This window comes from Streptomyces sp. NPDC049541 (genome assembly GCF_044465725.1).
Taxonomy (GTDB): domain Bacteria; phylum Actinomycetota; class Actinomycetes; order Streptomycetales; family Streptomycetaceae; genus Streptomyces.
This window is the reverse complement of record NZ_JBITLY010000016.1, coordinates 56,303-111,392: the sequence shown is the minus strand read 5'-3', so window position 1 is coordinate 111,392 and position 55,090 is coordinate 56,303. Positions and strand designations below refer to the sequence as shown.

Genomic DNA, 55,090 nt, shown 5'->3' with positions numbered 1-55,090 from the left:
CGCGATCCCGGCCCGTTTGGCCAGCTCGGAGAGGGACAGCCCGGCGCGGATGCGCTCGCGCCGCAGCGCGGCCGCGATCCAGTCCAGAGGGAGCCGGGGTGGCAGATCGGACGTCATGTTCGCTCCATCGGTACGACCGTTCGCCTTGACGAACAACGCTTCTCCTGTTCATTCTAGAGAACATGCGTACGGTACGGCGAACGCCCCCTGGGCCCGGCTCATCGGCTCCCACCCCGTCCCGGGACCTGATCCGCGACGCCTCCCTCGTCTGGCTCGCCAGCGGCGTCGTCGGTGTCTCCTTCGGCGCGATCGCCGTGGCCGGGGGCCTGCCGGTGTGGGTGCCGGTGGTGATGTCCCTCGTGGTCTACGCGGGCTCCGCCCAGTTCAGCGCGGTCGGAGTCATGCTCGCCGGGGGCGGCCCGATCGCGGCGGCGGCCACCGGTCTGCTCCTGAACACCCGCACGGCCGCGTTCAGCCTCGCCATCGCCGACGCCCTCGGGCCGGGCCGCCTCGCCCGCCTCATCGGCGCCCACCTCGTCACCGACGAGACGGTGGCCTTCGCCCTGGCCCAGGCCGATCCGGTACGGCGGCGGAGGGCGTTCTGGATCTCGGGGACCGGCCTGTTCGTCGTATGGAACGTGGGTGTCCTGGCCGGGGCGCTGGCCGGGGGCGCGCTGGGCGACACGGCGACCTACGGACTGGACGCGGCCTTCCCCGCGGTGCTGGTGGCCCTGGTGCTGCCCACCCTGCGGGCGGACGCACGGATACGGCGGTCCGCGCTGCTCGGCGCCGCTTTGGCCCTCGCGGTGACGCCGGCCGTCCCGGCGGGGGTGCCGGTGCTGCTGGCGCTGGCAGGGCTGGTCCTGCACGGCCGCAAGGGGGTCTCCGCATGAACGCCACGGTCGCGATGATCCTTGCCCTGGCGGTCGGAACGTACGCATTCCGGCTGGTCGGCCCGGCGCTGCACGGGCGCGGAGAGCTACCGGAGCGCATCCAGGAACTGCTGTCGGCGGGTGCGGTCGTACTGCTGGCGGCCCTGCTGGCGACGGGCGCACTGACGGAGAGCGGCGGCTTCGCAGGCTGGGCCCGCCCGGCCGGGGTGCTGGTCGGAGGCGTGCTGGCATGGCGGAGGGCACCGTTCGCGGTGGTGGTACTGGCGGCCGCGGGGACGACGGCGGTGCTGCGGGCGGCGGGGGTGGGGTGAGCAGGGTGGGGCGAGCGGGGGTGGCCTGGTCCGGGTGGCCGAGTCGCGCGGTGCTCGATCGTATGGATCTGCCCGCCCGCGGAACACGCCACGAGCCCGCCGCGGGTACCCCCCTGCTCTTCGGCGCCGCCGTACTCGCCGCCCTCCCGGCGGCACGAGCGGCAGGACGACGGCTCGCGGACAACCGCAGCGCGGTGACCTGACGGGGCAGGTGGAGTGAGTCAACTGCCGTACAGATCCTGCCGGTTGTATGGCACCGGAAGGCGGACGGTCGGGCACCGCTCGCTTCCCTCGGCCATCGCGGCGGGTGTCGGGCCCGGACCCGCAGGTCCCGGGGGGCCCAGACGGACGAGCCCGGGCGGGCGGATCGAGACCGACGGGCCGAGGCTGACAGGCCGAGCCCTACGGCCCGGGCGGACAGGCCCAGACGGGACGACCCAGACGGACGGGCCGAGACTGACGGCCCAGACGGACGGACCCAGAGGGACGAGCCACGGGCCGAGCGGCCGACGGGCCAGCCGAACGGGCCCAGACGGACGAGCCCGGGCGGGCGGATCGAGACCGACGGGCCGGGACCGAGGGACCAGACGGACAGGCAGCCTGTGCCGGACCTGCGGACCGAGGTGGAGGTGCGGGTGCAGATCACCCCGCGCAACGCTCGAATCGAATACGCATCGACATCACCGAGCTGACCCTGTTGCCGCACCCTCGCTCGTCGCCGACGTGGTCGTGCTACGAGACGGAACCCCGTCGATCAGCGTCACCAAACTCGGCCCCAGGCAGGCAGGCCCGGGCAGGCGGGCCGAGACCGACGGCCCAGGCTGACGGCCGATGCGGACAGGCCCAGACCGACGAGCCAGACGGACGGGCCCAGGCAGGCGGGCCCAGGCAGGCAGGCCCTGGCGGGCGGTGCCCGTTGATTGTCAGTGGTGGTCGCTACGGTTTTGGGTATGACCGAGACCCGCGGCGCGACCGCGTCCGAACCCGACTTCCTTACCAGTACCCGGACGTTCTACGACGCCGTGGCCGAGGACTACGCCGCCCTGTTCGAGCGGGAGCTCGTGGGCAGGCCGTTGGAGCGGGCGATACTCCAGGTGTTCGCCGAACTCGTGGGTGGCGAGGGGCCGGTGGCCGACCTGGGGTGCGGTCCCGGACGGACGACGGCCCGCCTCGCCTCGCTCGGACTGGACGTGTTCGGCCTCGACCTGTCGGACTCGATGCTGGCGGTCGCCCGCCGCGAGAGCCCGGGGCTGCGTTTCGTGCAGGGCTCGATGCTGGACCTGGACATCCCAGACGGGACGCTGGCCGGGGCGCTCTCCTGGTACTCCTCCATCCACACCCCGGCGGACGAACTGCCCGCCCTGTTCGCCGAGTTCCACAGGGTGCTCGCACCCGGCGGCCACCTCCTGGTCGCCTTCCAGGTGGGCGACCAGCACCGCCACCACGACCGCCCCTGGGGCCGCCCGGTCTCGCTGACCTTCCTGCGCCGCCGACCCGCGGAGATGATCCGGCTGTTGACGGAGGCCGGCTTCACGCTCCTCTCGCAGACCGTGCGGGAACCGGAGGAAAGCCTGGAGGAGACCTCCCCGCAGGCCTTCCTCATAGCCAGGAAGCCGGCGGTGGTGGCCTCCTAGAGCACCCCTGCGATGTCCAGTGCCGCGATGTACCCGAAGGTCATCGCGGGCCCGATGGTCGACCCGGCCCCGGCGTAGCTGTGGCCCATCACCGCGGCGCTGGCGTTCCCGGCGGCGTACAGACCCGGGATCACCGAGCCGTCCGGCCGCAACACCCGCGCCCGGGCGTCCGTGACCAGCCCGCCCTTCGTCCCGAGGTCCCCGGGGACGATGCGGAAGGCGTAGTACGGGGGCAGCCACAGCGGTGCGAGGCAGGAGTTGGGGAGGACGGAGGGGTCCGTGTAGTAGTGGTCGTACGCGCTGTCGCCGCGGTGGAAGTCGCTGTCGGTCCCTTTGAGGGCGAGGGAGTTGAAGCGGTCGACCGTGGCGCGCAGGGCCGCGGCGGGAACACCGACGGAGGCGGCGAGGGCGTCGAGGGTCCAGGCCTTGTGCGCCGCGCCCGAGCTGTACCAGTCGTCGGGGAAGGTGAAGGTCGGCGCGACGTCCTTGAACAAGTACCGGTTGCGGTAGTTCTGGTCCACGATCAGCCAGGCCGGGATGTCCGGATCGGTGGCGTTGCGGTCGTACATGGTGTGGACGACGTCGCTGTAGGGGCCGGCCTCGTTGACGAAGCGGGAGCCCGCCGCGTTGACGAGAAGGCCGCCGGGGAGGGTGCGTTCGGCGAGACAGAAGTAGGGCTGGTCGGGGAGCGGGATGGCCGGTCCCCACCAGGCGTCGTCCATGAGGGCGAGCGCGGCGCCCAGTTGTCGTCCCGCCCGGATGCCGTCTCCGGTGTTCTCCTTCGCGCCGACCGTCCACTCCGTCCCGATGGGCTGCCGCTGGTACTGGGCGCGCATGGCACCGTTGTGCTCGAAGCCGCCGGAGCCGACGACCACGGCACGGCGGGCGCGTACGAGTCCGGGGGCGCCGTCCTTGGTGACCACCGCCCCGGTGACGGCACCGCTCTCGACGAACAGCTCGGTGAGCGGGGTGCCCAGCCGGACGGGGACACCCGCGTCCAGCAGCCCCTTGCGCAACCCGGCGGCCAGCGACTGCCCCATCGTCAACGGGGTCTGCCCCAGCACCGCCGCCTTCGTACCGCGCGCCAGGCACTCGGCAGCGACGGCGGCGCCCTTGACGCTCACGGCGGCGAGGGCGAGCCACTTGTAGTCGGCGCTGAACACGACCATTCCGGAAGGGACCTGCATGTACGGCGGATTGAGATGAGCGAGTTCGGCGCCGAGGAGGTTGCCGTCGAACTGGGCGGGCTCGATGGACCGGCCGCCCGGCAGACCGCCCGGCAGCTCCGGGTAGTAGTCGCTGTACCCCTCCATCCAGCGGAAGCGCAGCGGGCTGTTGGCCATGACGAAGGAGATCATGCCGGGGCCGTGGGCGAGGAAGGCCCTCTGCCGGGCCACGGGTACGTCCGGGCCGACGACCGCGGCGAGGTAGGCGGCGGCCTTGGCGGGGGTGTCCGGGACACCGGCGGCGAGGATCACGGGGTTGTTGGGGATCCAGATGCCGGCACCGGAACGGGCGGCGGATCCGCCAAAGGTGGGGGCCTTTTCAACCACGACGGTGCTCAGGCCCTGCTTGGCCGCCGTGAGCGCGGCGGTCATGCCTGCCGCGCCGGAGCCGATGACGACGACGTCATAGGTGCCGAGGAGGGGGAGGTCGGCGGCGGTGGCCGTGCGGGCGCCGGGGCCCGCGCCGACGGCCAGGGCGAGACCGGTGGTGCCCGCGGTACCGAGCACCTGCCTCCGGGTGGGTCGTGCCGTACGTCTCACGGGTTCCGCGCTCGTGACCATGGCAGGTCGCTCCAACCGGACGAAGGGTGGGGTGAGTTGCTCAGGTGCTCAGGTGCGGGGTGGGAATGTGGCGCGGGGGTCTTGGGAAGTCAAGGCCGGAGGCAGAAGCGGTACGAGGAATTCCGGCGGTCGGCGGCGAATGGGTTTCCGGGACGACCTCGGGCCGCTCGCCCGACAGCGGCGAAAAAAGACCGGCCGAAAGAATCGAACCCGTTATTGCCGCTCTTCTTTCGCGCGGACCCGGGCCGCGGCCTGGATGGCCTGGACGTAGGGCTCGTCCTCGCGCTGGGTCGCCGGGGAGAGCTCGTCGAAGGGGAGGAGTGCGCGATGACCCGGATCCCGGTTCTCCATCCAGGCGGTCCAGGCGTCGTGGACATCGGCCGCGGTGACCAGTTCCCCCTTGGCGCGCATGAGGACCGCGTAGAGAAGAAAGAGGTCGTCGGCGTCCGACGGGGGCCTGGCCTCCGGCGGCAGAAGTTCGCGGATGAGACCGGCGTCCGTGCGCAGATAACTCACGTGCAGAGTATGCCGATGAACAGACCTGCGTGCAATGCCGCAAATACCCAGGGGACTTTCCGCTCGGTGGCCCCCAACTCGGTGTACCGGGTCCACCATGGCCCGTCCGGATTCTCCGTCAGTATCTCCCACTCCTGGCTGAATATCTGCAGGGGGAGTCGCGGTTCGACGGCATTGATGACGTCGAATTTCGCGTGGTTGAGCACGCGGTAACTGCGCAACTGGAGCCACCAGACGAGGGAGATGGAGATTCCGGCGAGCGTCAGTACGAGCGCGGCCCACCAGGGCACATTCCGGTTTTCCGTGGCGGTGATGCCCAGCGCGCCGATGAATGCGGTCTGGACGGAGAGGAAGAATGCGTTCGCGGCGCCGCGCCGGGCGGAGACGCGGTCCGACATCTCGACTGCCATCTTGTAGAGGTCGAGGAGTTCCGGTGCGGGGCCGGGCTCTTCCGCACGGGTGGGGTCCCCGCCGGGAGCGGCCGGTTCGGACGTCACCAACTCCTGATGCCCTGGCGGGAGTTGCCTCTAACCTTGCGGTTATGCCTCTCCCCAGCCTCCTGGGCGTCTTCGCGCATCCCGACGACGAGTCGCTGGTGTCCGGCGGTGTGCCGGCCCGGCACGCGGCCTCGGGAGCGCGCACCGCGGTCGTCAACGCCACCTGGACCGAGGGCACCAGGCGGGCCGGGGAGCTGGCGGAGGCGCTGCGCATTCTCGGGGCGGGGGAACCGCGGATGCTCGGGTACGCCGACGCACACGTCCCCGAGTCGGCACCGGGCGCTGCGCGCTTCTGCGATGCGCCGCTGGACGAGGCCGTGGGGCGGCTGGTCAGGCACATCCGGGAGTTCCGGCCGGAGATCGTGATCACGCATGACGCCTACGGCAATCTGTCCGGGCACCCGGATCATGTGCACGCCCATCGGGTGACGGTGCTCGCCGTACAGGCGGCGGGTTGGGGGCTGCTGTACCCGGAGGCGGGACCGCCCTGGGAGCCGAGTGCGCTCTACCTGGCCACGCATCCGGAATCCGCGGTGCAGGCTCTGGGCCGCGAGGTGCTGCTCCGGCCGGGTCGGGCGATGTACAGCGTGCCCGCCGAGTGGGTGTCGGCGGTGGTGGATGTCGGACCGTGGGTGGAGCAGAAGCTGGACGCGGTCATGGCTCATCGCAGCGAGGTGGAAAGGGGGGCGCTGCCGGGCCGTCTCGCCGCGCTCCGGCCTGCGGACCGGGCCGGGGTGATGTCCACCGAGTGGTACATGCGGTGCGGCGCCCCCGCACCGGTGGAGTCCGGGCCCGCCCTGTAAGGCAGCAAGGACGGCTGGGCCGTGCCCCACGCCGGGCCGGCCGTGATCACACGCGGCGGCTCACCGCTCGTACAAGGCCTCGATCTCCGCGGCGAAGTCCCGCATCACGGCCTCCCGCCGCAACTTCATCGACGGGGTCAGATGGCCCTCCTCCTCCGTGAAGTCCCGGGGGACGATGACGAAGCGGCGGATGGATTCCGGGCGGGAGACGAGTTTGTTCGCCTCGTCCACGGCACGTTGCAGGATCGCCTTCAACTCCTCGTCGTCGATGAGGAGTTCCGCGGGGACCGGGTGCCGTCGGTTCATCCGGCGCCAGTGGCTGACGCCCTCCATGTCGAGGGTGATGAGTGCGGCGATGTACGGGCGGCGGTCTCCCACGACCATGCACTGGGAGATCAGGGGGTGCGAGCGCAGCCAGTTCTCCAGCGGGGCCGGCGCGGTGTTCTTGCCGCCCGCCGTGATCAGGATCTCCTTCTTGCGGCCGGTGATCGTGAGGTAGCCCTCGTCGTCGAGGCGGCCGATGTCGCCCGTCGGGAACCAGCCGTCCGCCGAGGAGGGGATCACTCCCCTGCCGTGCGGGTCCCAGTAGCCGCGGAAGACCTGGCCGCCCTGGAGGAGGATCTCGCCGTCCGCCGCGATGCGGACCTTCGTGCCGGGCATGGGCCAGCCGACCGTGCCCAGGCGGGGCTTGAGCGGCGGGGTGACCGTCGCGGCACCGGTGGACTCGGTGAGGCCGTAGCCCTCGTAGATCTCCATGCCGGCGCCCGCGTAGAAGGCGGCCAGGTGGCGGCCGAGCGGGGAGCCGCCGGAGATGATGTGGCGGATGCGGCCGCCCATGGCGTTGCGGATGCGCCGGTAGACGAGCGGATCGTAGAAGGCGCGGGCCGTCTTGAGGGAGGCGCCCGGGCCGGAGCCGGTGCCGGCGTGCCGGGCCTCCATCGCCTCGCCGTAGCGGACGGCCACGCTCGCCGCCCGGTCGAAGGCGGCGACCCGGCCGCCGACCTCCGCCTTGGCGCGGGCGTTGTTGTAGACCTTCTCCAGCATGTACGGGATGCAGAGGAGGAAGGTCGGGCGGAAGGTGCCCAGGTCGGCCAGGAGGTCGTCCGCCTGGAGGCTCGCGGCGTGGCCCAGACGGACCCGGGCGCGGATACAGGCGATCGCCACCATGCGGCCGAAGACGTGCGACATGGGCAGGAAGAGCAGCGTGGCCGGGTCTTCCGACTTCGACTTGAAGATGGGGTAGAGGAGTTCGGTCGCGTTGTCGACCTCGGCGAGGAAGTTGCCGTGCGTGAGCACACAGCCCTTGGGGCGGCCGGTGGTGCCCGAGGTGTAGACGACCGTGGCGAGCGTGTCGGGGACCAACATGCCGCGGCGTACGGCGACTTCCTGGTCGGGCACGGGCGCGCCGAGTTCGGCCAGCCGCTCCAGGTGCCCCTTCTCCACGATCCACATGTGCCGCAGGTCGGGCAGCCGGCTGAGCTCCGGGCTGAGGGCCGTCGCCTGCCCTGCGGTCTCCGTCACCAGGGCCACCGCGCCGGAGTCCTGGAGGATCCACAGGGTCTGGTAGACGGAGGAGGTGGGGTAGATGGGGACGGTGACGAGGCCCGCGGCCCAGGCGGCGAAGTCGAGGAGCGTCCACTCGTAGATCGTCCGCGCCATGACGGCGATACGGTCGCCGGCCACCAGCCCTTCCGAGATCAGCCCCTTGGCGAGGGCCAGGACCTGCTCCGCGAACTCCGCCGCGGTCACGTCCGCCCAGTCCCCGTCCTGGGTACGGCGGCTGAGGACGCGGGCGTCCGGTGCCGCCTCCGCGTTGTCGAACGGCAGGTCGGCGAGCGAGCCATGAGTGGGCGGCGGGACGAGGGGCGGGACCGACGCCTCACGCACTTCGCCGTCCAGCCGCCGTATCTCGGGCTCCACCAGCTGGGGGACGCCGTCGTAGTCGGACGCGGACGGATAGGGCACGGGCACGGACATGGCAGCTCCTGGGGCGTGCAGCTCGGTACCGCTCTGCTGTGAGGTACGTGCAGCGCGTACCGAGACGTTCACCAGCGGTGTGCGGCTTCGGGGTTACCGCGGGTTACGCGATCGTACGCGTCCGGCGTGGGGAGTTGGTGCGGTTTCGGGAAGGGTCCGGAGCCGGGCCTGTGACAACCTCTGCCGACAAGTTGAGCTGCTGTCAGGTGTCAGCTGCCCCGGACCGTGGGGTCGTAGAGCTGCTCGATCTGCGCCGCGAACTCCTCGGCGATCGCTTCCCTCTTCAGCTTCATCGACGGGGTCAGATGTCCCGCCTCCTCCGTGAAGTCGACCGGGAGGACGGTGAAACGGCGGATGGATTCCGGGCGGGAGACCAGTTTGTTGGCCTCGTTCACCGCGCGTTGCAGGACCTGTCGCAACTCGTCGTCGTCCACGAGCAGTTGGGCCGGTACGGGGTGCTTGCCGCGCATGCGGCGCCAGTGGCTGACGCCCTCCATGTCCAGGGTGATCAGGGCGCCGACGTAGGGGCGGGCATCGCCGACGACCATGACCTGGGAGATCAGGGGGTGGGCGCGCAGCCAGTTCTCCAGCGGGGCCGGGGCGACGCTCTTGCCGCCCGCCGTGATCAGCAGCTCCTTCTTCCGGCCGGTGATGTAGAGATAGCCCTCCTCGTCGAGGCGGCCGATGTCGCCGGTGGCCAGCCAACCGTCGACGGTCGCCGGGACGACGCCGCCCGCGTTCGGGTCCCAGTAGCCGCGCAGGACATGGTCACCGGCCAGCAGGATCTCGCCGTCGGCGGCGATACGGACCTTCGTGCCCGGTATGGGCCAGCCCACCGAGCCCAGACGGGGTCTGAGCGGCGGGGTCACCGTGGAGGCGCCCGTCACCTCCGTGAGGCCGTAGCCCTCGTAGATCTCGATGCCCGCCCCGGCGTAGAACGCGGCCAGCCGGCGGCCCAGCGGGGAGCCGCCGCAGATCATGTAGCGGACCCTGCCGCCCATGGCGTTGCGAATACGGCGGTAGACGAGCGGGTCGTAGAAGGTGCGGGCGGCCCTCAGCGCGGCACTCGGGCCGGGGCCGGTGCCGGCATGGCGGGCCTCCACCGCCTCCCCGTACCGCCGGGCCACGCCCGCCGCGCGGTCGAAGGCGGTGACCCGACCGCCGATCTCCGCCCTCGCGCGGGCCACGTTGAACACCTTCTCCAGCATGTACGGAATGGCGACCAGGCAGGTGGGACGGAAGCTCGCCAGGTCGGGAAGGAGTTCGTCCGCCTTCAGGCTCGGCGCGTGGCCCAGCCGTACCCGGGCCCGGATGCAGGCGACCGCCACCATGCGGCCGAAGATGTGGGACATCGGGAGGAAGTGCAGGATGGAGGCCTCTTCGCTGGTCCGTGAGCGGAACACCGGGTAGAGGAGTTCGATGGCGTTGTCGACCTCGGCGAAGAAGTTGCCGTGGGTGATCGCACAGCCCTTGGGGCGGCCGGTGGTGCCCGAGGTGTAGACGACGGTGGCGAGCGAGTCGGGTCCCAACATCCCGCGCCGCACGTCCACTTCCTGGTCCGGCACCTGGCCGCCCCGCTCCGCCAGCCGCTTCACATGGCCCTTCTCGACGACCCAGAGGTGCCGCAGGTCCGGCACCCGGTCGAGTTCCGGGCCGAGGGCCGCCGCTTGGGCGGCGGTCTCCGTGACGAGTGCGACCGCCCCGGAGTCCTGGAGGATCCACCGGGTCTGGAAGGCCGAGGAGGTGGGATAGATGGGGACGGTGACAAGGCCCGCGGCCCAGGCGGCGAAGTCGAGAAGCGTCCACTCGTAGATCGTCCGCGCCATCACAGCGAGCCGGTCCCCCGGCACCAGCCCCTCGGCGATCAGTCCTTTCGCCACCGCCAGCACCTCGTCGGCGAACTCGGCCGCCGTGACGTCCGCCCACCGGCCCGACTCGGTGCGGCGGCTGAGCACCTTGTCGTCGGGGGCGATGCGCGCGTTGTCGAAGGGCAGGTCGGCGAGCGAACCGTAGGTCACCGGCGGGACGAAGGGCGGCACGAAGACCTCGCGCACCTCCCCGTCCAGCCGCCGGATCACGGGCTCCACGAGAACCGGCGTGCCGTCGTACGTCGTCGAGGGCACGGCGGCGTGCGCGGACGGCTGCGAGATGGACACGGGCGACTCCAGACGTTCACCAGAGTTGCCCTGCGGGGGAGTTGCCGCAGGCTGGGGGGAGGAGATCGTACGGCGCGCCCGTGATGAGCCGGTGTGGGTTCCAAGGTGGTCCGGCGGCGGGGATGCGTCGGGGATGTGCAAGCTCGTCGCTTTTCTGGCCGATAAGGCCGTGCCGGACGGGATGGTGAACGTTTTTCATCTTCTGACCTCCCCTCACCTGCCCTTACCTCAGGTAACCTGACTCTGGAGTAAGCAGAGCCGCCCATGGGGAGTTTCGGTATGTCGATGTCCGTCGTCCTGCCCGGTGCGCCCGCCCTCGGCCCCCTGCTCGCCCGCGGCGCCCTGCTGTCCCCCTTCAAACGCCCCCGCCCGGACGCCGACTTCCCCCGCAGCCGGCTCGTCCTGCCCGGGCTGCGGATCGACCTCGCGCGGCTGGCGGCGTATGAGAGGGTCTGCGGCTTCGCGACCGGCGCCGACGCACTGCCCCCGACCTATCCGCATGTGCTGGGCTTTCCGCTGGCCATGCGACTGATGAGCGACCGGGGCTTCCCGCTGCCGCTGCTCGGCCTCGTCCACACGTCGATCGAGATCACGCAGCGGCGCGCGCCCGCGGCGACCGGCGAGTACGAACTCGCCGTGTACGTCGGCGGGCTGGAGCCGCACAGGCGCGGCACCGAGGCCTCGGTGATCACCGAGATGCGGGCCGGCGGAAACGTCGTCTGGGAGTCACGCAGCACCTATCTGGCCCGGCACCGGACGCGGCATTCCGGTGAGCCGCCCAGGGACGACCGGGAACAGCTGCCCGCCGTCGCGGAGTGGCGGCTGGCCGCCGACGTCGGGCGGCGGTACGGCGCCGCGTCCGGCGACCGCAACCCGATCCATCTGCACCCCCTCACCGCCCGCCTCTTCGGCTTCCCGCGCGCCATCGCACACGGCATGTGGACGGTGGCCCGCTGCCTCGCCGCACACGGGGTGCCGCAACGCGCCCGAGTGGAGGCGCGGTTCAGGGCGCCGGTGCTGCTGCCGGGAACGGTGACCTATGCGGCGGACGGGGAGCGGTTCGAGCTGCGCGGGAGCGGGGGCCGCGTCCATGTGAGCGGAAGTGTCAGCAGTCTCGGGGCGGCTGACGGCGCGTCATGAATCCGGGGTGGGCGGCGGCGACCAGGGCCGTCCGTCCATGAGGTTGCCCAGGCCCGCCCAGGCGAAGTTCATCAGGGTGGCGGCCGCCTGGCGGGCCGTGGTGCCGGGGGTGGCGTTGGCCCAGGCGGCGAGGGCTTCGGCGGCGCCGACCAGGGCCTCGGCGAGCCCGGCGACCTCTCGCTCGGGGAGGTTCGGATTGCGGTGCGCCTCCCTCGCCGCGACGACGATGAGCTGCGTCACGAACGCGACGATCTCCTCGCGCATCGCGGTGACCTCGGCCGCGAAGGGTTCGCGGGTACGGGCCTGCAGATGCAGCACGGCCCAGCCGTCCGGGTTCTGCGCGGTGTGCGTGAAGAAGGCCCGCAGCCCCTCCCAGAGCTGACGGTCCGCGGGCAGTTCGGGCCTGACCCCGGCCCTGACCGCCTCGACGAGCGCGGTCGCCTCCCGGCGGATGCAGGCCGTGAACAGGTCTTCCTTCGAGTTCAGGTACAGGTACACCAACGGCTTGGACACGCCCGCCAGTTCGGCGATCTCGTCCATCGACGCGGCCATGTACCCACGCTGCCCGAAGGTCCGCACGGCGGCGTCCATCATCTGCTGCTCACGGACCGCCCGCGGCATCCGCTTGGTCTTCACGGCACCCATGGGGCAAGGGTAATTGGGAGCGGGCGCCCGTAACCCCGTCAGGAAGCCTGGGGTGCCTGGCCCTGCGAGCGGCTCGCGTCGTCCGCCTCGTCCTCCTGGGCGGCGGTCGCCGCGAAGCCGGCCTTCATCCGGTCGACGCGATGGGCGACCGTCACGGAGGCGCGGTCCCGCTCCTTGCGCAGGACGACGAAGCTGATGGGAGCGGAGATCACCAGCGCCAGCAGGCAGATCCACATGAAGTTGGAGGCGCCGTAGCCACGCGGGACGATGCCGGAGTAGACGAGGCCCCAGACGACCACGAAGCAGCCCGCGAAGATCCCGAGGCGCATCAGCGTGTAGCGGAGCATCTCAATCCACTCTTCCGTCAACGGTACGAACATTCCCAAAGGGCACCGTCCAGTGAAGCACGCCCGGGACCCGATCTTGCAGGGGGGTGCGCCGGGTCTCAGCCCAGCGGCAGCAGCATGAAGACGTCGTCACGGTAGTCGTCCGGGGCGACGCGGATGGCGCCCGGGACCCGGCCGACCTCCTTGTAGCCGCAGGAGCCGTAGAACCGCTCCAGGCCGTTTCCGCCGCGGCAGGTGAGCCGGATCGCGTCGATGCCGTCGAAGCCACGGGCCGCGTCCTCGGCGGCGGCGAGGAGGTCCCGGCCGTAGCCCTTGCCCTGGTGGCGGGGGTGGACCATCACCGTGTACAGCCACACCCAGTGCTGCATCAGCCGGTGGGTGTTGAAGCTGAAGAAGGCGGTCGCCGCGACCGCGCCGGTCTCGTCCAGGCCGACCAGCAGCCGGCTCCGCCCCTCCGCCATGGCGACGAAGTGCTTCACGAGCTCCGGCCGTATGTCCTCGGCCGTGACCGGCGGTACGAAGCCGACCGAGCCGCCCGCGTTCGAGACGTCGGCCCACAGGTCGAGGATCCCGTCGCGCAGGGCGGGCGTGACAGCGGGGTCGAGAGTGAAGGTAAGGGACACCGAGCCATGGTACGCATTACGCCAGCGCCCGCGCCGCCACCTCGAGATCCGAGACGAGGCCCCGGTAGGCCGCCTCCCTGTCGTCCGCCCGCAGTACGGCCGAGGGGTGCACGGTCGGCACCAGCCGCTCCCGCCTGCCGTGGATCTCCTCCTCCAGGACCGTCCCGCGCACCTGAGTGACCCGGAACGAGGAGCCCAGCAGCGCCTTCCCCGCGGTCGCCCCCAGCACCACGATCAGCTCGGGTTCGACCACGGCCAGCTCGGCGGCCAGCCACGGCCCGCACGCCGTCATCTCCCGCAGGCTGGGTGCCTTGTGGATACGGCGCTTGCGGGGTTCGGCCTGGGTGAACTTGAAGTGCTTGACGGCGTTCGTGACGTACGCGTCCGCCGGGTCCAGCCCGGCCTCGGCGAGAGCCCGGTCGAGCAGCTTGCCCGCAGGCCCGACGAACGGCTTCCCCTGCCGGTCCTCCTGATCCCCGGGCTGCTCCCCGACGAGCATCACGCGCGCATGTGCGTTCCCGGCCCCGAAGACGGTCTGCGTGGCGTCCCGGTGCAGGGGGCAGCCCCTGCACTCGGCAGCCGCCTTGCGCAGGGCGGGAAGCCCGCCGCGCTCGGGAAGGAAGGGTTCGGCGGTATAGGCATCCTCGGGCGCCTTGGTGCTCACCATGGGGGACGAGTACCCGCCGTAGGCCCTCGGACCCATTGTCATCTGCGGGTCAGTGGGGGCTGGTCGCGCAGTTCCCCGCACCCCTTCGGGGCGCGGCCGTCAGACGCGCATCGGCTGCGGAGATTCCCGGCGCGCCGGATCCGGGCCCTCGTACTCCCGGATGATCTCGTACCGAGTGTTCCGCTCCACCGGCCGGAACCCGGCATCCCGGATCAGATCCAGCAGATCCTCACGGGTCAGCTTGTTCGGCGTGCCGTAATTGTCCGCATCATGGGTGATCTTGTACTCGACCACCGACCCGTCCATGTCGTCCGCCCCGTGCTGCAGCGCGAGCTGCGCGGTCTGCACACCGTGCATGACCCAGAAGACCTTGACGTGCGGAACGTTGTCGAACAGCAGCCGGGAGACGGCGAAGGTCTTCAGCGCCTCCGCGCCGGTCGCCATCTGCGTCCGGGCCTGGAGCCGGTTGCGGACCTTGCCGTCCTTCATGTCGACGAAGTCGTGCTGGTAGCGCAGCGGGATGAAGACCTGGAAGCCGCCGGTCTCGTCCTGCAGCTCGCGCAGCCGCAGCACGTGGTCGACGCGGTGCCGGGGCTCCTCGATGTGGCCGTACAGCATGGTGCACGGGGTCTTCAGACCCTTCTCGTGCGCCAGGCGGTGGATGCGCGACCAGTCCTCCCAGTGGGTCTTGTGGTCCACGATGTGCTGGCGGACCTCCCAGTCGAAGATCTCCGCGCCGCCGCCGGTGAGGGACTCCAGGCCCGCGTCGATCAGCTCGTCCAGGATCTCGCTCGCGCTCAGCCCGGAGATCGTCTCGAAGTGGTGGATCTCCGTGGCCGTGAACGCCTTCAGGGAGACGTTCGGCAGCGCGGCCTTCAGCTCCCGCAGCGAACGCGGGTAGTAGCGCCACGGCAGGTTCGGGTGCAGGCCGTTGACGATGTGCAGCTCGGTGAGGTTCTCGCCCTCCATCGCCTTGGCGAGCTTCACCGCCTCCTCGATGCGCATCGTGTACGCGTCCTTCTCGCCCGGCTTGCGCTGGAAGGAGCAGTAGGCGCAGGAGGCGGTGCAGACGTTGGTCATGTTGAGGTGCCGGTTGACGTTGAAATGGACCACGTCACCGTTCTTGCGCGTGCGCACCTCGTGGGCGAGGCCGCCGAGCCACGCCAGGTCGTCCGACTCGTACAGCGCGATGCCGTCCTCGCGGGTCAGCCGTTCACCGGCCCTGACCTTCTCCTCCAGCTCGCGCTTGAGCCCGACGTCCATACCCTCAACCTCTTTCTACGACAGCTCGACCCAACCGTACGCCTACGAACTCAGACCTCTTCGGGCAGTTCCCCGACCCGGTTCTCCCACTTCGTGGAGAGCACGATCGTGGTGCGGGTACGGGAGACGCCCTTGGTGCCGCTGAGCCGGCGGATGATCTTCTCCAGGCCGTCCACGTCGTTCGCCCGCACCTTGAGCATGTACGAGTCGTCGCCGGCGATGAACCAGCAGTCCTCGATCTCGCTGAGCTCCTTCATCCGCTGGGCCACGTCCTCGTGGTCGGCGGCGTCCGAGAGCGAGATGCCGATGAGGGCGGTGACGCCGAGGCCCAGCGAGGCGGCGTCCACGGTGGCGCGGTAGCCGGTGATGACGCCGGCCGCCTCCAGCCGGTTGATGCGGTCGGTGACGCTGGGTCCCGACAGGCCGACGAGGCGCCCCAGCTCCGCGTACGAGGCCCGGCCGTTCTCCCTCAGGGCCTGGATGAGCTGCCTGTCCACCGCGTCCATGCGATTCGATGCCTTCCGCTGAAGATTCCCGAGTAGATGAGAGGTACTGCGGCGTGCCCTACCGGCCGGCGCCCCCGCCGCCCAGTTCGCCCGCCCAGCGCCGGTACAGGCCGTGCTCGACGCCCGCCGCGTCCAGCACCCGCCCGGCGACGAAGTCCACCAGGTCCTGGATGTGGGTGGCGCCCGCGTAGAAGGCGGGCGAGGCGGGCACCACGGTCGCGCCCGCGTCGTCGAGCGCCACCAGGTGCCGCAGGGTCTGACCGTTCAAGGGGGTCTCCCGTACGGTCACGACCAGCGGCCGGCGTTCCTTGAGGGTGACGCTCGCCGCGCGCTGGAGCAGGTCCTTGGAAAGGCCGAGGGCGACACCGGCCACACAGGCGGTGGAGGCGGGCACGATCAGCATGCCCTTGCTCGGGTACGAGCCCGAGGACGGCCCCGCGGCCAGGTCCCCGGCGGGCCAGTACCGCACCCCGTCGATGTCCGCGTCATGGACCCCTGGCTTGCCGTCGGCTCCCCGGCCCAGCCATTCCCGCAGGTCGTCCCGCCAGTGCGCGTCGCGGAACGAGATCCCCGTCTCGTCCAGCAGCGTGAGTCGCGAGGCCCGGCTGACGACCAGGTCCACGTTTTCACCTGCCTCCAGGAGCGCGCGCAGCACCGACGCGGCATAAGGCGTGCCGGAGGCCCCGGACACCCCTACGATCCAAGGTGTACGCGCCGTCTCTCCTGGCTTGGCTGGGTTCACAACACCGAGCCTATCCGGCCTCGCAGCATGGGAACCGGTCGAGGGGGCTCGGGCGTTCTTCAGGCGGGGACGAGTGAGTGGTGGGGGTTGCCATGTCGGACAGCGGGCTCGAGTGGTCGCGCACGGACCGGGCGAAGGCCGCGGCCAAGCTGATGGTGGGCTGGGTCGCGCTGCTGTGGCTGCTGGAAGTGGTCGACGTGATCAGTGGCCATGCACTGGACGGGCTCGGCATCACGCCGCGCGAGCCGTCCGAGCTGGTGGATGTCGTGCCGGCCGCCTTCATCCACTTCGGCTTCGCCCATGTGGCCGCCAACAGTGTGCCGCTGCTGGTCATGGGCTTCCTCGCGGCACTGGGCGGGATACGCCGGTTCGCCGCGGTGTGCCTCTTCGTCATCGTGGCGGACGGACTGGGGGTGTGGCTCATAGCCCCGGCGCACACCAACACGGCGGGCGCCTCCGGCCTGATCTTCGGCCTCTTCGGCTTCCTGCTGGTCAGCGGCTTCGTGGAGCGCCGGCCGCTGGGTGTCGTGGTGGGTCTGCTGGTGGGTGCGGTCTGGGGCACCTCGATCCTGCTGGGCCTCTCCCCGCTGCAGACGGGCGTCAGCTGGCAGGGCCACCTCATCGGCCTGGCGGCGGGCGTGGGGGCGGCGTTCTGGTTCCGGCGGCGGGCCGCAGAGCCCCGCGCGATTCAGGGCTGAGGGCTCGCTTCCGGATCCACGGGAAGGCGGTCCGTGTCGATGGCCAGCCGTCCGATCTTGGTCTCCACGGTGACCTTGCCGCCGTACGGAAACGTGTCGCGTCCCAGATATCCGTCGGCACCGGGATTCCAGAGCGTGACGAGGTGTCCCTTCCGGGGATCGAAGATCAGGTAGTTCCGGATGCCTCGCGCTGCGTACTGCTTGTTCTTGACCTCGTAGTCGTTGCGGACAGTGGACGGCGAAACGACCTCGATGGCGAGTTCGATCAGGTCAGGCGCGTAGGCGGTGAGATTGCGGTTCTTCTCGGCCGCGGGGATGAGAGCAAGGTCAGGACAGAACTCGAAATCCTCGCTGAACGGGATCGCGACATCACTGATGAAGGCCCACTCCTGGCCGAGCTGAGCTTCCAATTGGGTCCACAGCCTCACGATGGTCTCGTTGTGGAACGGCCTGAGCGGACTCATCACGATGTTGCCCTCGACAATCTCCATCCGGTAACCGCGGAACATGTCCTCGTACCGGGCGAGCTGCGAGTGCAGGCGGTCGCTGTCCGAGATGGTCACGTCGGCCTCCCTTTCTCTGCACTCGATGGTAGGCCGCCCCGTAATCAGACGGTCAGACCTCGAACCAGAAGATCAAGCAACGCACACACGAACAGGGCAATCCCGATGAACCCGTTGACGCTGAAGAACGCCCGGTTGAGGCGGGACAGGTCATGGGGGCGGACGATCGAGTGCTCGTACACGAACGCGCCCGCGACGATCATCAGGCCGACCCAGAAGAAGCCGCCCGCGTCCGTCACCACGGCGTACCAGACCAGCAGGGCCGTCACCACGGCGTGGCAGACCCGAGCGCCCCAGATGGCGGCCGGGATGCCGAAACGCGCCGGGACCGACATCACGCCGATCTCACGGTCCGTCTCCACGTCCTGGCAGGCGTAGATCAGGTCGAAGCCGCCGATCCAGATGCCGACCGCGAGGCCGAGGATCACCGCGTCCCAGGACCACTCCCCGCTGATCGCCAGCCAGCCGCCGACCGGGCCCATCGCCTGGGCGAGGCCGAGGATGGCCTGGGGGAAGTTCGTGAACCGCTTGCCGTACGGGTAGACCACCATCGGGATCACCGCGATGGGGGCGAGGGCGAAGCAGAGCGGGTTGAGCAGGGCCGCCGAGCCGAGGAAGACGACGACCGCGATCAGCGCTCCGGTCCAGGCGTGCTTCACCGACATCGCGCCGGTGACCAGTTCCCGCTGTGCCGTGCGGGGGTTCCTGGCGTCGATCTCGCGGTCGATGATCCGGTTGACCGCCATCGCGAAGGTGCGCAGGCCCACCATGCAGATGGTGACCAGGAGCAGCCGCCCCCAGTGGATGTTCCTGTCCCACTGGAACATCGCGGTCAGCGCGGCGATGTAGGCGAAGGGCAGGGCGAAGACCGAGTGCTCGATCATCACCAGGCGGAGGAACGCCTTGGTGCGTCCTGGCTGCGGGATCGCGGCGGAGGCGCTGCTCACAGGCCGTACTCCTTCCAGCGGCGGTCGACCTTCGCCGCCGTCTCCGGGTCGGACAGGACCATGTCGGGCCAGCCGCCGTCGCGCGTGTAGCCCTCCTCGGGCCACTTCTTCGTCGCGTCGATGCCTGCCTTGCCGCCCCAGAACTGCTGGTAGGAGGCGTGATCGAGGTGGTCGACGGGGCCTTCGACGACGCTGAGGTCACGGGCGTAGTCGGTGTTGCCGAGCGCGCGCCACGCGACCTCGTGGAGGTCGTGGACGTCGCAGTCGGAGTCCACGACCACGATCAGCTTCGTCAGGGACATCATGTGGGCCCCCCAGATCGCGTGCATCACCTTCTGCGCGTGCTTGGGGTACTTCTTGTCGATCGAGACGATCGCACAGTTGTGGAAGCCGCCCGCCTCCGGCAGGTGGTAGTCCACGATGTCCGGCACGATGATCTTCAGGAGGGGCAGGAAGAAGCGCTCGGTCGCCCGACCCAGCGGTCCGTCCTCCGTCGGAGGCCGGCCTACGACGATCGACTGAAGCAGCGGCCGCTTCCGCATGGTCACGCAGTCGATCTTCAGCGCGGGGAAGGGCTCCTGCGGGGTGTAGAACCCGGTGTGGTCGCCGAAGGGCCCCTCCGGGAGCATCTCGCCGGGCTCCAGCCAGCCCTCGATGACGACCTCCGCCTGCGCCGGCACCTGCAGCGGCACGGTCTTGCAGTCGACCATCTCGATCCGCTTCCCGGCGATGAACCCGGCGAAGAGGTACTCGTCGATGTCGCCGGGGAGCGGCGCGGTGGAGGCGTAGGTGACGGCGGGCGGGCAGCCGAAGGCGATCGCGACCGGCAGCCGTTCGCCCCGCCTGGCCGCGACCTGGTAGTGGTTGCGGCTGTCCTTGTGGATCTGCCAGTGCATGCCGATGGTGCGCCTGTCGTGGCGCTGCAGCCGGTAGAGGCCGAGGTTCCGGATGCCGCTCTCCGGGTCCTTGGTGTGAGTGAGCCCCAGGTTGAAGAAGGAACCGCCGTCCTGCGGCCAGGTGAACAGCGCCGGCAACTGGTCGAGGTCCACGTCGTCGCCGGTGAGGACGACCTCCTGGACGGGGGCTTCCTTCACCTTCTTCGGCGGGACGTGCGTCATCGCGCCGAGCTTCCCGAAGGCCTCACGCACGCCGACGAACCCGTGCGGCAGTTCGGGGCGGAGCAGCCCGCCGATCTTCTCGCTGATCTCCCCGTACGACTTCAGGCCGAGGGCTTTCAGCAGGCGCCGGTCGGTGCCGAAGACGTTCATCGCGAGGGGCATGGCGGAGCCCTTCACGTTCTCGAAGAGCAGCGCCGGGCCCCCCGACTTCTGCACCCGGTCGACGATCTCCCCGACCTCCAGATACGGGTCCACCTCGGCCTTGATGCGCTTGAGGTCACCCTCGCGTTCCAGTGCCCTGAGCAGGGAGCGAAGATCGTCGTAAGCCATGCGTCCCAGTATCGCCGAGCCCCTCGAACCCCCGACGTCCGCCCCGCCCGCAGGGACTCAGCCGCGGGCCCGCTCCAGGTCCGCCCCGTGCCGCCGCAGCCGGCCGCTCACCACACCCACGGCGAGGAGCACCCCGCCGAGGGTGGCGAGAGCGAGGGCGGTCACGGGCTTGGGCCAGTCACGGGCGGCGGCGCAGTGCCGCGCGTCGCCGTATGCGTAGCCGCCGGTGTACACGTCCTTCCGGTCGGCGAAGGCCGGGGCGGTGCAGTGCGTCTTGTGGCCGTTCGGGTGGTGCAGCTCGTACGGCGTGAAGAACTACCAGGCGGCGTATCCCCACAGCAGGGCGGCCAGGCCGAGCAGACCGCAGCCCCAGGCCTTGAGCCGGTCCGCGCCCGCACGGAAACGTTCTTCGACGGCTGCCGGATGCATGGCCTCTCCCCGTTTCGGCGCACTGTAGGGCGCCATTTTTGCCACCCGCTACCCTGACCCCGTCACCGGGGCCGTCGAGCGCCTCGTCACCGGAAGTAGAACGATGGGGGTTCGCACCACCATGATCAGGTATCTGCCGTTTCTGCTGGTCCTGGCGCTGTGGATCTATGCCTTCATCGACTGCCTGAACACCCCCGAGGAGCAGGTGCGCGGGCTGCCCAAGGTGGTCTGGGTGATCATCATCCTGCTGTTCGGGGAGGTGCTGGTCGGGCCGATCGCCTGGCTGGTCGCGGGCAAGTACCGCGGACCCGTCCCGGCCGGCGGATCCACGCCCTCCGAGTGGCACCGCAACCACCACGCCCAGTTCGTCGCGCCCGACGACAACCCCGAGTTCCTGAAGTCCCTCAAGGAAGAGACCAAGAAGGACGAGGCGCTGCTCAAGGACTGGGAGGCCGATCTGCGGCGCCGCGAGGAGGAGCTGCGGCGGCGGGAGCGCGGCGAGGACCCCAAGGCGGACTGATGGAGCTGCGGCTGCTCGTCACCTTCGAGAAGGTCGCGACCGTGCTGAGCTTCACGCAGGCCGCGGCCGAGCTGAAGTACGCGCAGTCCAGTGTGACCAGTCAGGTACGGGCCCTGGAGTCGTCCCTGGGTGCCGAGTTGTTCGACCGGCTCGGCAGCCGTATCCGGCTCACGGAGGCGGGTGAGCGGCTGCTCCCCTACGCCCGGCAGATCATCGAGCTCACCGAGGAGGCGCGGGCCGCGGTCACCGGTACCGAGGAGCCCGCCGGTTCGCTGGTGGTGGGGACGATGGAGTCGCTGACCTCGTTCCGGCTGCCGCCGCTGCTGGAGTTCTTCCACCACCGCTACCCCAAGGTGCGGCTCTCCCTGCGCACCACCATCGGCGACGAGACCCGGCAGGCGCTGCGGCAGGGCACGTACGATCTCGGCTTCCTGATGGAGGAGGCGACCGAGCACCCGGGGCTGGAGAGCGTGGTGCTGTGCGAGGAGCCGCTCGCGCTGGTCGCCGCGCCCCGACACGCCCTCGCCGGCCGGGAGTTCGGCACCGCCGATCTCGTACGGCAGTCCCTCCTCGCGACCGAGCCGGGCTGCGCCTACCGGGACCTGTTCGAGCGGGAGCTCAATTCCTCGGGTGAGCCGGCCGACTTCATGGAGTTCGGGACGATCGAGGCCACCAAACGCGCGGCGGCGGCCGGCCTCGGGGTCTCGTTGCTGCCCGAGGTGACGGTCGCCGCCGAACTCGCCGAGGGGTCTCTGGTACGGCTGCCGTGGCAGCCGCCGTTCACGCTTCGGACGCAACTGGCGTGGCGGGCCGGGAAGCGGCTTCCGGCGCACGTACGGCTGTTTCTCGAGCAGGCGCGGAAGCTGGTGTCCGAAGAGGCCGGGCCAGCGTGACCTTCAGACTGGCCAGCACGATCAGCGGGACGCCCAGCGCCTGGACGAGGCCGATGTGGTGGCCGTACACCGCCCAGTCCATGACCATCGCGACCGCCGGGTAGACGAAGGCGAGGACGGCGATCTTCGAGGTCGGCAGCTTGGCGTAGGCGGCGTACATCAGGACGTACATCACGCCGGTGTGGATGAAGCCGAGCCCGACCAGCCAGCCCCAGTCCCAGCCGGTGCCGGCCATCGCGCCGAAGTCGGCGAAGGGGAGCAGCAGCGGGATCCCGACGAGGACCTGGACCAGGGCGATGAGGTGCGGGCGTACGCCGGTGATGCGCTTGGTGACCAGGGTGGACAGGCCGTACAGGAGCGCGGCGAGGAGGGCCTGGCCCACGCCCGTCAGATAGGTGCCCCCGCTGGTGAAGTCGGACGGGGTGACCCCTGAGACCAGGATCAGGCCCGCGAAGGCCAGCGCGATCCAGCCGACCTTGGCGGCGGTGAGACGCTCACGGAAGAGGAGGGCGCCGAGCAGGACCACGTAGAACGGCTGGGTGTGGTAGACGACCGTGGCGACCGAGATCGAGGTGTTCTCGTACGACTCGAAGAGGAACACCCAGTTGAAGACGATGAACACGCCGCCCAGCACGGCGAGGCCGAGGGTGCGCGGGGTGAAGCCGTGGTCGCGGAGCCAGCCACGGGCGAGGACGTAGGAGCCGAGCGCGAGGGCTCCGAAGACGACCCGGAAGAAGACGACGTTGAAAGGCGAGGCGCCCGACTCGACGACGAAGACGCCGAGGGTGCCGGACAGCACCATCGCGGTCATCAGCTGGGCGACGCCCCTGCTCTCTGCGGACTTGCTCTGCGTGGTCATGTCCTGGACGCTACGAGCGGGCGGCGGTGCCGGTCCACGCGCCAGTGGGGCGTCCTGCCGATGGGGTCATCGGCGGCGCCGATGCCTACAGGTTGTACGCCGCAGAGCCCACCGAAGCGGACAGTGCGCCCCTGTGCCCGGACCGGCCGGAACCGGACACTTACCTCGCATGACGACTGCTCCCGCCGACTCCTCCGGCACCCTCGCCCCCGCATACGGTGACAAGGTCATCGCCGTCGAGACGGCGGGCTCCGAGCCCATCCCGGACGCCGAACGCCATGGCTCGCCGCTGCAGCTGCTGTGGACCTGGGCCTCCCCCAACATCGAGTTCGCGACCGTCTTCATCGGTGTGATCTCGGTGCTGTTCTTCGGTCTGAGCTTCTGGCAGGCCACGGCCGCCATCGTGCTCGGCACCGCGCTCGGCGCGATCACGCAGGGCGTGCTGTCCCTGGACGGGCCGCGGTTCGGTGTGCCGCAGATGGTCATCGGCCGCTTCTCCTTCGGCCGCCTCGGCAACATCCTGCCGGCCGCGGCCAACGGCCTGGTGGCGGGCGTGGGCTGGTTCGCGGTGAACAGCGTGAGCGCTGCCTTCGCCCTGAACACGCTGACGGGCCTGCGCCCGCTGCCCTCGCTCCTCCTGGTGGTCGTGGCCGAGATCCTGATCGGCTTCATCGGCCACAACTTCGTCCACACCTTCGAGAAATACGCCTTCCCGGCCCTCGCGGTGATCTTCCTGCTGGCGGGCGTGTGGACGTTCAAGGACGCGGACCTCGGCGGGGGCGGCAGCGGCGGCGGCATCGGCGGCTTCCTGCTCGCCTTCAGCGCGGCCTGGGGCTATGCGGCCGGCTGGAACCCGTACGCCACGGACTACTCCCGCTATCTGCCGCGCACCGCGAACCGGTTCAGGACGGTCCTCTACCCCGCGGTCGGCCTGTTCGTGTCGGTCGCCCTCGTGGCGATCATCGGGGCGGCCTCGGCGACCATCGTGGCCCCCAAGGACGCCACCCCGACGGCGGCCTTCACCGGTCATCTCCCGGGCTGGCTGGGCGACCTGGTGCTCCTCGCCATCATCCTCGGCGGCATCTCCGCGAACGCCCTCAACATCTACTCGGGCGCGATCTCCATCGCCTCCTTCGGCCTGAAGCTCCCCACCTGGCTGAGCCGCAGCGTGCTGGTCGTGGTGTCGGGTGTCGCCGGTACGGCGGCCGCGTGGGCGTCGCTGTCCGACGCGGGGTCGGCGTACGAGGCGTTCCTGCTGGTCATCGCGTACTGGGTGGCGCCGTGGCTGGGTGTCGTCCTGGTGGAGCGGTGGCTGCAGGGCCGCACGGCCACGGACGAGGAGCTGACCGCCCGCCTGAGCGACCGCTCCTTCACCAACTGGCCGGGACTGGCCGCCCTGGTGATCGGCATCGCGGTGTCGGTGCCGCTCTTCTCCAACCAGGAGGACTACGTCGGTTACGTACCGAAGCACTGGCCGTCCTTCGGCGACATCACTCCGGTGGTCGGGTTCGTGGTGAGCGCGGGGCTGTATGCGGTGCTGCGCCGCGCGAAGGCTCAGCCGGCGTCCACCGGTTCCGCCTGATCCGCGTGCTCGACCCTGATGTACCGGCTGTCGTGCCCGCCGTAGGCCTTCTTGAGGATCGGTTCCGCCTTGTCGGGGTCGTCGACCCCGATGAGGACGAAGCCCCGTTCGTCCGCGGCGACTTCGCGCATCTCGAAGGTGCCGTCCCAGCGGTGCATGTCGTCGCCGATCCGGTCGGAGAGGGCGTGCAGGGTCCTTCCGCTGACGTCGGTGTCGTGCAGCCGCACGGTCACACCCCGCACAGCCGCCCGGCAGATCACGTCGTCCAGGGCGGCTGAGGGCATGCGCCAGACGTCGACCGACCGGTGCTCCTCGTCGACGGAGAGGCCCGTGTAGACGTCGGCGTACTTCTTCCGGGCCAGTTCGTCGACGTGTACGACCACACGCATCAGCGGCGTGCCGTCGTCGCGGTCGGGAAGGCTGTCGGCGGGGCGGGTGCCGGCACAAGTGCGGTCCGCGACCGCCGACTTGATCCGGTCGGGGGCCGCTCGGAGGCCTCCGTCGGTGTGTCCCGCCCCCATGGCCTGGACGTACAGGCCCGCCGCCACCACCAGCGCGGCGCTCGCTCCGGCCGATGCGACCCAGGTGCGGTTGCTGCCCATGTCCCCCTCCGTCCCCGTGCGTTGGCGTCAGCACTGTGACGCGGGAGGGGGCGCAGAGGTTCAGAGCGTCGGTTCGTCCCGCAGGACGAGGTCCAGCAGCCCCGGGAAGCGGGCCTCGAACTCCGCCCGCCGCAGCCGGTTGACCCGCCGGGGCCCCTCGTCCCGCTGCTCCACCAGGCCCGCGCCCCGCAGCACCGTGAAGTGATGGCTGAGCGCCGCCTTGCCGACCGGCACGTCGAAGCTGCCGCAACTGCGCGACCACTCCGCCGAGCCCGCCAGCTCCCTGACGAGGCTGATCCGTACGGGATCGGCGAGCGCGGCGAGGGCGGTCTGCACGGAGACGTCGTCCGGGTGGGTGTGCTCGGGAGCGGCCCGATGACTGGTGTGCTGCGCCACGCGGGTCTCCTTCACGCCTTGCCCAGGTTCACGTCTTGCAGAGTGTTCGATGGAAATCATACACTCGCGACTGTTCGCTTTTCATTGAACAGTCCAGGGAACAGTCGTGGACCGAACAGTCATGGGTGGTGCGGCATGCGTGCGGTGGAGTTCCAGGAGTACGGCGGACCCGAGGTCCTGAAGGTCGTGGAGGCGGAGGTCCCCGAGCCCGGTCCGGGCCAGGTGAGCCTCGACGTGGCGTACACCGGGGTGAACTTCGCCGACCTCAAGGCGCGCGGCGAGGGCTACCGGGTGCCGCAACTGCCCTTCGTGCCCGGACTGGAGGCCTCGGGGCGCATCCGCGCGCTCGGCGAGGGGGTCACGGGTCTGTCCGTCGGCCAGGAGGTGACGGCACTGACGGAGGGCGGCGCTTACGCGGATGTCGCACTCGCGAACGCCGCGACCGTCTTCTCGGTCCCGGCCGGCGTCGACCTGCGCACGGCGGCGACCCTGCCGACCGTACTGCCGACGGCATACGCCCTGGTGCACGCGGTGGGCCGGCTGCAGCCGGGCGAGACGGTGCTCGTGCAGGGCGCGGCGGGCGGCGTCGGCACGGTGGTCGGACAGCTGGCGAAGGCGGCCGGCGCGGGGGCCGTGTACGGGGTGGTGTCGGGCGCGGCCAAGGCGGCGTACGCGCGCGAGTACGGCTACGACGAGGTGTTCGTCGGCGAGTTCACCGAGGCGGTACGGAAGGCGACCGGCGGCCGGGGCGTCGACCTCGCGCTCGACCCGGTCGGCGGCGAGACGTTCCGCGGCAGCCTGGCCTCGCTCGCGGTCTTCGGGCGCCTGGTCTCCTTCGGCAACGCAAGCTCGGCGCCGGCCTGGCACGTCGGCCAGCCGGAGCTCTACCCCTCCGGTGTGTCGGTGGGCGGCTTCTCGATCCTCACGCTGGCGAAGACGGCCCCCGGCGAGCTGCGCTCCCTCGCCGAGCGGGCCTTCGCAAAGGCGGTGGACGGCACGGTGTCCCTGCCGGTGACCGCCGAGTTCGGGCTGCAGGAGGCTGCGGAGGCCCACCGGCTGATGGGGACACGGACCAGCACCGGGAAGCTGCTGCTGCGGGTGAGCGGCTGAGGGCGGTCGACGACGGCGCGTATCCGGTCCGGCTTCGCCGACCACTTCGTAAGGTGGACTTCGACCCGATGGACGCCATCCGCGAGGGCGGAGCGGCCCCGAGGACCTCGGCCCCCTGCAACGGACCTGGCCAGGTCACCCTGCGCTGGGAACGCGCCCCGAAAGGGGCGCGGCGCTGTGTCGATGTGCGGCTGCGCCGCGGGGCGCGACCAGCCCCGACGGACCCGCGGACGACCGGCGGCCTGTCACGGCACCCCCAGCGGAGCGCCCCCGCACCACCCGATGCGCACACACCGCCGCCAGCAGCTCCCCCAACAGCTCCGGATCGTCGATCTCAAGCCCCAGCAGGGACTCGATCCGCTCCAGCCGCTGGTAGAGCGACTGGCGGCCGATGTGCAGCAGGGCCGCGGTCCGGGTCGGGGAGCAGCCGTTCCGCAGATGGACCTCCAGGGTGCGGACCAGGTCGCTGGGGTGAGCCGCCTCCCAGGCCAGCAGCGGGCCCAGGGTGTGCTGGACCAGCCGGTCGAGGCGCTCGCGGTTGGCGTCGATGCCGCCGCGGGTCAGCTCCCGTTCCAGGGCGAGCGCACGGGCGGAGGTGACCAACGGGCCCTCGGGGGCGGGCGGTTCGGCCGCCGGCACGGTCAGGGCCAGCTCCAGCGTCGTACGGGCCGCCCGCAGCGTGTCGCTCCAGCGCAGCCAGCCGCTGCCCGCGTCGACGGCGTGCCCGACGGCGACGGTGAGCCCCGCGTCGGCCGCCGTACGGAAGGCCTCCTGGACGGCACGGACCGGATCACCGGCGCGGAAGCCGCCGTCGCCGGGCAGCGCGAGCAGTGCCAGCACATCCCCCGGGAACGGCGCCCGCAGCACCCGCGCCCCGCCCAGCAGCCGTACCGCCCGGTCCACGGCGGCCACTTCGCGCGTGCCGTGCACCGACACCCCGACGAGCCGGGCGCCCGGCCCCGGGTGGAACCCGGCGAGCGCGCACCGTGCCTCGACCTCCGGCTGGTTGAGGGCCGCGCGGTCGGCCAGGTCGGCGAGCAGGGCCGCCGTGTGGTCCTCGCCCCAGGGGCGGACCACCGACCGCCCGGCCAGTCCCCGGGCCACGATCGCGCGGTTCGCCGCCTCCGTGAGGCGTACGAAGGGCACGACCCGGTGCAGGGCCAGCAGGGGCAGGCCCAGGCGGCGGGCCTCGTCGACGACCTCGGGGGGCATCTGCGGCAGTGAGCGGCCCACCTCCACCGCCAGCCCGGCGGCACCCCGCGCGGCCAGCTCGCGGACGTACCGGCGGCGGACCTCCTCGTCGGCGTCCATCAGGCCGAAACCGTTCGTGAGCAGCAGTTCTCCGCCGTCGAGGAAGTTGGCTCCCTCGTACACCTCGCTGGAGTGCACCCAGCGGACCGGGCGGTCCAGGGCGCCCTCGCCGGCGAGGAGGGCGGGTTCGGACGCGCGGACGGGATCGAGGTCCAGGACTTCGCGGAGGGTGAGTGCGGCCACGGGCACCTCCAGGGACGGCGCGTGGACAGTTCGTCCGGCGGCGGGATGCCCGGAGAGTACTTTCCGCACGTTGCCCTCGTGTTTCGGCCACAGCAGAGTGAGGACATGGACCTTGAGGACCCCATGGACCGGGCGACGGCACGGGCCTGGCTCGCCACCGCCGTCGCGGAGGCGCGCGCCGGGCTCGCGGAGGGCGGCATCCCGATCGGCGCCGCGCTCTACAGTGCCGACGGCACCCTGCTCGGCCGCGGCCACAACCGGCGCGTCCAGGACGACGACCCCTCGATGCACGCGGAGACGGCCGCTTTCCGCAATGCGGGACGGCAGCGCTCGTATCGTGGTACGACGATGGTCACGACCCTCTCGCCGTGCTGGTACTGCTCCGGCCTGGTCCGCCAGTTCGGCATCTCCCGGGTGGTGGTCGGCGAGGCGGCCACCTTCCACGGCGGGCACGACTGGCTGGCGGAGCACGGCGTGCGGATCGTGCTGCTGGACGACCCCGAGTGCATCGGGATGATGCGCGACTTCATCAAGAACCATCCGGCACTGTGGAACGAGGACATCGGTGAGTGATCCGCGTATTCCGACCATCGACCTGCGGCCCTGGCTCGACGGCGACGAGGACGCCCGCGCCGCCATCGCCCGCACCGTCGACAAGGCCCTGCAGACCGCCGGGTTCCTGCTGGTCACCGGACACGGCGTGGATCCGGCGCTGCGGTCCGCGATCCGGGAGGCGGCCCGGGCGTTCTTCCGGCTGCCCGTCGACGTCAAGCAGCCGTACGCGGCGAAGGTCGGCGGCCGCGGCTGGCTCGGCCCGGGCGCCGAGGCCAACGGCTACTCGGAGGGCACCGAGACCCCGCCGGACCTGAAGGAGTCACTGACGTTCGCGACGCACGAGCCCTTCGAGGACCCCGTCGTCAACGCGGAGTGGTACGCGCCCAATGTGTGGCCACGGGAAGTGCCGGAGCTCAAGACGCTGTGCGAGGAGTACCTGGAGCGCATGGGCGAGCTGGAGAAGCAGCTCCTGTCCCTGCTCGGCGAGGCGCTGGGCCTCGAACCGGACTTCTTCTCCCGGCACATGGACCACCCGACGTACGGCTTCAACATCAACTGGTACCCGGGCACGGAGGTCGTCGGGGAGCCGCAGCCGGGTCAGTTCCGCATCGGGCCGCACACCGACTTCGGCACGGTCACGATCCTCGACCGGCAGGCGGGCAAGGGCGGGCTGCAGGTGTACACGGACGAGGGCGGCTGGGAGGACGCGCCCTTCGACCCGGAGGCCTTCACCATCAACATCGGGGACCTGATGGCCCGTTGGACCGGTGACCGGTGGCGGTCGGGGCGGCACCGGGTGCTGCCGCCGCCCGCGGACGCGCCCGCCGAGGAGCTGATGTCGCTCGTGTACTTCGGCGAGTGCACACCGGGGACGCTGGTGGAGTCCGTGCCGGCGCCGGTCGGACGGGTGGCGTACGAGCCGGTCGACTCGCACCGCTATCTGCGGGAGAAGCTGGACTCGATCACGGTCGGCTGACCAGCTTCTCGAAGCGGGCCCGCCAGGCGGGTTCCGCCGCCTCGGCTCCCCGGTACTCATGGGTGAAGCGGAGGGCCGTGCCTTCGTCGCCGTCCCGTTCCAGGTGGAAACGGATCCGGTCGCCGTCGTCCAGCGTGTACTCGGCGACCCGGTCCACGTCCCAGGCGGTGACCCGGCCGCTGCCCACGTCACGCAGGGTGACCGCGCCGCCGAGCCTGGGTTCGAGGACGTCGGCGGCGGTGAACCACCGGGCGAGCCCCTCGGGGGTGGCCACCGACGGCCAGACGTCCTCCATGCGCCGTGGGACCCGCACCAGGAAGTGCAGCATGTGCGTGTTCCCATGGCTCTGACTGGTGCCCTGTGCGATGGAACCGCTCATGACACCAGTGTCGGCCCTGTACGGCTCAGACGCCCGCGTACGAGTGCTTGCCGGAGACGAAGATGTTGACGCCGTAGTAGTTGAACAGCCAGCAGCCGAAGGCGATCAGCGCCAGATAGGCGGCCTTGCGGCCCTTCCAGCCTGCGGTGGCGCGGGCGTGCAGGTAGCAGGCGTAGGCGACCCAGGTGATGAACGCCCAGGTCTCCTTCGGGTCCCAGCCCCAGTAGCGGCCCCAGGCCGACTCCGCCCAGATGGCGCCCGCGATGATCGTGAACGTCCACAGCGGGAAGACGGCCGCGTTGATGCGGTACGAGAACTTGTCCAGCGAGGACGAGGAGGGCAGGCGCTCCAGGAACGAGGTGGCGAAGCGGCCGGGGGTGCCGCCGTTCTCCAGCTTCGTCTCGTACGAGTCCTTGAAGAGGTACAGCAGCGTGCCGACCGCGCCCACGTAGAAGACCGCGCCGCACAGGATGGCGGTGGAGACGTGGATGTACAGCCAGTACGAGTGCAGGGCGGGAACCAACTGGTCACTGGCGGTGTACAAGACAGTGACGGCGATGCCGAGGTCGAGGAGGACCGTGGTGATCAGGAACAGGCCGAGCCAGCGGACGTTCTTCTTCAGCGCGAGCAGCACCAGGTACACGGTGACGGCCACCGCGGAGAACGTGATGTTGAACTCGTACATGTTGCCCCACGGCGCCCGCTCCACCGAGGCCGCGCGGGCGATCACGCCGGCGAGGTGCACGAGATACGCGAGCACGGTGAGCGAGATGGCGATACGCCCGTAGAGGTCACCCTGCTCGTCCCCGCCGTGTGCCCCGGGCCCGTCCGGCACGTCACGGGCGCCGGCCGCGGACCGTACGACGACCTTGGGCCGCTCCAGTACGGCGGTGCCGCCGGCCTTGTTCACCATGACGGCGGGGGCCTTGCCCTTGGCTCCCTTCGCCTCCGAGGTGAGCGCGGCGGCCGTACGGCCGACCTTGCTTCGGCTGCCGAAGAGCCATTCGGCGATGTACGCGAAGAAGGCCAGGGTGTAGACGGCCATCGCGGAGTAGATCAGCGTGTTGCTGATGTTCGCGAGGTGTTCGTTGGTGGCCGTGGCCAACTCGGTTCCGGTGGCGAGAGTCACTGCGTCTCAGCCCCTTCGGCAGGTACGACGTCGGTGTCGGGGGTGGTGGTGTCGTCTTGGTCCGGTGAGCCGGCGTCGGGTTCGGCGTCGGAGTCGTGGGAGTGCTCATCGAGGTCAGGTGCGCCCGATGCCTGGTCGTACAGGATCCCGGCGAGGTCGCCGAGTTCCTCCGGCACCTTGGCGGACTCGCTGCGGCCGAGGCCGGCCATCTCGACGACCGTCACACCGTCGGCGCCCTTGACGGCCCGCACCCAGACGCGGCGGCGCTGGATGAACAGGGAGGCGGCAAGGCCGAAGATCGCGGTGAGGGAGCCGGCGAGCGCCCAGGAGGTGCCGGGCTGCTGGACGATCTGGAAGTTCGCCCACTGCCTCGTGGTCTCGTAGGTGATCGAGCCGGCGCCGTTCGGGAGCTGCATGGTCTGGCCGGGCCTCAGGTTGTCCCTGAGCTGCTGGCCCTTGGAGTCCTTGAACTCCTTCACATGCGCCTTGTCGAGCTGGTAGACGCTCTGCGGGATGCCGGAGTCGACGCCGAGGTCGCCGTGGTACGGCGTCAGGTTCAGCACCGGGTTGCGCAGCGCGGGGAATGTGGAGGCCGTCTCGCTGCCCGGGGTGTAGGTCGGCAGGAGAAAGGCCGAGATGCCCAGCTGTTCGCTGACGCCCTGGGCGTTCTTGTAGCCGTCGAGGACCTTGACCACACCGGTGGAGGTGACGTTGGAGTCGAGCGGGAGGAGCGGTACGGCGTCGCGGTAGACGACGTTGCCCTTGCCGTCGCGGACGGTGATGACGGGGGCGTAGCCGTGGGCGGTGAGGTAGACCTTGGCGTCGCCGATCTCCAGCGGCTCGTTGACCTTGACGAGGTCCTTCTTGTCCTTGCCGTAGGCGCCCTGGCTGTAGGTGAGGGCGGCCTGGTAGGTGCGCGGGGTGCCCTTGTTGGGGCCGCTGGCCTCGTAGGTGCCGGTGAACTTGTCCAGGTGGAAGCTGAACGGCACCAGGTCATCGGTGGTGAAGAGGTTGCCGGACTTGAAGTCGTCGTACTGCGTGGTGGTGTTGGAGAAGCCGTCGCCCTCGACGACCAGCTTGTTGCCCTCGGACTTGAAGAGCTGGCCCCAGGCGAAGGCGATCAGCATCACGATCAGCGCGATGTGGAAGGCGAGGTTGCCGACCTCCCGCAGATAGCCCTTCTCGGCGGCTACGGCGTCACCGGCGAGGTGGGCGCGGAAGCGGCGCTTCTTGAGAAGGGCGAGGGCGGCCTCGCGTACCTGCTCGGGTTCGGTCCCGGTGCGCCAGGTGGTGTAGGCGGGCAGCCGGGTCAGGCGCTTGGGGGCGCCCGGCGGGCGGCCGCGGAGCTGGCCGATGAACTGCCAGGTGCGCGGGACGATGCAGCCGATGAGGGAGACGAACAGCAGGATGTAGATCGCGGAGAACCACACCGAGCTGTAGACGTGGAAGAGGCCGAGCTTGTCGTAGACCGGCGCCAGGAAGGTGTGGGATTTGCGGAAGTCGGCGACCTTCGTCTCGTCGATGCCGGACTGCGGGATCAGCGAGCCGGGGATCGCGCCGAGGGAGAGGAGCAGGAGCAGCAGCAGCGCGACCCGCATGGAGGTGAGCTGCCGCCAGAACCAGCGGGCCCAGCCGATGACGCCCAGGGCGGGCAGGTTCGCCAGTTCCTCCCTGGGGGCGGTGGAGAGCTGGGAGCCGGCGGCGCCGAGGTCCGGGTCCTCGGCCCGCTCGGGGGGCGTACCGGTGGTGGTCTTGCTCATCGATCAGATCCCCACAGTGAAGCCGTCGGACCAGGACTGCATGTCCTGCACGACGCGGTCCCAGGCGCCGGTCAGCAGCAGCAGACCGGTCACGATCATCATCGTGCCGCCGATCCGCATCACCCAGACATAGTGGCGCTTGACCCAGCCGAAAACACCGAGGGCCTTGCGGAAGGCGACCGCGGCGAGCACGAACGGTACGCCGAGACCGAGGCAGTAGGCGACGGTCAGTACGGCGCCGCGGCCCGCGCTGCCCTGCTCCGTGGAGAGGGCGATCACGGAGGCGAGGGTCGGACCGATGCACGGGGTCCAGCCGATACCGAAGAGCGCGCCCAGGAACGGGGCACCCGCAAGCCCTGCCACGGGCCGCTTGTGGAAGCGGAACTCACGCTGGGTCATCCAGGGCATCAGGCCCATGAAGAAGACACCCATGAGGATCATGAGCACGCCCAGCACCTTCGTGAGGACGTCCTTGTTCTGCTGGAGGGTGTAGCCGAAGGAGCCGAACAGGGCCCCGGTGGAGACGAACACGGCGGTGAAGCCGAGCACGAAGAGGGAGGCCCCGGCGACCATCCGCCCGCGCCGGGCCTCGGCCAGGTCGGTGCCGGCGACTCCGGTGACGTACGACAGATAGCCGGGTACGAGCGGCAGGACGCACGGGGAGAAGAAGGAGATGAGGCCGCCGAGCAGCGCGATGGGCAGGGCGAGCAGCAGTGCGCCGTGGAGCACCGTGTTGTTGTAGCCCGTCTCGGCGGCGAGCGTGGTGACTGAGGTCACGTCACTTCTCCGCGAGGACGGGGGCGATCATCGCGCGCAGCTTGTCCTCGCTGAGCGCGGCCAGCGACCGGGCGGCGATCTTGCCCTCCCGGTCGAGGACGAGCGTGGAGGGGACCGCCTGCGGGTTGAGCGTGCCCCTCTTGAAGCGGAGCATCAGCTTGCCCGTGGGGTCGTAGAGGCTCTGGTAGGTGATGCCCTGCTGCTTCTCGAAGGCGACCGCGTTCTGGGTGCTGGTGTCGCGGGTGTTGATGCCGACGAACTGGACGCCCTTGCTCCTGAGGTCCTGGTAGACCTTCTCGAAGTTGGGCGCCTCGGCACGGCAGGGGGCACACCAGGAGCCCCAGACGTTCAGGACGACGACCTTGCCCTTGAAGGAGGCGACGTCGAGTTGTCCCCCGTTGACGGTCTTGCCGGAGAGGTCGGGCGCCGCGGCCCGTTCCCCCTTCTTCGCGGTGGAGATGCCGTCCTTGCCCATGACGAAGTTGGTGTCACCGCCCCCGCCGGAGGTGCCTCCGGAAGAGCAGGCGGTCATCAGCAGCGCGGCGACCGCGGCACCGGCGGTGGTCAGGACGGCTCGGCGACGTGCGCGGTTCGAGCGCAGGGGGGCGCGGCTGGCGGCACTCATGTGAAAAGTTTCGCATGTCCGTTCCCGGGGTCGTGCGCACCCCCCTTGCGGGGGGAAAACCGCATTTCAGGCAGCCTGTCCCTGGGATGAGGACGAGGAGGAGGGGGTCTCCTTGAGGAACGTCTTCCAGCCGCCCACCGGTCGCTGGCCGACGCCGAGGGTACGCAGCTTGGCGAGGACCTCCGGCTTCTGTACGTCGATCCAGTCGGCGAACTGCCGGAAGGAGACGAGGCGGACGTCGGCACCCTTCTCCTTCTCCCGCGCGATGTGCTTGAACGCCTCCTCGACGGCGTCCATGTAGATGCCGCCGTTCCAGTGCTCGAAGTGGTTGCCTATGAAGAAGGGCGCACGGTTTGTCTCATATGCCCGCCGGAAGCCGGCTATGTAGGCCTTCGAGGCCTGGGTGCGCCAGCCCGGATAGTTGTAGGCGGGCGCCTTGGTCGAGTTGACCGACTGGTTGGCGAGCATGTTGTAGTCCATGGACAGGACCTCGAAGCTGCGCCCGGGGAACGGGATCTGCTGCAGCGGCAGGTCCCACAGCCCGTGCTTCTTCTCGGGCCAGACCTGGCGGCCGCCGGGCGAGGAGGCGTCGTAGCGCCAGCCGAGTTGCTTGGCGGTGGGCAGCAGGTTGTTCTGCCCGAGCAGACAGGGCGTGCGGCCGCCGACGAGCTCCTTCTCGTAGTCGAAGGGCAGGGACGGCATGTCGGTCCAGCCGGTGTTGGTCCGCCACTCCTTCACAAAGGCCTTGGCCTGCGCTATCTCGCTCCTCCACTGCGCGGGCGTCCAGTTGCCGACGGTGCCGTAGCCGGAGCAGAAGTGGCCGTTGAAGTGGGTGCCTATCTCGTGCCCTTCGAGCCAGGCGCGGCGGACGTTGGTGAGCGTGGCCCTGACGTGCTCGTCGGTGAGGTAGCCGATGTCCGAGGCGCCGCGCGGGTTGTTCGGCGGGTTGTAGAGGCGCTTCTTCGACTCGGGCAGCAGATACAGCCCGGACAGGAAGAAGGTCATGGACGCGCCGTGCTGCTTGGCGAGGTCGAGGAAGCGGGGGAAGAGCCCGTTGCCGACCTCTCCGGCGCCGTCCCAGGAGAAGATCACGAACTGCGGCGGGGTCTGTCCCGGCTCCAGCGGCTCGGGCTTCCCGGGCTGGTGGGGCTGCTTGCCGGTGAAGGAGGTCGAGCCGTCACCGATGGGGCGGGCGGAGGGCGAAGGCTTGGCGGATCCGCCACCGTTGGAACCCGAACCACGCGTCGACCCCTCTGACTCCGTGAGGGTGCCGCAGCCGGAGAGTCCGACGGCGGCCGCGGCGCCCGCGCCGAGCCCGAGCATTCCCCTTCGAGTGAGAGCACTCATTCCAACCCCGATCGTCATGTCCTGTGGTGGTCACCCATTCAGAGGACATGACGAAGGGAGAGGTTCCTGACGATCACGTTGATCTCGCCACAATTGTCACGAACGTGTCATGGGATCCCAAAGGGGATTTCTCATCTCCCAATGGGGTCCCATGACTTCGCCAAACGGAGCCTCAGGCGCCGAAGGCCTTGCTCTTCCCCTTCACCGGCTTGGCACCCGCGAGGAGATGGGCGGGGACGAGATCGCGGGCCGGCTCGCTGTAACCGACGGACACGAGCTTGTCGCCCTGGTAGGTGAAGGACGTCAGCGAGGCGAGCGTGCACTGCCGCTTGCGCGGGTCGTGCCACAGCCGCCGCTTCTCGACGTACGACCGCACGATCCAGATCGGCAGCTGGTGGCTGACGAGGACGGCCTCGTGCCCCCGCGCCCGGTCCTTGGCGGAGTCCAGCGCCTGCATCATCCGCACGACGATGTCGACGTACGGCTCGCCCCACGACGGCTTGAACGGGTTGACCAGGTGCTTCCAGTTGCCCGGCTTGCGCAGCGCGCCGTCCCCGACCCCGAAGGTCTTGCCCTGGAAGACGTTGTCGGCCTCGATGAGCCGCTCGTCGGTGGCCAGGTCCAGCCCGTGCGCCTTGGCGATCGGGGTGGCCGTCTCCTGGGCCCGCTCCAGCGGGGAGGCGCAGACGTAGGTGATGTCCCGGGGCGCGAGGTGCTCGGCGACCCGCTCGGCCATCTGCCGGCCCAGCTCGGAGAGGCGGTAGCCGGGCAGCCGCCCGTACAGGACCCCGTCCGGGTTGGCGACCTCGCCGTGCCGCATGACGTGGACGACGGTGATGTCGCCGCTGGTGTTCTCGCTCACGCGGTTGCCTCCGCCGCAGCTCGGGCCGCCGCCGGAAGGGCGTCGGCGATGCGCTGTACGGCCTGTTCGTCGTGGGCCGTGGACACGAACCAGGACTCGAAGGACGAGGGCGGCAGATAGACGCCCTGCGCCAGCATCGAGTGGAAGAAGGCGGTGAAGCGGAAGGACTCCTGCTTCTTGGCGTCCTCGTAGTCGCGGACCTCACGGTCCGTGAAGAAGACGGAGAACATGTTGGAGGCGCTCTGCAGCCGGTGCGCGACGCCCTCCTTGCTCAGGGCCTCGGTCACAAGCCCCTGAACGCTCTCCGACACGGCGTTGACCTTGGCGTACGCCGCCTCGTCGAGCAGCCGCAGCTGGGCGAGGCCGGCCGCGGTGGCGACCGGGTTCCCGGAGAGGGTGCCGGCCTGGTAGACGGGCCCGGCGGGCGCGAGATGATCCATGACGTCCTTACGGCCGCCGAAGGCGGCGGCGGGGAACCCGCCCCCCATCACCTTCCCGAAGGTCATGAGGTCGGGCGTGACCCCGTCGATCCCGAACCAGCCCGCCCGGCTGGTGCGGAACCCGGTCATGACCTCGTCGGAGATGAACAGAGCACCGTTCTTCGAGCAGGCGTCCTTGAGCCCCTGGTTGAACCCGGGCCGCGGCGGCACGACACCCATGTTCCCGGGCGAGGCCTCGGTGATCACGCAGGCGATCTCACCGGGGTGCCGGTGGAAGGCCTCGTGCACGGCCTCGAGGTCGTTGTACGGCAGCACGATGGTGTCGCCGGCCTGGGCGCCGGTGACGCCGGGGGTGTCGGGGAGGGCGAAGGTGGCCACCCCGCTCCCCGCCGCGGCGAGCAGCGAGTCGACGTGACCGTGGTAACACCCGGCGAACTTGATCACCTTGGTGCGCCGGGTGAACCCGCGGGCGAGCCGGATGGCCGACATGGTGGCCTCGGTCCCGCTGCTGACGAGCCGCACCTGGTCCACGGGCTCGACCCGCGCGACGATCTCCTCCGCGAGCGCGACCTCGCCCTCACCGGGCGTACCGAAGGAGGTACCGCGCGAGACGGCGTCCTGAACGGCGGCGATGACCTCCGGGTGGGAGTGTCCGAGGATCATCGGCCCCCAGGAACACACCAGGTCGACGTAGTCCCGCCCGTCCGCATCCGTCAGATACGGACCGGTACCGGACACCATGAACCGGGGCGTACCGCCCACGGCACGGAATGCACGCACCGGGGAGTTCACACCACCGGGAGTGACGGCCGCGGCCCGGTCGAACAGTGCCTGCGAGACAGGCGCTTCGTATGAATAAGGCAGTGAATCAGGCAGTTCGCTCATGACCTGCGACTTCTCCGACCTTCTCCGACTACTCGGGCTCCGGTTGCAAGGGACCTCCTCAGGGTAGGCCAGGGTGGACGGGTGGCAGCGGGCGCCGCTGCTGACCCGGGGGACAGCCGCCGCCCTGGACGATCTGCGAAACTGGGACCTGATACACACAGCTCATACGGCCCTGGCGTACGTATAGGTGTACGGACGGATGTACGACCGGGTGCGCGGCCAGGTGTACGGCGAGGTGTACGGAGGCTTGTTCAGAGGCTGCGAAGATCCTGCGGACAGGTGTTTCAACGCACGTTTCGGCGGGCGGCCGTGGGGGAGGTCACTGACACGATGATCGGGTTGCGCGGCGGGGGCCACGCGTCCTAGAAAAGCAGTCGGGTGGAGATATGCATCGCGGTGGCGGACTGGGCGAGGGGACTGATGACCTGGGTCCTCGACGTGCCCATCGAGGAAGGCACCGACGCGAGGCGGAGGAAGCGACCGAGGCACGTCGGGGACAGGGTGCACCGAGCGAGCCCGAGCGGATCGACCGGCGGATCGACCGCCGGGGCGACGCGCTCCGGGCGGGGAGCAGGAATGGTGGTCGGGTGGGGGTGACGTACAAGTACTTCGGCGCGCCGGACGGCGCGACCGCGGCCCGGGTCCCGATCTCGATGCGCCCCGAGGAACTCGGCGGCGACGAGCTCGGCATGAACGGCATGTTCACCAAGATCAAGCCGGAGACGATGGCGGCGATGGTGCTGACGGGCATCGAAGGCGTCCCCCTCCACAAGGTCCCGCCCCTGGAACTGGTCGTCCTGCACCCCGACTACGCGGTGGTCAAGCTCCCGATGACGGTCGTCGACCCCCTGCGGGGCATAGGCGAGGAGGCGGTGGGCGCGGCAGCGTTCATCTGGTCGACGGTGCCGGACCGCGGGGGCCCGCGGGACGCGTTCAACGTGTACCAACTGCTGCACGAGTGGCAGGACTTCAGCCATCGCTTGCATGAGGCGGGGCATCAGCCGTACTGCCTTGTGTGGCCGTGAGCTGGGGTTTCTTCAGCGGTGGGCGGGGTCTTCGGGCCTCGCCCTTTTTGGTGCCCTGGAAGGGTCGTCAGGCGGCCAGGGCACATTCGTTTCGGAACACCAACCCGCATCCGATGATCACCACCCACTCCCACGGGATCCGTCGCAGCATGCCTGGGACCACGGGTGGTGAGCACGGGTCAGGCGCTGTGGCGACGGGTGCCGCCCTGGGCCCTCGACGCGGGCCTCGTCGCGCTCGCCGCGCTCGACACCTGGGTCAACCTCTTAGGGCAGCAGGAAGACGGCCGGGGGAAAGCGCCTGCGCAGCAGCAGTCCGGCGCAGCCGAGAGCGGCACACGCCCACCTGAACGGTGTCGCCTCGCCGTTATCACGACAGGGGGTGGCGGGTTGTGCTCAGGCGGGCCGGGTGGGGGCCCGTAGTTCGATCTCGTAGCCGCCCTCGGGGGTGGGTTCGGCGGTGAGGGTGCCGTCGAGGAGTTCGGCGCGTTCCTTCAGGCCGATCAGGCCGTGCCGGGCGCTGGGCAGGGCGACGGACGGGCGGGTGGGGGCGGTGTTGGTGACGGTGACGCCGAAGTGCTGCGCGTCGTGCCACAGGCGCACCTCGGCACGGGCGCCGGGGGCGTGCTTGCGCACGTTGGTGAGGGCTTCCTGGACCGTGCGGTAGACGGTGCGTTGGGCGGTGGTGCTGATGCCGGGCGGGAGGCCGCCGGTCAGGGTGGTCTCGATGCCGCTGCCCGCGATCAGCTGCTGGATGTCGGCGAGGGTGGGCTGGGGAGTGAGTTCGGTTTCCTTGCCGCCGGAGGCGCGCAGCAGGGTGACCATGTGGCGGAGTTCGTCGAGCGTGTTCACGCTCAGGGTGCGGATGGTGCGGGCGGCGTCGCGGGCGTCGGGGTCCTTGGTGGCGACCTGGAGGGCTCCGGCCTGTACGGCGATGAGGCTGACCTGGTGGGAGACGACGTCGTGCATCTCGCGGGCCAGTTGGGCGCGTTCGCGGGCGAGAACGGTCTGGGCGTACAGGGCGCGTTCGTGTTCGCGGGCCTCTTCCACCTCGGCGAGCTGGCGGGCCACATCGTGTCCGGCCTGGACGAGCTGGCCGAACAGGATCGGGGCGAAGGCCGTGGCCAGCGTGTACACGAACTGCACGAGCGTCCAGGTCTGGTCGCCGGAGAACGAGTCGGACAGGGGCCAGGAGAGAGTGCTCGCCGCCGCGTTCAGCAGGGCGCAGCCGGCCAGCAGCGGGCGGTTGCGGGTGTGCGTGGCCAGTGTGTACAGGGCGGCAAGCGGTGCGACCGCCACGTCCATGAACAGAGTCATGGGCAGGGTCAGCAGGAAGACGGCCAGGGGAAAGCGCCTGCGCAGCAGCAGTCCGGCGCAGCCGAGGGCGGCACACGCCCACATGAACGGTGTCGCCTCGCCGTAGAGGTTGACCCAGGTGTCGAACGCGGCGAGCGCGACGAGGCCCGCGTCGAGGGCCCAGGGCGGCACCCGTCGCCACAGCGCCTGCCCCGTGCTCACCACCCGTGGTCCCGTGCCGTGTCGGCGCGGTCGCCGCTGAGCAGCCCGGCCCGCTCCGCGAGGAGCGCCGCCTGGACGCGGCTGGCGACCCGGAGCTTGGTCAGGATCGAGCTGACGTGGTCCTTGACGGTTCCCGCGCTCAGATGGATGCGGGCGCCGATGTCGGCGTTGGAGAGTCCTTCCGCGATCAGCACGAGCACGTCACGTTCACGGTCGCTGAGCAGTTTCACGCGCGCCACGTCCGCGTCCTGGGAGCCGCCCGCCCCCGGATGGCTGCGCAGCAGAGCCCGCGAGGCCTTCGGGGACATCACCACCCCGCCCGCGGCCAGGGTCCGTACCAGGTGGGCGAGTTGTTCGGGCTCGGTGTCCTTGAGCAGGAAGCCCGCGGCTCCCGAGCGCAGCGCGGTCAGGATGTACTCGTCGGTGTCGAAGGTGGTCAGCATGGCCACCGTCGGCGGCTCGGGCAGCGTCTGGATCTCCCTGAGGACGGTCAGGCCGTCCACGTCGGGCATGCGGATGTCGAGGAGCACGACGTCCGGCTGCTCGCGCCGGATCACGTCGGCGGCCTGCGCCCCTTCCGCGGTCGCGACCACGTGGATGCCGTCGGAGGCGTTCAGGATCAGCTCGAACCCGGACCGCACCAGGGCCTCGTCGTCCACCACCACTACCCGGATCACCGGCGTTCCGCCTCACACTCGTCTGCTCTGTCCAGCGTCTCGGCTGCCCCGTACACCCCGCATCGGGACGTCCATGTTCTCGTACGGTGATCGCCTGCCGTCGACAGTACGTCCGGCACGGCGCGCGAGGATGCGGCCGCTGGGGAGACCCGCCACCCGGCAGGCCGGTTCCAGCCGGTCGGGGGGAGCGCTCCGGCCCGTCGGCGGGAGGGTGGGCGAGGCTCGGCGGATGGTGTCGGGCCGTTCTCGGCCGGTGGGATCGGATCACCCGGCCATGCTGCTCGGGCCGTCGAGTTGGCCGACGCAGTCATCAAGCAGGCAGTTGTCCGTCCGGGCCCGCCGGTCGGCGGGCCGGTTCCGGCCAGTCGGCGGGGGTGTCGACGAAGCCTGCCGGATGGTCCGCCTCCTGACGGCACCGAAGGATTTTACGTATGACACACATACAGCCGCCACAGGAGACACCGGCTCCGCAGGAGAACTCGCCGCCACGGCCCCGAACCCCCTCCGGGCCCCCAGGGCAAGCCCCCGGCGGCCCCTCGATGGGGCGCCTGGTCGGGGTGGACCTGGCCCGCGCGCTGGCGGTGTTCGGCATGTACGTCGTGCACATCGGCCCCCCGCTGTCGGCCACGCACGGCGTCGCCAGCTGGATCCGCTACATCGCGGACGGCCACTCCTCGGTCCTGTTCGCCACCCTCGCCGGGTTCTCACTGATGCTGATCGCGGGTCGCTTCGAGCCGAAGACCGGACTGGCCGGCCGGCAGGCGAAGGCCCGGATCGCGATCCGCGCCGTGGTCCTGCTGGCGCTGGGCACCGTGATGGCGACGGAGTACGGGGGTGTGATCATCCTCGGCTTCTACGGCGTCTACTTCCTCCTCGCCCTGCCCCTGGTGCGCCTGGGCGCAGCGACCCTCGCGGTGATCGCGGCGGGGCTCGCGCTCGTCACGCCTCAGCTGGCGTTCGTCCTGACCATGCGGCTCAGCGACTCCGTCCAGCAGGGCATCAACGCCTACGACCCGCTCCATCACCTCAGCGAGGTGGGAGTGCTCGATCTGCTGCTCACCGGTTTCTACCCGGCGCTCACGTGGATGCCGTTCGTGATCGCCGGTATGGCGCTGGGCCGCATGGACCTGTCGGCGCGCACCGTCCAGCGGCGCCTGGCGGCGCTCGGCGCCGGCCTCGTCGTAGGGGCCTACGGCCTGTCCCTGCTGCTGGCGGGCAAGAACGCGCTGCGGAGCACGGCGGAGGACATGTCGTCGTCCAGTGGCTCCGGGGCGGCGTCCATGGGCAGCGGGTCCGGCGAGCCCCAGCGGGCGTTCTCGGAACTGTTGACCGCCGGGCCGCACACCGGCACCACGTTCGACATCATCGGCAGCGTCGGCGTCGCGATCCTCGTGATCGTGGGCGCGACGGTACTGATGGACCGGCTGCCGCGCCTGCGCCGCCTGGCGAAACCGGTCATCGCCGTGGGCACCATGTCCCTGACGGCCTACGTCGGTCACTTCCTGGCGCAGTCCCTGCTGTCGACGCCCGCCGGGACAGGCACCCAGCAGTCATGGGTGCCGCTGCTCATGTACGTCCTCGGGGCGATCGTCTTCGCCGCGATCTGGTCCCGCTTCTTCCGCCGCGGCCCCCTGGAGTACCTGCTCAACACCGCCACCAAGCCCGCCAAGTACGTCCGGTGAGGTCCGGCCGGGGTGGCTGGGCTTCCTGCCCCCTCCTGGCCCGGACGGTCTGCCCGGCTGCCGGCTGCCCGACTGCCCGCAAGGGAACGCCCTTGCGGGCTTCGGCTGTGGTCCCGGCCGACCGATGGGTGCTCGGTGCTCGAGCCTGGGGATTCCAGGCGTCCGGGAGGTGCTCCAGCGGCACCTCCTCCGCTGTGCGCGCACGCCACCACTCGGTCCTCAGGTGATCACGACGCGCCGTTCGTATGCGGCGGCTCGTGCCTTGGCGCAGATGCCCAGCCAACTCTCCTGCATGCGACGCGTGTGCTCAGCCATGGCGCCCGATGACCTGGAGGAGTTCGGCGAAGGTGGTGCAGGTCGCCGGTTCACCCAGGGCCGTCATGGTCCAAGCGCCCGCGGAGCGGGGGGACTCGGCACCCGTCGCCTTGCGGGCGGATGCGGTGTTCACAAGCTTCCTTTCCTACGTGCTCGGCCGCGCACCGCGTCAGCGGCTGCGGGCACCGGCCCGCACGGGGGCCTTGAGGGCTGTCGGCTCAACGGGCCGCTTCGACGGCCCTCGTCGCGAGTGTGCACGACGGCATCGCGGAGTTGAGGGGCGTACGACGGCCAGGCAGAGGCCGTCGGCACCGACGGCATGCAGGGGGAGCCGGCCGTGGTGCGGATGGCCGCGGAGGCCTCGCGTCGGAGGAGATCTCCGATCGCCGGCTCAGTGGACCAGTGAGGCCGCCCGCGTGGCGAAAACGTGCACTGCGGCCTCGTAGAACTCAGGACGGAGGACGAACAGGACACCGGCGGCCGCCACCAGCGTCAGGCCGAGAAGTTCCAGCGACCCGCCTCTGCGAGGCGGGACGTCACGGTCCCGCACGTCGAGGTCGGCCGACGCCCCGGGGACAGTCTCGGGCTCCTTGTTGCGAACATGCTGTGTCATGCCTCCAGGCTGTCCGCCCGGCCGCTCTCCGCCCATCCGACGACTGTCGGGTCCGCCCCCGCCGAGTGGCTGGAGGACACCGGCCTGGAGCGGTACCCGCCGCGGCCGGCAGGCACATCAACCGCGCGTGTCGACGACCTGTGCGTCCGGCTCGCCGGCCCCCGGGGAGCCGGGGCCGCCGGCAGCCGACGGGGGCGGGGCGGTCAGGGACCGGGCGATGGCCACCGAGCCGCCGCCGTGGAGCAGCACGCTGCCGAGCACCGTCAGGGTCATGGCGTACAGGGCGGTGTCGGCGTACGTCCCGTCCGGCAGGGCGTTGAACGCGAGCAGGCCGAACACGATGGAGGTGGTGCCGCGTGGTCCGAGCGCCCCGACCATGAGCCTCTCCCGCCAGGTGAACGTCGAGCCGAGGAAGGCGAGCAGGACCGGAAGGACGCGCACGACGGTGAGCGCGGCGACGCAGAGCACGACGGTGGGCCAGTGGACGCCCTCCCCCACGGCGAGCACCACGGCGTTGCCGAAGAAGAACCACATGCACATCGTCGCCATCGAGTTGGTGTCCTCGATGAGCTGGAAGTCCGAGGCGTGGGGGGCCGAGGCGCCCCGCCTGCGGACCGGCGCCTGTCTGACGTAGCGGAAGGCGATCCCGCACACGAACGAGGCCACGAACCCGTTGCCGTCCATCGCCACGGTCACGGTGTAGGCGAGCAGCGGTGTGACCAGCACGGCGATCCGCCGGGACTGCTCCGTCATCCACTCCGCGCGGTCGGCCACATTGATCAGCCACGCCACCAGCGCCCCCACCACGAAGCCGGCCACCAGCGCCTTCAGCGCGAACGGCACGGCCGTGCCGAGGGCCTGCATGGGCGTGCGGGTGACGGAGTTGGTGCCGACCAGGATCAGCGCGAACAGAAAGAGGGGCGAGACGATGCCGTCGTTGTAGCCGCTCTCCACGTTGAGGACGCTGCGCACCCTCGCCGGGATGCGCCGGTCGCGGACCAGCGTCTCGGCCGGGGCGAAGTCGGTCGGGACAACGATGCACGCGATGAGCAGCAGCAACGCCACCGGCAGCCCGGGCAGCAGCCACGTGCCCAGCAGCACCATCGTGACCAGGCTCAACGGCAGGGCCACCAGCAGAGCACGCGCGGCGGAGCCGGGATCGTTGCCGAACAGTCGTCCGCCCGGCAGCTCGGTGGCGTCGACGAACAGCAGGATGGCCAGGATGACCTCGGCCACATGCTGAGCGACCTCGGAGTTCAACGTGGCGGCGATGTGGCTGTGCGTGAACACCCCCGTGACGACTCCCGCGAGCACCAGCACCAGAGGAGCCCGCACATGCCGTTGTTCCAGCCGCCCGGCGACCAGCGACCACCCGGCCACCACCGTGGTGATCACAATCAGGACAAAGATCATTTGAATCCGCTTCAGAACTCGGAACAGACCGGCAGCCGCCCCACCGGGACCTCCGCAAGGGCGTCGACCGACGTCAGCCCGGGCAGACGGTACAACGGACGAGACCGGGCAAGACAGCGCAGGCACTCACGCCGGGCTCCGGCTCCGGCTCAGCATCTCCTCGCCGTGTCCGCCCGGCGCCGAGTGGGGCGCCGCGTGGACACAGGGCATCGGGATCGGGATCGAGTGGTGGTCAAAGAAGCAATCCATTCCGGGTTCTGCCGATGTCGCGTGGAGCAGCGAACAGGATCTTTGTGCATGTCCTCTGCCTGACCCATCCCGCGGTCGGCTGCTCCACCCCCGCCGATCGGCGGGGGTCGTCGTGGCCCTCGGTGCTCTGCTCAGTCCTGCGCGCGGCAGTCGTAGAGGCCGAAGTTGCCCCCGGTGCGCCAGCCGTAGGCCCCGGAGCGGACGCGCTCGCAGTGGGACTTCACCCAGGTGGTTGCGGGGGTGGTGGGCCGCAGGTGGGTGAGCAGCACGTAGCACAGCTGGTGCGTGGCGATCAGGTCGCCGAGCTGCGGGGCGCCGGGGAAGGGGGTTCCCGGTGAATCCGCCCATGACGAGGACGGGTTGGGCCTGAGCGCGCAGCAGTCGTTCCGCGGGGAGGCGGCCCGGGTCGCGGCAGGTACTTCTCACCCCTGCGGTGCGCGAGGAGGTAGTCCAGCAGGGCGTGTCGCGGGCGCTGGGCCGGTCCCCAGCCGCGCCATCGGCGCGGAGCGTTCCGACGCCGTGGCGGACCCGGGTGACGGTAAGGGCCGGGAAGGTGTCTTCTTGGCGCTTTCGATCTCGGTCACCGCTTCAACCTCCCCTAGGCGGGGGCGCTCGACCATCCGCCGGGCTTCGGGAGGTGTCCCGCCGATCGGCCGACCAGCCCCCTCCGATCGGCGGGGGGTCGGTGAACATCTCCGCAATCGTCGCAACCGGGTCCGTTCCGGGCGCCGTCCGGCGACCGTCGGGTGCACCCCCCGCGCGTCACACCGGCTACGTCCCCGGACAAGAACCACGGCCTCGCACCCGCCCGGTCCAAGTGCGGTCACAGGCGGCGAGCCCCGCGCAGCCCTTGGGCCCAGTAGCCGTCGCCGTCGAGCCGTGAGATGCCGCCCTTGTCGCCCATGGTGGGGCCGCCCGCGTTCTTCCGGCTGGAGATGAAGCGCGGGTGGTCGTCGGTGTCCAGGCCGAGGTAGATGCCGATGTGGCCGATCCGTCCGCCGGGCAGCTCCCGTGTGCTGAAGAAGACGAGGTCGCCGGGCTGGAGCTGCTGGATGACATCGGGGCGGTGGCCGGTGAGGGGGATCACGGATACGCCGAGCCGCGCGTGGGCGATCGCGTCGGGAGTCCGCTCGAGCCCGCTGCCCGCCGCGCCGTCCCTGCTGTTCAGCGGGAACCCCGAGCGGTATCCGTACACCAGGCGGACATAGCCGGAGCTGTCGACGGAGCGTGCGCGGTCCTTGTCGGGGCGGCGGGTGACCGCGTCGGGGAAGGTCCAGGGGATGCCCAGGTAGTCGTAGAAGTCCGAGCCCGTGCGCAGTTTCCCCTGCTGAGCGCGCCCGGAGTCGCCGGTCGTGTCGGGGGTGTAGCGGGCGGCACCGCTGTAGGTGACTCCCGCTGACGTCTTCCGGGCCGGGGCACCTGCTATGTAGTCGAAGGCGGTGGCGAGGATGTCGGGGTCGCGGCTGCCCAGCCGCGACCCGAGCCAGGTCCTGAACCAGCCGCTGCGCTCCGCGCCACGCGTCCATGCCTTGGGCAGCAGCCGCACCCAGCTCTTGGTGACCACCTTGGCATCCGTCGTACGCGGCTCCGCGAACGTCCTGCTGGGCCCGGTCAGCACGGCCGTACGGGCGCCGTCGGTGAACGTGGCGACGACGGTGCCGTGCCGGTCGCGGGCGATCGTACGGGCGGGGTTGCCGATCCGCTCCAAGTGCAGTGGGCCGCTCCTGGACCGGATGACGGCATCCGCTGACGCCGGTGCTGTCAGTGCTGCCGGGAGTGAGGCCTCACGATGGTCGGTGCGGTGCCTGAACTGCAGGGTCAGCACGCAGCTCGCCGCGAGCAGGACGGCTGTCACCAGGAACAGAGCCGCGTTCCTGGGCAGGGAGAGCTCCCGGATTCTGGGCAGGGGGCGTTTCACTGGTCAACTCCGTTGGACGGGAAGGAGAGAGGGCGCCGCAGGTCGGGACGGGGCGGCTCATGTCGTGGGCAGGGCGCCCAGCAGCAGCCCGGACACCAGAATCACGTAGGCGGCGAAAGTGGCCGCGCAGGTGGAGAGGACCGTCGCGGCCTTGGGCTGCCTCTCCAGCTGGTAGGCGATGAGACCGGGGACGATGAACCCGAGGGCCTGATGGGCGAAGAGCAGGGGGAACTGCTGTTGGAGCAACAGGGAGAGCCCGGCCTGGAGCAGGACACCGACGAGCACGACGGAGGCGAACAGCCGCTTGCCGTAGAGGATGACGAACCGCTGCAGCAGCTTGGTCAGCAGGTAGGTCAGGGCTGCCACGGCCGCGACCATGGCGGCACGCCGCAGATCACCGACGAGGGTGAGGGCGAGCCAGCCGGGGGTGATCATGCCGCCCGGTGAGAGGTTCGTGGTCAGGTAGCACAGGAGGGAGAAGACCAGACCGAGTGCGATGCCGATGGCGGCGATCTGCGGGGTGACTACTGCGGGGATCAACGGGAAGCTCCGTGGGAGGAGTTGCGGGGGGCGCCGGGCGATGTGGGGGCGTCGCCCGGGTCGGCGGGATGGGCAAGGCCGGCGTCGGGGTGGTCGGGTGCGAGTGCCGCGAGCCGCTTCAGGAAGAGTTCGCCCTGGCCGTGGATGTTGCCGATGGCGACGAGCGAGGAGTCCGGCCCCAGATGGGCCAGCAGATCCGTGGTGAGCCGGTCGGGGTCGCGGCGGTCGCCGCCGAGATCGACGACGTTCCCGGTCCAGTGGGCGGGTATGGCGTCGGCGGCCGACTTGGTGGGGTGACCGATGAGGAAAACCGTCTCCGGGTCGAGCTGCGGAATGAGCGCGCCCATCTGCCCGTTGCGCTCCACACGGTCGGGACGGCAGTTGATGACGACGTGCAACGGACGGTGGATCGCGCCCAGTTCGAGCAGCTGCTCGATGTTCATCAGCGTCGACTCGGGGTCGTTGGCGGCGAAGACGTTCGCGAAGCGCAGCCGCTTGCCCTCAGGGGTGCGGTACCGCTCGACGGACAGCACACCCGGGTCCGGCGGCGCCGCGTACATGCCCTTCAGCGCGGTCGCGCGGTCGACGCCGAGCACTTCGGCGACCGCGATGGCGATGGCGACGTTCTCCTTGAAGGTGAACCAGCTGAAGCCGCGCAGTTCCTCGTCGGTGACGGTTTCCGGGTCGGCGTAGACCAGCTCGCAGTTCCGGGCGTGGGCCTCCTCCTGGAGGATGTGGAAGCGCTCCTTCTCTGCAGTGACGCAGACGCCACCCTGCGGCATGGACCGGCACAGGGAGCGTGCCACGTCGTCCAACGTCGGCCCCATCTCGGCGAGATGGTCCTCGCGGACGTTGCAGAGCACGCCGATGGTGGAGCGGATCAGCTTGGTCTGGTTGATCTCCTGGAGTGCGGGCATCACGGCCATGCACTCCATGACCAGGACATCGGGCCGGTAGCCGGCGGCCCGCCGGACGATGCCGATCTGCTCGACGACGTTGGCGATGCCGAACTTGCGGTAGACCGGCTCCTCGGTGGCGTCGGGGTGGATGAACCGGGCCGCGGTGCCCGTGGTCTTGGCGACGGTCACCAGGCCGCCGCCGCGCAGCGCGCCCGCGCACAGCCGGGTGATGGAGGACTTGCCGCGGATGCCGTTGACCAGCACTCGGGTGGGTATGGCGGCAAGTTTGGCGTCATGGCGGCGCTGTTCGACGATGCCTGCGACGAGCAGGCCGGCGCAGCACGCCGCGAGGACGCAGTACAGGAAGAGCACCGGGGGTCAGCTCCTGGGGCCGGGGCCGGACGGGGAAGTGGAGGGGGTGGGCGCGCTGTCCGGGGAACCGGGCGCGCGCGGTGCGTCGGTGCGGCGCAGTCGCTGTCTGATCAGTTCGAGGCTGCGGGCGACGGATCCCACCTCGTCTTGGTGGCGCGGGTAGAGCACCGTCGTGCGGTCTCCGGCCGCCAACGCCTCGGCACCGCGGGCGACTTCACGCAGCGGACGTACGACGACGAGGTACAGCCAGCCGAGGCAGAGGGCGCCCGTGGTCACCCCCAGCAGCCCGACGAGCATGATCCGCCGCTGTGCCTCGTACTCGGGCAGGCCGATCCAGAACACCGGCCTGATCGAGGCGACCTTCCAGCCGAGTGCGCTCGCGACGCCTCTCTTGTCGTTGAACGGTGCCACGGCGGCGACCGCCGGATCCCTCCAGCCGAGCAGCAGTTCGGCGGATCCCCTGGCCGTGCGGACGGTGTCCAGGCGGTTTCGCAGCCGGCTGTCCGAGACCCGCCCGAATGCCACGAACCCCTTGTTCGACGCGATGACCCGATGCGCGGAGTCCACCAGCCACACCGAGCCGAGACCCGGTCGGTTGAGGATCCCGGCCAGGTACTGGACCTTGAACTCGCCCACGACATAGCGGCGTTGGGGCTTCGCCGACGCCCCCGTGCCCTGCTGAGGGGCCACGGCGGCGAGCACCGGTTCCGTGCCGGAGGTGTTCGTCTGGCTGACCCCGGCCTTGATGCGGACCTTCTTCGGGGTACGGGGTTCTTCGCCGGCGCGGACGAGGATCTTGCCGACGCCGTCGACGACGTACAGGGACCGGTACCGGCCGTGCTGTTCCAGGGAGCTGTCGAGGACCTTGCGCGCCTCCTGCGACCGGGAAGCGTCGATCACGGTGGCGAGATGGGCGAGATCCGCGTACCCGTCGTTGATCCCCCTGCGCACGCGGTCCGCCGTCGTCTCGGTGCGTTGCCGCTGATCGTCGGTGATCAGCCGCGGTACGACCGCAGCCGGGTGCGGCAGGGTGCTGCCGAGCGTCAGCAGCATCGCCGTGGGCCAGGCCAGCAGGGCGAACGCGCACACCACAAGGACGGTGCGCAGCCCGAGCCGACGCCGGCCCTTGCCCGTCCCGAGCAGAACACGCCCCTTGGCCGGCGGCTGCGCGACCGTCTCCTGCGACTGCCCACCCCAGCCTCGGAGTTGACGGCGCAGTGCCTCCAGCGCGGCGCCGACCCGCGCGGGTTCCCCGAAGCGGGGTATGCGGACGGGGGCCGTGAGGTCGCCCGAGCCGATCCTCTGCGCGTCGCGGCGCAACCGCAGCACAGGCCGCTGCAGCACCAGGTGGAGGGCGACGGTGATCCCGGCCGCGAGGGCCAGCAGCACGGCCGCGGCGAGGAGGGCGAGACGAAGGTCGCCGGTACCGGCCCCATGGCGCTCGGTCCGCACCGTCGTGACGACCGTCAGCCCGAGTGCGCTGCTTGGACTCTCCTTCGCGGCAGGCCCCCGGGCGACTGAGGCATACCCGACGGCGGTACGGGTTCTGCCCTCCGCCGCCCCGACGAGACTGCCGCTCGCACCGTCGAAGCCGCCGACGGCGGCGGTGTCCGACGGTCCCTTGCCCTGCGCCTCGCGGGCGGCGGTGCCGGCCAGCGCCTTGGCCCGGTCGGTGCCGGATCCCGGCCCGGACGAGGCGAGAGTGGTCCCGTCACGGTCCACGACGTTGAGGGTGTGCTTGTTGCCGACGGAGATGCCCGGCGGTTTCAGGCTCTGGGAGGCGACGAGCAACTCCTGCCTGCCGCCTTGCGACAGCGTCGCGAAGGCCAGCAGCCGGGTGACGCCCGAGTCGTCCCGCACCAGTCTCGGAGGCGGGTTCGCGGGCAGCCCACGAAGGTCCACCTTGCCCAGCGGTACGGCCTCGCCGTGCGAGGCGAGCAGCCGGCCGGTGGACACGTCGACGACGGCGGTACCACGCCACTTGCGGTAGGCCCGGTCGAGGCGGGTCAGCATTCCGTCCGCCGGTACGGCCTTGGAGCCACCGAAGTCCGCGGCCGCCGTCCGCAGATCGGTGACGCTCTGGTCGACGGAGCCCTGCAGCGCGACCGCCCCGTCCTCGGCGATGTGCTGCTGGGAGCTGAGGACAGCCTCGGGAACGCCCCGTTCGGCATCGCTCCCGACAGCGAACACCGTCAGGCCCGCGACGAGCGCCAACAGAACCGGCAGGGCCGCAAGGGGCGGCCGCACACCTCCTAACGCCGCCATGTCCGCCCGACGCCGAGCCGAGCCCCGCATGGATATCGCAGATCCACTGGTGGTCAAGAAGGATCCTTTCCAGCAATGAAGTTCTCGACCTGCCTGACGACGGGAACGTTTGGCCGGTTTATCGGCGAGGTGTGACGGTACTCACCGAGTGATTTTCAGAGCCCTTCTGACCTGCTTGTTTGCCACGCCGACGAGCATTATGAATTCAGGCTTCACGATGTGAATAATTGCGATGAGTCCAACCGCGATTGAGACCAGAATTGCCCGCAAGGAGTATTTTGTATTTCCTCTTCCTTGCCCATCCCGCAGTCGGCTGCTCCACCCCCGCCGATCGGCGGGAGCCCGTTCTGCTCAGCCCTGCGCGCGGCAGTCGTAGAGACCGAAGTGGGACTTCACCCACGTCGTGGCGGGGCGGTGCGAGCAGGTACCCGGCGGAGAGCGGAAGGGTCATGGAGAGCCTGCGCGGTACGACCGGAGTGGCCGCAATTCCGGCAGCCGGCGTCTTCCTGCCATCGAACGGCCACTCCGGACCAGTCCGGCAGGCGATGCCCCTGGTCGCCGCGAAGTGCCGCGCACCGTATCGCTCAGCCGCTGGTGGTTCGCGTGCCCAAAACGTGCCCGCGGGCATGGACGACCACGGTCAACACCGGTGCGAGGCATCTCCCGTCGCGCGCCACACCCAGGAGGCCCGGCGAGTACCGAATCGCTCATTTGTACGTTCGGTTAATCGGATGTGTCGGATGTATTGACGCGCTCTCTTTTCCAGATTTAGCCTCTGCCCGATTTCACGAACAGCGTTCGATATACCGTTCAATGTGCCTGATGGGACAGGGAGTTGGTCATGAGGGCTTCCGGCCGAAGCGCCACCGACCTGAAACGCCTTCACGGGCGCTGAGACACACAGACACCCGGCCCGTGCCGCAGCCGCTCCACCTGGGCGGACGCACGTGCTCGCGCGCCCTGACCCGCCGTCACCACGGTGCCCTGGGCGAAGCGGTGAAACACCGTCGTTCGGATTCCCCCTTCCGATCCACGCGGTGCCCGGGTCCTGTCCCGCACCACTCCGAGACCAAGTTCCCCCCGCCACCCCGCTCCCCCTTCGCCCGGCGGTGGCACCCGCACCCGACAGGAGATCCGATGTCTGCGCTCCGCGCCCGGCTGACGGTGATATTGCTCGCCGCCTGCCTCCTCTTCACAGGGCAGGCCCTCACCACACCCCAGCGGGCGGCCGCCGCCGACCCCGGCTACCTGATGGTGCACTTCACCGGGGAGGGCGCGACCAACCAGCAGATGTACCTCTCCCACAGCACCGACGGCCTGCACTGGAGCGACCTCAACGGCGGCGGCATGGTCCTGCGCTCCACCGTCGGCACCAAGGGCGTACGTGACCCCGCATTCGTCCGATCCCCCGACGGCAGCAAATACTGGATCATCGCCACCGACCTGTGCATCAGCTGCGGACAGGACTGGAACGCCTCCATCAACAACGGCAGCCGCAACCTCGTCGTGTGGGAGTCCACCGACCTGATCACCTGGTCGCAGCCATGGCTGCTCAACGTCGCCGGCGCGATCCCCGACGGCCGCAACGCCTGGGCACCCGAAGCGATCTGGGACCCCGAGAGCAACGACTACGTCCTGTACTGGGCCACCAACGTCCCCTTCAACGGCGCGACGAAGCACCGCATCTTCGCCGCCCACACCAGCGACTTCCGCACCATCACCACCCCCCAGCTCTACATCGACCGCCCCGGCACCCAGGAGATCATCGACACCCAGATCATCGAAGTGCCCCCAGGCGTCGGCAACTACCGCTATGTACGGGCCTCCGGCGACGGACAGATCACCCTCGAAGGCAGCAACTCCATCCTCGGCACCTGGACCAAACTCGGCGACCTCTCCGGCATCGGCCTGACCGGGTCGATGGTCGAGGGCCCGATGTGGATGAAGTTCAACGGCACCAACAAGTGGGCGCTCTACCTCGACCAGTACGCCACCAACCGCGGCTACATGCCCGTCACCACGACCGACCCCTCCAACCCCGCCGCCTACCAGAAGCTCGCGTCGACCGGCTACAACATGGGCGGCACCAAGAAGCGCCACGGCTGGATCATGAACCTCACGGCCGCCGAGGAGAGCCGCGTACTCGCCCGCTGGCCCAACACCCCCGCGCAGCGGCTCCAGTCGTACAACGTCCAGGACCGGTACGTGCGCCAGATCAACTTCGACGTGCGCATCGACCCGAACGTCAGCCCCGTCGAGGACTCCCAGTTCCGGCTGCGGCCCGGCCTGGCGGGCACCGGCACCGTCTCCCTCGAGTCGGTGAACCACCCCGGCTACTTCCTGCGCCACGCCAACTACGACTTCCAGTTGGTCCACAACGACGGCACCGCCCAGTTCGCCGCCGACGCGACCTTCCGGCAGGTCGCCGGCCTGGCCGACTCCGCCTGGTCGTCGTTCCAGTCGTACAACTTCCCCGACCGCTACATCCGCCACTACGCCTACTACCTGAAGCTCGACCCGATCACCACCGTGACGGGGCGCAGCGACGCCACCTTCCGTGTGACGAGCTGACCCGACACCGACATCCCCCCCCCCGGCGACGGCGACGGCGTGAGGGGCGGGCAGGGGAGACCAATCCCAGCTGCTCTCTCAAGCCCCCCTGACGGGACCACCCGTTTCGCCGCCGCCACCCGTCGCTCCCTGGACCCGAAGAGCAACCAGCCTCCGGGGCCGGTGCCGAAGACGGCTGAAGCCGCACCGGCCCCGGGGGCGTCGACGCAACCCGCGCCGTCACGCAGCCGGGCACCACGGGTTCGTCGACGCCTCACCTCACAACCCACCTCGTGAAGGAGTTCTTCATGATCAAGCCACCGTGGATACGCAGCGCCAGACGCGCGCTCCTCGCGGCCGGTGCCACCGCCGCGCTCGCCGCCGGCCTGCTCACCGCGACGGCCGCCCCCTCGCAGGCCGCCACCCAGGGGCCGTGCGACATCTACGCCGCCGGCGGCACCCCCTGCGTGGCCGCGCACAGCACCACCCGCGCCCTGTACGGGGCGTACAACGGCCCGCTGTACCAGGTCAGGCGCGCCTCCGACAACACGACCAAGGACATCGGCCTGCTGACCGCCGGAGGTGTCGCCGACGCCGCGCAGCAGGACTCCTTCTGCGCGAACACCAGCTGCGTCATCACCGTCATCTACGACCAGTCGCCCAAGGGCAACGACCTCACCCAGGCACCCGGGGGCGGAGCCGCCGGCGGGCCGGACAACCTCGCCAACGCCGTCGAGGCGCCGGTCACCGTCGGCGGCCACAAGGCGTACGGCGTCTACATCGCCCCCGGCACCGGCTACCGCAACAACAACACCAACGGCATCGCCACCGGCGACCAGCCCGAGGGCATGTACGCCATCTTCAACGGCAAGCACTTCAACGGCGGCTGCTGCTTCGACTACGGCAACGCCGAGACCAACAACCTGGACACCGGCAACGGCCACATGGAGGCCCTCTACTTCGGCAACAGCAAGGCGTGGGGCTGGGGCAGCGACAACGGCCCCTGGGTCATGGCCGACCTGGAGAACGGTCTCTTCTCCGGGGTCAACCGCGGATTCAACGCCAATGACCCGAGCGTCGACCACCGGTTCCTGACCGCCATGCTCAAGGGCGGCGCGAACCAGTGGGCCCTGCGCGGCGGTGACGCCCAGTCGGGCGGCCTGTCCACGTTCTACAACGGCGTACGCCCCACCGTCTCCGGCTACAACCCGATGCACAAGGAAGGCGCGATCATCCTCGGCATCGGCGGTGACAACAGCAAGTGGGCCCAGGGC

General features: G+C 70.2%; 56 protein-coding genes and 1 pseudogene (2 of these 57 cut by a window edge). 17 read left to right on the top strand and 40 right to left on the bottom strand.

Annotated elements, in window-relative coordinates:
- Positions 1–117, bottom strand: partial view of a helix-turn-helix domain-containing protein gene (locus ACIBW9_RS38845; protein WP_398962440.1) — the beginning only. Its footprint begins 450 nt before the window's first position; the window shows 117 of its 567 coding nt (coding positions 1–117); the start codon lies at positions 115–117; its stop codon lies off the left edge, out of view.
- Between the two features lie 65 nt (positions 118–182).
- Here ACIBW9_RS38845 and ACIBW9_RS38840 point away from each other — a divergent pair, with 65 nt between their 5' ends.
- The 4 genes from ACIBW9_RS38840 to ACIBW9_RS38825 all read left to right on the top strand — a co-directional run bounded on the left by ACIBW9_RS38840 (position 183) and on the right by ACIBW9_RS38825 (position 2,838).
- Positions 183–893: an AzlC family ABC transporter permease gene (locus ACIBW9_RS38840; protein ID WP_398962437.1), complete on the top strand. Its 711-nt coding sequence runs from the start codon at positions 183–185 to the stop codon at positions 891–893.
- Positions 890–1,204 (top strand): AzlD domain-containing protein, encoded by a 315-nt coding sequence (locus ACIBW9_RS38835; protein WP_398962434.1) that lies wholly within the window; start codon positions 890–892, stop codon positions 1,202–1,204. Before ACIBW9_RS38840 ends, ACIBW9_RS38835 begins: the two co-directional genes overlap by 4 nt.
- A 50-nt stretch (positions 1,205–1,254) precedes the next feature.
- A complete protein-coding gene (locus ACIBW9_RS38830; protein WP_398962431.1) occupies positions 1,255–1,407 on the top strand; it encodes a hypothetical protein in 153 nt (50 codons plus the stop codon).
- 747 nt (positions 1,408–2,154) lie between these two features.
- Entirely contained in the window at positions 2,155–2,838 is a 684-nt protein-coding gene (locus tag ACIBW9_RS38825) for a class I SAM-dependent DNA methyltransferase (RefSeq protein WP_398962428.1), read from the top strand.
- Here the strand turns inward: ACIBW9_RS38825 and kstD are convergent.
- The 3 genes from kstD to ACIBW9_RS38810 all read right to left on the bottom strand — a co-directional run bounded on the left by kstD (position 2,835) and on the right by ACIBW9_RS38810 (position 5,638).
- A complete protein-coding gene (gene kstD, locus ACIBW9_RS38820; RefSeq protein ID WP_398962426.1) occupies positions 2,835–4,625 on the bottom strand; it encodes a 3-oxosteroid 1-dehydrogenase in 1,791 nt (596 codons plus the stop codon). The genes ACIBW9_RS38825 and kstD overlap by 4 nt on opposite strands.
- A gap of 213 nt (positions 4,626–4,838) precedes the next feature.
- Complete coding sequence (locus ACIBW9_RS38815; RefSeq protein WP_398962423.1) at positions 4,839–5,141, bottom strand: hypothetical protein; 303 nt, start codon at positions 5,139–5,141, stop codon at positions 4,839–4,841.
- Positions 5,138–5,638 (bottom strand): hypothetical protein, encoded by a 501-nt coding sequence (locus tag ACIBW9_RS38810; protein ID WP_398962421.1) that lies wholly within the window; start codon positions 5,636–5,638, stop codon positions 5,138–5,140. Before ACIBW9_RS38810 ends, ACIBW9_RS38815 begins: the two co-directional genes overlap by 4 nt.
- Positions 5,639–5,682: 44 nt before the next feature.
- Between ACIBW9_RS38810 and ACIBW9_RS38805 the strand changes: the two genes are divergently transcribed.
- Complete coding sequence (locus ACIBW9_RS38805) at positions 5,683–6,441, top strand: PIG-L deacetylase family protein (RefSeq protein WP_398962418.1); 759 nt, start codon at positions 5,683–5,685, stop codon at positions 6,439–6,441.
- 60 nt (positions 6,442–6,501) lie between these two features.
- Here the strand turns inward: ACIBW9_RS38805 and ACIBW9_RS38800 are convergent, their stop codons facing one another.
- Entirely contained in the window at positions 6,502–8,418 is a 1,917-nt protein-coding gene (locus tag ACIBW9_RS38800; RefSeq protein ID WP_398962415.1) for an AMP-dependent synthetase/ligase, read from the bottom strand.
- A gap of 209 nt (positions 8,419–8,627) precedes the next feature.
- Positions 8,628–10,574, bottom strand: a complete 1,947-nt coding sequence (locus ACIBW9_RS38795; RefSeq protein ID WP_398962413.1) for an AMP-dependent synthetase/ligase — start codon at positions 10,572–10,574, stop codon at positions 8,628–8,630.
- Positions 10,575–10,859: 285 nt separating this feature from the next.
- Here ACIBW9_RS38795 and ACIBW9_RS38790 point away from each other — a divergent pair, with 285 nt between their 5' ends.
- The gene (locus ACIBW9_RS38790) at positions 10,860–11,714 is read left to right on the top strand and encodes a MaoC family dehydratase (RefSeq protein WP_398962576.1); all 855 of its coding nucleotides are present in this window, start codon (positions 10,860–10,862) and stop codon (positions 11,712–11,714) included.
- Here the strand turns inward: ACIBW9_RS38790 and ACIBW9_RS38785 are convergent.
- The 7 genes from ACIBW9_RS38785 to ACIBW9_RS38755 form a co-directional block, all read right to left on the bottom strand.
- Positions 11,709–12,359 (bottom strand): TetR/AcrR family transcriptional regulator, encoded by a 651-nt coding sequence (locus ACIBW9_RS38785; protein WP_398962410.1) that lies wholly within the window; start codon positions 12,357–12,359, stop codon positions 11,709–11,711. The genes ACIBW9_RS38790 and ACIBW9_RS38785 overlap by 6 nt on opposite strands.
- Before the next feature lie 38 nt (positions 12,360–12,397).
- Positions 12,398–12,706 (bottom strand): DUF4229 domain-containing protein, encoded by a 309-nt coding sequence (locus tag ACIBW9_RS38780; RefSeq protein WP_398962408.1) that lies wholly within the window; start codon positions 12,704–12,706, stop codon positions 12,398–12,400.
- A 98-nt stretch (positions 12,707–12,804) separates the two neighbouring features.
- Entirely contained in the window at positions 12,805–13,329 is a 525-nt protein-coding gene (locus ACIBW9_RS38775; protein ID WP_398962405.1) for a GNAT family N-acetyltransferase, read from the bottom strand.
- Between the two features lie 16 nt (positions 13,330–13,345).
- Positions 13,346–13,996 (bottom strand): UdgX family uracil-DNA binding protein, encoded by a 651-nt coding sequence (locus ACIBW9_RS38770; RefSeq protein ID WP_398962402.1) that lies wholly within the window; start codon positions 13,994–13,996, stop codon positions 13,346–13,348.
- A gap of 99 nt (positions 13,997–14,095) precedes the next feature.
- Entirely contained in the window at positions 14,096–15,259 is a 1,164-nt protein-coding gene (gene mqnE, locus ACIBW9_RS38765) for an aminofutalosine synthase MqnE (protein WP_351462662.1), read from the bottom strand.
- A 50-nt stretch (positions 15,260–15,309) separates the two neighbouring features.
- Complete coding sequence (locus tag ACIBW9_RS38760; RefSeq protein WP_030945405.1) at positions 15,310–15,765, bottom strand: Lrp/AsnC family transcriptional regulator; 456 nt, start codon at positions 15,763–15,765, stop codon at positions 15,310–15,312.
- A 58-nt stretch (positions 15,766–15,823) separates the two neighbouring features.
- Positions 15,824–16,456, bottom strand: coding sequence for a UbiX family flavin prenyltransferase (locus ACIBW9_RS38755; protein ID WP_398962398.1), 633 nt, complete (start codon positions 16,454–16,456; stop codon positions 15,824–15,826).
- Positions 16,457–16,599: 143 nt separating this feature from the next.
- Here ACIBW9_RS38755 and ACIBW9_RS38750 point away from each other — a divergent pair, with 143 nt between their 5' ends.
- Positions 16,600–17,205: a rhomboid family intramembrane serine protease gene (locus ACIBW9_RS38750; RefSeq protein WP_398962396.1), complete on the top strand. Its 606-nt coding sequence runs from the start codon at positions 16,600–16,602 to the stop codon at positions 17,203–17,205.
- On the opposite strand, the gene ACIBW9_RS38745 is transcribed toward ACIBW9_RS38750, so the two are convergent.
- From ACIBW9_RS38745 to ACIBW9_RS38730, 4 genes are read right to left on the bottom strand one after another with little or no spacing between them, the layout of a single operon-like run.
- Positions 17,196–17,768 (bottom strand): Uma2 family endonuclease, encoded by a 573-nt coding sequence (locus tag ACIBW9_RS38745; RefSeq protein ID WP_398962393.1) that lies wholly within the window; start codon positions 17,766–17,768, stop codon positions 17,196–17,198. The genes ACIBW9_RS38750 and ACIBW9_RS38745 overlap by 10 nt on opposite strands.
- A 44-nt stretch (positions 17,769–17,812) precedes the next feature.
- Positions 17,813–18,715, bottom strand: coding sequence for a menaquinone biosynthesis prenyltransferase MqnP (gene mqnP / locus ACIBW9_RS38740; protein WP_398962392.1), 903 nt, complete (start codon positions 18,713–18,715; stop codon positions 17,813–17,815).
- Positions 18,712–20,163, bottom strand: a complete 1,452-nt coding sequence (locus ACIBW9_RS38735; RefSeq protein WP_398962390.1) for a menaquinone biosynthesis decarboxylase — start codon at positions 20,161–20,163, stop codon at positions 18,712–18,714. The genes mqnP and ACIBW9_RS38735 overlap by 4 nt, the downstream gene beginning before the upstream one ends.
- Before the next feature lie 57 nt (positions 20,164–20,220).
- On the bottom strand, positions 20,221–20,397 hold the full coding sequence (locus ACIBW9_RS38730; protein WP_398962388.1) for a hypothetical protein: 177 nt from the start codon (positions 20,395–20,397) through the stop codon (positions 20,221–20,223).
- Between the two features lie 316 nt (positions 20,398–20,713).
- Between ACIBW9_RS38730 and ACIBW9_RS38725 the strand changes: the two genes are divergently transcribed.
- Complete coding sequence (locus tag ACIBW9_RS38725; protein WP_398962573.1) at positions 20,714–21,112, top strand: PLD nuclease N-terminal domain-containing protein; 399 nt, start codon at positions 20,714–20,716, stop codon at positions 21,110–21,112.
- Entirely contained in the window at positions 21,112–22,005 is an 894-nt protein-coding gene (locus tag ACIBW9_RS38720) for a LysR family transcriptional regulator (protein WP_398962385.1), read from the top strand. The genes ACIBW9_RS38725 and ACIBW9_RS38720 overlap by 1 nt, the downstream gene beginning before the upstream one ends.
- Here ACIBW9_RS38720 and ACIBW9_RS38715 read toward each other — a convergent pair.
- Positions 21,893–22,864 carry a DMT family transporter gene (locus tag ACIBW9_RS38715; RefSeq protein ID WP_398962382.1) on the bottom strand — a complete coding sequence of 324 codons (972 nt, stop codon included), beginning with the start codon at positions 22,862–22,864 and terminating at the stop codon, positions 21,893–21,895. The two genes, ACIBW9_RS38720 and ACIBW9_RS38715, sit on opposite strands and share 113 nt — an antisense overlap.
- Before the next feature lie 169 nt (positions 22,865–23,033).
- Here ACIBW9_RS38715 and ACIBW9_RS38710 point away from each other — a divergent pair, with 169 nt between their 5' ends.
- Positions 23,034–24,446, top strand: coding sequence for a purine-cytosine permease family protein (locus ACIBW9_RS38710; protein WP_398962379.1), 1,413 nt, complete (start codon positions 23,034–23,036; stop codon positions 24,444–24,446).
- On the opposite strand, the gene ACIBW9_RS38705 is transcribed toward ACIBW9_RS38710, so the two are convergent.
- Both ACIBW9_RS38705 and ACIBW9_RS38700 read right to left on the bottom strand, forming a co-directional pair.
- The gene (locus tag ACIBW9_RS38705; protein ID WP_398962376.1) at positions 24,419–25,048 is read right to left on the bottom strand and encodes a hypothetical protein; all 630 of its coding nucleotides are present in this window, start codon (positions 25,046–25,048) and stop codon (positions 24,419–24,421) included. The two genes, ACIBW9_RS38710 and ACIBW9_RS38705, sit on opposite strands and share 28 nt — an antisense overlap.
- A gap of 60 nt (positions 25,049–25,108) precedes the next feature.
- A complete protein-coding gene (locus ACIBW9_RS38700; protein ID WP_398962373.1) occupies positions 25,109–25,444 on the bottom strand; it encodes an ArsR/SmtB family transcription factor in 336 nt (111 codons plus the stop codon).
- Between the two features lie 135 nt (positions 25,445–25,579).
- On the opposite strand from ACIBW9_RS38700, the gene ACIBW9_RS38695 reads away from it, so the two are divergent.
- Entirely contained in the window at positions 25,580–26,554 is a 975-nt protein-coding gene (locus ACIBW9_RS38695) for a zinc-binding alcohol dehydrogenase family protein (protein ID WP_398962369.1), read from the top strand.
- A gap of 135 nt (positions 26,555–26,689) precedes the next feature.
- Here ACIBW9_RS38695 and ACIBW9_RS38690 read toward each other — a convergent pair whose 3' ends face one another.
- Positions 26,690–28,048: a PucR family transcriptional regulator gene (locus ACIBW9_RS38690; RefSeq protein ID WP_398962366.1), complete on the bottom strand. Its 1,359-nt coding sequence runs from the start codon at positions 28,046–28,048 to the stop codon at positions 26,690–26,692.
- A gap of 105 nt (positions 28,049–28,153) precedes the next feature.
- On the opposite strand from ACIBW9_RS38690, the gene ACIBW9_RS38685 reads away from it, so the two are divergent.
- Positions 28,154–28,621 carry a nucleoside deaminase gene (locus tag ACIBW9_RS38685; RefSeq protein ID WP_398962363.1) on the top strand — a complete coding sequence of 156 codons (468 nt, stop codon included), beginning with the start codon at positions 28,154–28,156 and terminating at the stop codon, positions 28,619–28,621.
- The gene (locus ACIBW9_RS38680) at positions 28,614–29,579 is read left to right on the top strand and encodes an isopenicillin N synthase family dioxygenase (protein WP_398962360.1); all 966 of its coding nucleotides are present in this window, start codon (positions 28,614–28,616) and stop codon (positions 29,577–29,579) included. The genes ACIBW9_RS38685 and ACIBW9_RS38680 overlap by 8 nt, the downstream gene beginning before the upstream one ends.
- Here ACIBW9_RS38680 and ACIBW9_RS38675 read toward each other — a convergent pair.
- The 8 genes from ACIBW9_RS38675 to hemL form a co-directional block, all read right to left on the bottom strand.
- Positions 29,566–29,958 (bottom strand): SRPBCC domain-containing protein, encoded by a 393-nt coding sequence (locus ACIBW9_RS38675; RefSeq protein WP_398962357.1) that lies wholly within the window; start codon positions 29,956–29,958, stop codon positions 29,566–29,568. The two genes, ACIBW9_RS38680 and ACIBW9_RS38675, sit on opposite strands and share 14 nt — an antisense overlap.
- Before the next feature lie 25 nt (positions 29,959–29,983).
- Positions 29,984–31,087: a c-type cytochrome biogenesis protein CcsB gene (gene ccsB, locus ACIBW9_RS38670; protein ID WP_398962354.1), complete on the bottom strand. Its 1,104-nt coding sequence runs from the start codon at positions 31,085–31,087 to the stop codon at positions 29,984–29,986.
- Complete coding sequence (locus ACIBW9_RS38665) at positions 31,084–32,847, bottom strand: cytochrome c biogenesis protein ResB (protein ID WP_398962351.1); 1,764 nt, start codon at positions 32,845–32,847, stop codon at positions 31,084–31,086. Before ACIBW9_RS38665 ends, ccsB begins: the two co-directional genes overlap by 4 nt.
- A 3-nt stretch (positions 32,848–32,850) precedes the next feature.
- Complete coding sequence (locus tag ACIBW9_RS38660) at positions 32,851–33,624, bottom strand: cytochrome c biogenesis CcdA family protein (RefSeq protein ID WP_398962348.1); 774 nt, start codon at positions 33,622–33,624, stop codon at positions 32,851–32,853.
- A gap of 1 nt (position 33,625) precedes the next feature.
- The gene (locus ACIBW9_RS38655) at positions 33,626–34,249 is read right to left on the bottom strand and encodes a TlpA family protein disulfide reductase (RefSeq protein WP_398962345.1); all 624 of its coding nucleotides are present in this window, start codon (positions 34,247–34,249) and stop codon (positions 33,626–33,628) included.
- A gap of 66 nt (positions 34,250–34,315) precedes the next feature.
- A complete protein-coding gene (locus tag ACIBW9_RS38650) occupies positions 34,316–35,596 on the bottom strand; it encodes a hypothetical protein (RefSeq protein WP_398962343.1) in 1,281 nt (426 codons plus the stop codon).
- Positions 35,597–35,768: 172 nt separating this feature from the next.
- On the bottom strand, positions 35,769–36,416 hold the full coding sequence (locus ACIBW9_RS38645) for a histidine phosphatase family protein (protein WP_398962569.1): 648 nt from the start codon (positions 36,414–36,416) through the stop codon (positions 35,769–35,771).
- A gap of 38 nt (positions 36,417–36,454) precedes the next feature.
- Complete coding sequence (gene hemL, locus ACIBW9_RS38640) at positions 36,455–37,783, bottom strand: glutamate-1-semialdehyde 2,1-aminomutase (protein ID WP_398962340.1); 1,329 nt, start codon at positions 37,781–37,783, stop codon at positions 36,455–36,457.
- A 386-nt stretch (positions 37,784–38,169) separates the two neighbouring features.
- Between hemL and ACIBW9_RS38635 the strand changes: the two genes are divergently transcribed.
- Complete coding sequence (locus ACIBW9_RS38635) at positions 38,170–38,808, top strand: hypothetical protein (protein ID WP_398962337.1); 639 nt, start codon at positions 38,170–38,172, stop codon at positions 38,806–38,808.
- A gap of 393 nt (positions 38,809–39,201) precedes the next feature.
- On the opposite strand, the gene ACIBW9_RS38630 is transcribed toward ACIBW9_RS38635, so the two are convergent.
- Positions 39,202–40,323 carry a sensor histidine kinase gene (locus tag ACIBW9_RS38630; protein WP_398962334.1) on the bottom strand — a complete coding sequence of 374 codons (1,122 nt, stop codon included), beginning with the start codon at positions 40,321–40,323 and terminating at the stop codon, positions 39,202–39,204.
- Positions 40,320–40,988, bottom strand: coding sequence for a response regulator (locus ACIBW9_RS38625; RefSeq protein ID WP_398962566.1), 669 nt, complete (start codon positions 40,986–40,988; stop codon positions 40,320–40,322). Before ACIBW9_RS38625 ends, ACIBW9_RS38630 begins: the two co-directional genes overlap by 4 nt.
- Before the next feature lie 443 nt (positions 40,989–41,431).
- On the opposite strand from ACIBW9_RS38625, the gene ACIBW9_RS38620 reads away from it, so the two are divergent.
- Positions 41,432–42,682 carry a DUF418 domain-containing protein gene (locus ACIBW9_RS38620; RefSeq protein WP_398962332.1) on the top strand — a complete coding sequence of 417 codons (1,251 nt, stop codon included), beginning with the start codon at positions 41,432–41,434 and terminating at the stop codon, positions 42,680–42,682.
- 157 nt (positions 42,683–42,839) lie between these two features.
- On the opposite strand, the pseudogene ACIBW9_RS38615 reads toward ACIBW9_RS38620, so the two are convergent.
- From ACIBW9_RS38615 to ACIBW9_RS38575, 9 genes and pseudogenes are all read right to left on the bottom strand, one after another.
- Positions 42,840–42,964 (bottom strand): annotated as a pseudogene (locus ACIBW9_RS38615) (SigE family RNA polymerase sigma factor); the annotation flags it as partial.
- Positions 42,965–42,989: 25 nt separating this feature from the next.
- Positions 42,990–43,130, bottom strand: coding sequence for a hypothetical protein (locus ACIBW9_RS38610; RefSeq protein ID WP_398962329.1), 141 nt, complete (start codon positions 43,128–43,130; stop codon positions 42,990–42,992).
- Between the two features lie 258 nt (positions 43,131–43,388).
- Positions 43,389–43,610: a hypothetical protein gene (locus ACIBW9_RS38605; RefSeq protein ID WP_398962326.1), complete on the bottom strand. Its 222-nt coding sequence runs from the start codon at positions 43,608–43,610 to the stop codon at positions 43,389–43,391.
- Positions 43,611–43,727: 117 nt separating this feature from the next.
- Positions 43,728–45,023 (bottom strand): cation:proton antiporter, encoded by a 1,296-nt coding sequence (locus ACIBW9_RS38600; RefSeq protein WP_398962323.1) that lies wholly within the window; start codon positions 45,021–45,023, stop codon positions 43,728–43,730.
- Positions 45,024–45,403: 380 nt separating this feature from the next.
- Positions 45,404–45,541 (bottom strand): hypothetical protein, encoded by a 138-nt coding sequence (locus ACIBW9_RS38595; RefSeq protein WP_398962320.1) that lies wholly within the window; start codon positions 45,539–45,541, stop codon positions 45,404–45,406.
- A 554-nt stretch (positions 45,542–46,095) separates the two neighbouring features.
- Complete coding sequence (locus ACIBW9_RS38590; RefSeq protein ID WP_398962317.1) at positions 46,096–47,190, bottom strand: C40 family peptidase; 1,095 nt, start codon at positions 47,188–47,190, stop codon at positions 46,096–46,098.
- 57 nt (positions 47,191–47,247) lie between these two features.
- On the bottom strand, positions 47,248–47,730 hold the full coding sequence (locus ACIBW9_RS38585; RefSeq protein WP_398962315.1) for a poly-gamma-glutamate biosynthesis protein PgsC/CapC: 483 nt from the start codon (positions 47,728–47,730) through the stop codon (positions 47,248–47,250).
- Positions 47,727–49,001, bottom strand: coding sequence for a poly-gamma-glutamate synthase PgsB (gene pgsB / locus ACIBW9_RS38580; protein ID WP_398962312.1), 1,275 nt, complete (start codon positions 48,999–49,001; stop codon positions 47,727–47,729). Before pgsB ends, ACIBW9_RS38585 begins: the two co-directional genes overlap by 4 nt.
- 6 nt (positions 49,002–49,007) lie before the next feature.
- Entirely contained in the window at positions 49,008–51,248 is a 2,241-nt protein-coding gene (locus ACIBW9_RS38575; protein WP_398962309.1) for a HAMP domain-containing protein, read from the bottom strand.
- Positions 51,249–52,403: 1,155 nt separating this feature from the next.
- Here ACIBW9_RS38575 and ACIBW9_RS38570 point away from each other — a divergent pair.
- The gene (locus ACIBW9_RS38570; protein ID WP_398962306.1) at positions 52,404–53,837 is read left to right on the top strand and encodes a glycoside hydrolase family 43 protein; all 1,434 of its coding nucleotides are present in this window, start codon (positions 52,404–52,406) and stop codon (positions 53,835–53,837) included.
- 287 nt (positions 53,838–54,124) lie between these two features.
- Positions 54,125–55,090, top strand: the 5' portion of a protein-coding gene (locus tag ACIBW9_RS38565; RefSeq protein ID WP_398962303.1) for an alpha-L-arabinofuranosidase B. The gene runs 591 nt beyond the window's last position; 966 of the gene's 1,557 nt are visible here — the first part of the coding sequence; it begins with the start codon at positions 54,125–54,127; the stop codon falls past the right edge of the window.

Bases quoted from the DNA above. Each gene is read 5' to 3' on its own strand.
- ACIBW9_RS38665 (WP_398962351.1), bottom strand. From the start codon at position 32,847: ATGAGCAAGACCACCACCGGTACGCCCCCCGAGCGGGCCGAGGACCCG.
- ACIBW9_RS38705 (WP_398962376.1), bottom strand. From the start codon at position 25,048: ATGGGCAGCAACCGCACCTGGGTCGCATCGGCCGGAGCGAGCGCCGCG.
- ACIBW9_RS38650 (WP_398962343.1), bottom strand. From the start codon at position 35,596: ATGAGTGCTCTCACTCGAAGGGGAATGCTCGGGCTCGGCGCGGGCGCC.
- ACIBW9_RS38725 (WP_398962573.1), top strand. From the start codon at position 20,714: ATGATCAGGTATCTGCCGTTTCTGCTGGTCCTGGCGCTGTGGATCTAT.
- ACIBW9_RS38710 (WP_398962379.1), top strand. From the start codon at position 23,034: ATGACGACTGCTCCCGCCGACTCCTCCGGCACCCTCGCCCCCGCATAC.
- ACIBW9_RS38720 (WP_398962385.1), top strand. From the start codon at position 21,112: ATGGAGCTGCGGCTGCTCGTCACCTTCGAGAAGGTCGCGACCGTGCTG.
- ACIBW9_RS38605 (WP_398962326.1), bottom strand. From the start codon at position 43,610: ATGACACAGCATGTTCGCAACAAGGAGCCCGAGACTGTCCCCGGGGCG.
- ACIBW9_RS38570 (WP_398962306.1), top strand. From the start codon at position 52,404: ATGTCTGCGCTCCGCGCCCGGCTGACGGTGATATTGCTCGCCGCCTGC.
- ACIBW9_RS38620 (WP_398962332.1), top strand. From the start codon at position 41,432: ATGACACACATACAGCCGCCACAGGAGACACCGGCTCCGCAGGAGAAC.
- ACIBW9_RS38835 (WP_398962434.1), top strand. From the start codon at position 890: ATGAACGCCACGGTCGCGATGATCCTTGCCCTGGCGGTCGGAACGTAC.
- ACIBW9_RS38655 (WP_398962345.1), bottom strand. From the start codon at position 34,249: ATGAGTGCCGCCAGCCGCGCCCCCCTGCGCTCGAACCGCGCACGTCGC.
- kstD (WP_398962426.1), bottom strand. From the start codon at position 4,625: ATGGTCACGAGCGCGGAACCCGTGAGACGTACGGCACGACCCACCCGG.
- ACIBW9_RS38785 (WP_398962410.1), bottom strand. From the start codon at position 12,359: ATGGGTGCCGTGAAGACCAAGCGGATGCCGCGGGCGGTCCGTGAGCAG.
- ACIBW9_RS38840 (WP_398962437.1), top strand. From the start codon at position 183: ATGCGTACGGTACGGCGAACGCCCCCTGGGCCCGGCTCATCGGCTCCC.
- ACIBW9_RS38600 (WP_398962323.1), bottom strand. From the start codon at position 45,023: ATGATCTTTGTCCTGATTGTGATCACCACGGTGGTGGCCGGGTGGTCG.
- ACIBW9_RS38695 (WP_398962369.1), top strand. From the start codon at position 25,580: ATGCGTGCGGTGGAGTTCCAGGAGTACGGCGGACCCGAGGTCCTGAAG.
- mqnE (WP_351462662.1), bottom strand. From the start codon at position 15,259: ATGGACGTCGGGCTCAAGCGCGAGCTGGAGGAGAAGGTCAGGGCCGGT.
- ACIBW9_RS38790 (WP_398962576.1), top strand. From the start codon at position 10,860: ATGTCCGTCGTCCTGCCCGGTGCGCCCGCCCTCGGCCCCCTGCTCGCC.
- ACIBW9_RS38750 (WP_398962396.1), top strand. From the start codon at position 16,600: ATGTCGGACAGCGGGCTCGAGTGGTCGCGCACGGACCGGGCGAAGGCC.
- ACIBW9_RS38635 (WP_398962337.1), top strand. From the start codon at position 38,170: ATGCATCGCGGTGGCGGACTGGGCGAGGGGACTGATGACCTGGGTCCT.
- ACIBW9_RS38735 (WP_398962390.1), bottom strand. From the start codon at position 20,163: ATGGCTTACGACGATCTTCGCTCCCTGCTCAGGGCACTGGAACGCGAG.
- ACIBW9_RS38825 (WP_398962428.1), top strand. From the start codon at position 2,155: ATGACCGAGACCCGCGGCGCGACCGCGTCCGAACCCGACTTCCTTACC.
- ACIBW9_RS38770 (WP_398962402.1), bottom strand. From the start codon at position 13,996: ATGGTGAGCACCAAGGCGCCCGAGGATGCCTATACCGCCGAACCCTTC.
- ACIBW9_RS38715 (WP_398962382.1), bottom strand. From the start codon at position 22,864: ATGACCACGCAGAGCAAGTCCGCAGAGAGCAGGGGCGTCGCCCAGCTG.
- ACIBW9_RS38805 (WP_398962418.1), top strand. From the start codon at position 5,683: ATGCCTCTCCCCAGCCTCCTGGGCGTCTTCGCGCATCCCGACGACGAG.
- ACIBW9_RS38675 (WP_398962357.1), bottom strand. From the start codon at position 29,958: ATGAGCGGTTCCATCGCACAGGGCACCAGTCAGAGCCATGGGAACACG.
- ACIBW9_RS38685 (WP_398962363.1), top strand. From the start codon at position 28,154: ATGGACCTTGAGGACCCCATGGACCGGGCGACGGCACGGGCCTGGCTC.
- hemL (WP_398962340.1), bottom strand. From the start codon at position 37,783: ATGAGCGAACTGCCTGATTCACTGCCTTATTCATACGAAGCGCCTGTC.
- ACIBW9_RS38780 (WP_398962408.1), bottom strand. From the start codon at position 12,706: ATGCTCCGCTACACGCTGATGCGCCTCGGGATCTTCGCGGGCTGCTTC.
- ACIBW9_RS38800 (WP_398962415.1), bottom strand. From the start codon at position 8,418: ATGTCCGTGCCCGTGCCCTATCCGTCCGCGTCCGACTACGACGGCGTC.
- ACIBW9_RS38760 (WP_030945405.1), bottom strand. From the start codon at position 15,765: ATGGACGCGGTGGACAGGCAGCTCATCCAGGCCCTGAGGGAGAACGGC.
- ACIBW9_RS38645 (WP_398962569.1), bottom strand. From the start codon at position 36,416: ATGCGGCACGGCGAGGTCGCCAACCCGGACGGGGTCCTGTACGGGCGG.